This is a genomic window from Nitrosospira multiformis (assembly GCF_900111585.1).
In the GTDB taxonomy this organism is placed as follows: domain Bacteria; phylum Pseudomonadota; class Gammaproteobacteria; order Burkholderiales; family Nitrosomonadaceae; genus Nitrosospira; species Nitrosospira multiformis_B.
On sequence record NZ_FOHI01000013.1, the window covers coordinates 1 to 56577 of the forward strand.

General features: G+C 49.7%; 59 protein-coding genes and 3 tRNA genes (1 of these 62 only partly in view). 41 read left to right on the forward strand and 21 right to left on the reverse strand.

Annotated elements, in window-relative coordinates; all coding sequences use genetic code 11:
* Positions 1 to 878 precede the first annotated feature (878 nt).
* From BMW46_RS15635 to BMW46_RS14095, 4 genes are all read right to left on the reverse strand, one after another.
* Entirely contained in the window at positions 879 to 1691 is an 813-nt protein-coding gene (locus tag BMW46_RS15635) for a PEP-CTERM sorting domain-containing protein (RefSeq protein ID WP_081355831.1), read from the reverse strand.
* 298 nt (positions 1692 to 1989) lie between these two features.
* Positions 1990 to 2190 carry a YbdD/YjiX family protein gene (locus BMW46_RS14085; RefSeq protein ID WP_074709295.1) on the reverse strand — a complete coding sequence of 67 codons (201 nt, stop codon included), beginning with the start codon at positions 2188 to 2190 and terminating at the stop codon, positions 1990 to 1992.
* Between the two features lie 61 nt (positions 2191 to 2251).
* Complete coding sequence (locus tag BMW46_RS14090) at positions 2252 to 4324, reverse strand: carbon starvation CstA family protein (protein ID WP_074709296.1); 2073 nt, start codon at positions 4322 to 4324, stop codon at positions 2252 to 2254.
* Between the two features lie 153 nt (positions 4325 to 4477).
* On the reverse strand, positions 4478 to 5038 hold the full coding sequence (locus BMW46_RS14095) for a DNA-3-methyladenine glycosylase (protein ID WP_256377089.1): 561 nt from the start codon (positions 5036 to 5038) through the stop codon (positions 4478 to 4480).
* A gap of 250 nt (positions 5039 to 5288) precedes the next feature.
* Between BMW46_RS14095 and BMW46_RS14100 the strand changes: the two genes are divergently transcribed.
* A complete protein-coding gene (locus tag BMW46_RS14100) occupies positions 5289 to 6164 on the forward strand; it encodes a DMT family transporter (RefSeq protein WP_256377090.1) in 876 nt (291 codons plus the stop codon).
* A 123-nt stretch (positions 6165 to 6287) separates the two neighbouring features.
* Here the strand turns inward: BMW46_RS14100 and BMW46_RS14105 are convergent, their stop codons facing one another.
* Positions 6288 to 6668: a hypothetical protein gene (locus BMW46_RS14105; RefSeq protein WP_074709299.1), complete on the reverse strand. Its 381-nt coding sequence runs from the start codon at positions 6666 to 6668 to the stop codon at positions 6288 to 6290.
* 445 nt (positions 6669 to 7113) lie between these two features.
* On the opposite strand from BMW46_RS14105, the gene BMW46_RS14110 reads away from it, so the two are divergent.
* Entirely contained in the window at positions 7114 to 8358 is a 1245-nt protein-coding gene (locus BMW46_RS14110; protein WP_074709300.1) for an OprO/OprP family phosphate-selective porin, read from the forward strand.
* 157 nt (positions 8359 to 8515) lie between these two features.
* Here BMW46_RS14110 and efp read toward each other — a convergent pair whose 3' ends face one another.
* Positions 8516 to 9082: an elongation factor P gene (gene efp, locus BMW46_RS14115; RefSeq protein ID WP_074709301.1), complete on the reverse strand. Its 567-nt coding sequence runs from the start codon at positions 9080 to 9082 to the stop codon at positions 8516 to 8518.
* A gap of 18 nt (positions 9083 to 9100) precedes the next feature.
* Here efp and BMW46_RS14120 point away from each other — a divergent pair, with 18 nt between their 5' ends.
* The 7 genes from BMW46_RS14120 (at position 9101) to BMW46_RS14150 (ending at position 13437) form a co-directional block, all read left to right on the forward strand.
* Positions 9101 to 9820: a uracil-DNA glycosylase gene (locus tag BMW46_RS14120; RefSeq protein WP_081355832.1), complete on the forward strand. Its 720-nt coding sequence runs from the start codon at positions 9101 to 9103 to the stop codon at positions 9818 to 9820.
* Positions 9821 to 9852: 32 nt separating this feature from the next.
* Positions 9853 to 10041: a tautomerase family protein gene (locus BMW46_RS14125; RefSeq protein WP_074709302.1), complete on the forward strand. Its 189-nt coding sequence runs from the start codon at positions 9853 to 9855 to the stop codon at positions 10039 to 10041.
* Positions 10042 to 10046: 5 nt separating this feature from the next.
* Positions 10047 to 11867, forward strand: coding sequence for an excinuclease ABC subunit UvrC (uvrC, locus tag BMW46_RS14130; RefSeq protein WP_074709303.1), 1821 nt, complete (start codon positions 10047 to 10049; stop codon positions 11865 to 11867).
* Between the two features lie 81 nt (positions 11868 to 11948).
* The gene (pgsA, locus tag BMW46_RS14135; RefSeq protein WP_074709304.1) at positions 11949 to 12521 is read left to right on the forward strand and encodes a CDP-diacylglycerol--glycerol-3-phosphate 3-phosphatidyltransferase; all 573 of its coding nucleotides are present in this window, start codon (positions 11949 to 11951) and stop codon (positions 12519 to 12521) included.
* Between the two features lie 28 nt (positions 12522 to 12549).
* Complete coding sequence (locus BMW46_RS14140; RefSeq protein ID WP_074709305.1) at positions 12550 to 12825, forward strand: hypothetical protein; 276 nt, start codon at positions 12550 to 12552, stop codon at positions 12823 to 12825.
* 316 nt (positions 12826 to 13141) lie between these two features.
* Positions 13142 to 13216 (forward strand) — tRNA-Gly (locus tag BMW46_RS14145).
* Positions 13217 to 13363: 147 nt separating this feature from the next.
* A tRNA-Cys gene (locus tag BMW46_RS14150) sits at positions 13364 to 13437 on the forward strand.
* Between the two features lie 504 nt (positions 13438 to 13941).
* Here BMW46_RS14150 and BMW46_RS14160 read toward each other — a convergent pair.
* Positions 13942 to 14214, reverse strand: a complete 273-nt coding sequence (locus BMW46_RS14160; protein WP_074709307.1) for a hypothetical protein — start codon at positions 14212 to 14214, stop codon at positions 13942 to 13944.
* A 55-nt stretch (positions 14215 to 14269) separates the two neighbouring features.
* On the opposite strand from BMW46_RS14160, the gene BMW46_RS14165 reads away from it, so the two are divergent.
* Positions 14270 to 14548 (forward strand): hypothetical protein, encoded by a 279-nt coding sequence (locus tag BMW46_RS14165; protein ID WP_074709308.1) that lies wholly within the window; start codon positions 14270 to 14272, stop codon positions 14546 to 14548.
* A gap of 940 nt (positions 14549 to 15488) precedes the next feature.
* Here the strand turns inward: BMW46_RS14165 and BMW46_RS14175 are convergent.
* Both BMW46_RS14175 and BMW46_RS14180 read right to left on the reverse strand, forming a co-directional pair.
* Positions 15489 to 15968, reverse strand: a complete 480-nt coding sequence (locus BMW46_RS14175; protein WP_218141811.1) for a hypothetical protein — start codon at positions 15966 to 15968, stop codon at positions 15489 to 15491.
* Positions 15969 to 16199: 231 nt separating this feature from the next.
* Positions 16200 to 16475: a SinR family protein gene (locus BMW46_RS14180; protein WP_074709311.1), complete on the reverse strand. Its 276-nt coding sequence runs from the start codon at positions 16473 to 16475 to the stop codon at positions 16200 to 16202.
* A gap of 854 nt (positions 16476 to 17329) precedes the next feature.
* On the opposite strand from BMW46_RS14180, the gene BMW46_RS14190 reads away from it, so the two are divergent.
* From BMW46_RS14190 to BMW46_RS14205, 4 genes are all read left to right on the forward strand, one after another.
* Entirely contained in the window at positions 17330 to 17929 is a 600-nt protein-coding gene (locus BMW46_RS14190; RefSeq protein ID WP_074709313.1) for a hypothetical protein, read from the forward strand.
* Between the two features lie 506 nt (positions 17930 to 18435).
* Positions 18436 to 18954 carry a hypothetical protein gene (locus BMW46_RS14195; RefSeq protein ID WP_074709314.1) on the forward strand — a complete coding sequence of 173 codons (519 nt, stop codon included), beginning with the start codon at positions 18436 to 18438 and terminating at the stop codon, positions 18952 to 18954.
* A gap of 244 nt (positions 18955 to 19198) precedes the next feature.
* A complete protein-coding gene (locus BMW46_RS14200; protein ID WP_143121485.1) occupies positions 19199 to 20173 on the forward strand; it encodes a hypothetical protein in 975 nt (324 codons plus the stop codon).
* A 1705-nt stretch (positions 20174 to 21878) separates the two neighbouring features.
* Positions 21879 to 22271 (forward strand): hypothetical protein, encoded by a 393-nt coding sequence (locus BMW46_RS14205; RefSeq protein ID WP_074709316.1) that lies wholly within the window; start codon positions 21879 to 21881, stop codon positions 22269 to 22271.
* 659 nt (positions 22272 to 22930) lie between these two features.
* On the opposite strand, the gene BMW46_RS14215 is transcribed toward BMW46_RS14205, so the two are convergent.
* Entirely contained in the window at positions 22931 to 23275 is a 345-nt protein-coding gene (locus BMW46_RS14215) for a DUF2591 domain-containing protein (RefSeq protein WP_074709318.1), read from the reverse strand.
* A 762-nt stretch (positions 23276 to 24037) separates the two neighbouring features.
* On the opposite strand from BMW46_RS14215, the gene BMW46_RS14220 reads away from it, so the two are divergent.
* Positions 24038 to 24478 carry a KGG domain-containing protein gene (locus BMW46_RS14220; RefSeq protein WP_074709319.1) on the forward strand — a complete coding sequence of 147 codons (441 nt, stop codon included), beginning with the start codon at positions 24038 to 24040 and terminating at the stop codon, positions 24476 to 24478.
* 149 nt (positions 24479 to 24627) lie between these two features.
* Here BMW46_RS14220 and BMW46_RS14225 read toward each other — a convergent pair whose 3' ends face one another.
* From BMW46_RS14225 to BMW46_RS14250, 6 genes are all read right to left on the reverse strand, one after another.
* Positions 24628 to 25488 carry a DUF72 domain-containing protein gene (locus tag BMW46_RS14225; RefSeq protein ID WP_074709320.1) on the reverse strand — a complete coding sequence of 287 codons (861 nt, stop codon included), beginning with the start codon at positions 25486 to 25488 and terminating at the stop codon, positions 24628 to 24630.
* Between the two features lie 5 nt (positions 25489 to 25493).
* Entirely contained in the window at positions 25494 to 25835 is a 342-nt protein-coding gene (locus BMW46_RS14230) for a cupin domain-containing protein (RefSeq protein WP_074709321.1), read from the reverse strand.
* Between the two features lie 145 nt (positions 25836 to 25980).
* Positions 25981 to 26610 carry a UdgX family uracil-DNA binding protein gene (locus BMW46_RS14235; RefSeq protein ID WP_074709322.1) on the reverse strand — a complete coding sequence of 210 codons (630 nt, stop codon included), beginning with the start codon at positions 26608 to 26610 and terminating at the stop codon, positions 25981 to 25983.
* A gap of 50 nt (positions 26611 to 26660) precedes the next feature.
* Positions 26661 to 28373: a hybrid sensor histidine kinase/response regulator gene (locus BMW46_RS14240; RefSeq protein WP_074709323.1), complete on the reverse strand. Its 1713-nt coding sequence runs from the start codon at positions 28371 to 28373 to the stop codon at positions 26661 to 26663.
* 45 nt (positions 28374 to 28418) lie between these two features.
* Positions 28419 to 28832, reverse strand: coding sequence for a response regulator (locus BMW46_RS14245; RefSeq protein WP_011380632.1), 414 nt, complete (start codon positions 28830 to 28832; stop codon positions 28419 to 28421).
* On the reverse strand, positions 28829 to 30757 hold the full coding sequence (locus BMW46_RS14250; RefSeq protein WP_074709324.1) for a Tar ligand binding domain-containing protein: 1929 nt from the start codon (positions 30755 to 30757) through the stop codon (positions 28829 to 28831). The genes BMW46_RS14245 and BMW46_RS14250 overlap by 4 nt, the downstream gene beginning before the upstream one ends.
* Before the next feature lie 402 nt (positions 30758 to 31159).
* Here BMW46_RS14250 and BMW46_RS14260 point away from each other — a divergent pair, with 402 nt between their 5' ends.
* Entirely contained in the window at positions 31160 to 31780 is a 621-nt protein-coding gene (locus BMW46_RS14260) for a CHRD domain-containing protein (protein ID WP_074709326.1), read from the forward strand.
* 455 nt (positions 31781 to 32235) lie between these two features.
* Here BMW46_RS14260 and BMW46_RS14265 read toward each other — a convergent pair whose 3' ends face one another.
* Positions 32236 to 32439, reverse strand: a complete 204-nt coding sequence (locus tag BMW46_RS14265; protein ID WP_074709327.1) for a cold-shock protein — start codon at positions 32437 to 32439, stop codon at positions 32236 to 32238.
* Positions 32440 to 33000: 561 nt separating this feature from the next.
* On the opposite strand from BMW46_RS14265, the gene BMW46_RS14270 reads away from it, so the two are divergent.
* The gene (locus BMW46_RS14270) at positions 33001 to 34020 is read left to right on the forward strand and encodes an SDR family oxidoreductase (RefSeq protein ID WP_074709328.1); all 1020 of its coding nucleotides are present in this window, start codon (positions 33001 to 33003) and stop codon (positions 34018 to 34020) included.
* 254 nt (positions 34021 to 34274) lie between these two features.
* Here BMW46_RS14270 and BMW46_RS14275 read toward each other — a convergent pair whose 3' ends face one another.
* Positions 34275 to 34574 carry a hypothetical protein gene (locus tag BMW46_RS14275; RefSeq protein ID WP_074709329.1) on the reverse strand — a complete coding sequence of 100 codons (300 nt, stop codon included), beginning with the start codon at positions 34572 to 34574 and terminating at the stop codon, positions 34275 to 34277.
* A gap of 261 nt (positions 34575 to 34835) precedes the next feature.
* The gene (locus BMW46_RS14280) at positions 34836 to 36554 is read right to left on the reverse strand and encodes a di-heme-cytochrome C peroxidase (RefSeq protein ID WP_074709330.1); all 1719 of its coding nucleotides are present in this window, start codon (positions 36552 to 36554) and stop codon (positions 34836 to 34838) included.
* Between the two features lie 1303 nt (positions 36555 to 37857).
* Between BMW46_RS14280 and BMW46_RS14290 the strand changes: the two genes are divergently transcribed.
* From BMW46_RS14290 to BMW46_RS15495, 21 genes are all read left to right on the forward strand, one after another.
* On the forward strand, positions 37858 to 38187 hold the full coding sequence (locus BMW46_RS14290) for an LPD38 domain-containing protein (RefSeq protein WP_074709332.1): 330 nt from the start codon (positions 37858 to 37860) through the stop codon (positions 38185 to 38187).
* A gap of 169 nt (positions 38188 to 38356) precedes the next feature.
* Positions 38357 to 38445: transfer RNA gene (locus BMW46_RS14295), tRNA-Leu, on the forward strand.
* A 162-nt stretch (positions 38446 to 38607) separates the two neighbouring features.
* A complete protein-coding gene (locus tag BMW46_RS14300; protein ID WP_074709333.1) occupies positions 38608 to 39807 on the forward strand; it encodes a tyrosine-type recombinase/integrase in 1200 nt (399 codons plus the stop codon).
* An 89-nt stretch (positions 39808 to 39896) separates the two neighbouring features.
* Positions 39897 to 40613, forward strand: coding sequence for a hypothetical protein (locus BMW46_RS14305; RefSeq protein WP_074709334.1), 717 nt, complete (start codon positions 39897 to 39899; stop codon positions 40611 to 40613).
* A 63-nt stretch (positions 40614 to 40676) separates the two neighbouring features.
* Positions 40677 to 41099 carry a hypothetical protein gene (locus tag BMW46_RS14310; protein WP_074709335.1) on the forward strand — a complete coding sequence of 141 codons (423 nt, stop codon included), beginning with the start codon at positions 40677 to 40679 and terminating at the stop codon, positions 41097 to 41099.
* 161 nt (positions 41100 to 41260) lie between these two features.
* Positions 41261 to 41470: a hypothetical protein gene (locus tag BMW46_RS15210; RefSeq protein WP_143121486.1), complete on the forward strand. Its 210-nt coding sequence runs from the start codon at positions 41261 to 41263 to the stop codon at positions 41468 to 41470.
* Positions 41463 to 41678, forward strand: a complete 216-nt coding sequence (locus BMW46_RS14315; RefSeq protein WP_081355833.1) for a helix-turn-helix transcriptional regulator — start codon at positions 41463 to 41465, stop codon at positions 41676 to 41678. The genes BMW46_RS15210 and BMW46_RS14315 overlap by 8 nt, the downstream gene beginning before the upstream one ends.
* Complete coding sequence (locus BMW46_RS14320; protein WP_218141814.1) at positions 41668 to 41967, forward strand: helix-turn-helix domain-containing protein; 300 nt, start codon at positions 41668 to 41670, stop codon at positions 41965 to 41967. The genes BMW46_RS14315 and BMW46_RS14320 overlap by 11 nt, the downstream gene beginning before the upstream one ends.
* Positions 41954 to 42436: a hypothetical protein gene (locus BMW46_RS14325; RefSeq protein WP_143121487.1), complete on the forward strand. Its 483-nt coding sequence runs from the start codon at positions 41954 to 41956 to the stop codon at positions 42434 to 42436. Before BMW46_RS14320 ends, BMW46_RS14325 begins: the two co-directional genes overlap by 14 nt.
* Before the next feature lie 398 nt (positions 42437 to 42834).
* Entirely contained in the window at positions 42835 to 44064 is a 1230-nt protein-coding gene (locus tag BMW46_RS14330) for a phage major capsid protein (RefSeq protein ID WP_074709337.1), read from the forward strand.
* Positions 44065 to 44077: 13 nt separating this feature from the next.
* The gene (locus BMW46_RS14335) at positions 44078 to 44674 is read left to right on the forward strand and encodes an HK97 family phage prohead protease (protein ID WP_081355834.1); all 597 of its coding nucleotides are present in this window, start codon (positions 44078 to 44080) and stop codon (positions 44672 to 44674) included.
* Complete coding sequence (locus BMW46_RS14340; RefSeq protein WP_074709338.1) at positions 44656 to 45849, forward strand: phage portal protein; 1194 nt, start codon at positions 44656 to 44658, stop codon at positions 45847 to 45849. Before BMW46_RS14335 ends, BMW46_RS14340 begins: the two co-directional genes overlap by 19 nt.
* A gap of 134 nt (positions 45850 to 45983) precedes the next feature.
* A complete protein-coding gene (locus tag BMW46_RS15215) occupies positions 45984 to 46391 on the forward strand; it encodes a hypothetical protein (protein WP_143121488.1) in 408 nt (135 codons plus the stop codon).
* Positions 46392 to 46486: 95 nt separating this feature from the next.
* Positions 46487 to 46861, forward strand: a complete 375-nt coding sequence (locus tag BMW46_RS15220) for a DUF6950 family protein (RefSeq protein WP_143121489.1) — start codon at positions 46487 to 46489, stop codon at positions 46859 to 46861.
* Positions 46843 to 47895, forward strand: coding sequence for a hypothetical protein (locus BMW46_RS14360; RefSeq protein WP_074709342.1), 1053 nt, complete (start codon positions 46843 to 46845; stop codon positions 47893 to 47895). Before BMW46_RS15220 ends, BMW46_RS14360 begins: the two co-directional genes overlap by 19 nt.
* Before the next feature lie 138 nt (positions 47896 to 48033).
* On the forward strand, positions 48034 to 48528 hold the full coding sequence (locus BMW46_RS14365; RefSeq protein ID WP_177171108.1) for a retropepsin-like aspartic protease: 495 nt from the start codon (positions 48034 to 48036) through the stop codon (positions 48526 to 48528).
* 687 nt (positions 48529 to 49215) lie between these two features.
* Complete coding sequence (locus BMW46_RS14370) at positions 49216 to 49530, forward strand: DUF3467 domain-containing protein (protein WP_074709344.1); 315 nt, start codon at positions 49216 to 49218, stop codon at positions 49528 to 49530.
* A gap of 5 nt (positions 49531 to 49535) precedes the next feature.
* Positions 49536 to 50126: a hypothetical protein gene (locus BMW46_RS14375; RefSeq protein ID WP_074709345.1), complete on the forward strand. Its 591-nt coding sequence runs from the start codon at positions 49536 to 49538 to the stop codon at positions 50124 to 50126.
* A gap of 244 nt (positions 50127 to 50370) precedes the next feature.
* Positions 50371 to 51681, forward strand: coding sequence for a phage integrase (locus BMW46_RS14380; RefSeq protein ID WP_074709346.1), 1311 nt, complete (start codon positions 50371 to 50373; stop codon positions 51679 to 51681).
* Positions 51678 to 52082 carry a hypothetical protein gene (locus BMW46_RS14385; protein ID WP_074709347.1) on the forward strand — a complete coding sequence of 135 codons (405 nt, stop codon included), beginning with the start codon at positions 51678 to 51680 and terminating at the stop codon, positions 52080 to 52082. Before BMW46_RS14380 ends, BMW46_RS14385 begins: the two co-directional genes overlap by 4 nt.
* A gap of 135 nt (positions 52083 to 52217) precedes the next feature.
* Positions 52218 to 52379 (forward strand): hypothetical protein, encoded by a 162-nt coding sequence (locus tag BMW46_RS15495; protein ID WP_177171109.1) that lies wholly within the window; start codon positions 52218 to 52220, stop codon positions 52377 to 52379.
* A 105-nt stretch (positions 52380 to 52484) separates the two neighbouring features.
* Here BMW46_RS15495 and BMW46_RS14390 read toward each other — a convergent pair whose 3' ends face one another.
* Entirely contained in the window at positions 52485 to 52688 is a 204-nt protein-coding gene (locus BMW46_RS14390) for a cold-shock protein (RefSeq protein ID WP_074709348.1), read from the reverse strand.
* Between the two features lie 684 nt (positions 52689 to 53372).
* Here BMW46_RS14390 and BMW46_RS14395 point away from each other — a divergent pair.
* The gene (locus tag BMW46_RS14395) at positions 53373 to 53633 is read left to right on the forward strand and encodes a hypothetical protein (RefSeq protein WP_074709349.1); all 261 of its coding nucleotides are present in this window, start codon (positions 53373 to 53375) and stop codon (positions 53631 to 53633) included.
* 692 nt (positions 53634 to 54325) lie between these two features.
* Here BMW46_RS14395 and BMW46_RS14400 read toward each other — a convergent pair.
* Positions 54326 to 54787: a hypothetical protein gene (locus tag BMW46_RS14400; protein WP_074709350.1), complete on the reverse strand. Its 462-nt coding sequence runs from the start codon at positions 54785 to 54787 to the stop codon at positions 54326 to 54328.
* An 848-nt stretch (positions 54788 to 55635) separates the two neighbouring features.
* On the opposite strand from BMW46_RS14400, the gene flhD reads away from it, so the two are divergent.
* Together flhD and flhC are read left to right on the forward strand one after the other, a co-directional pair.
* Positions 55636 to 55953, forward strand: coding sequence for a flagellar transcriptional regulator FlhD (gene flhD / locus BMW46_RS14405; protein WP_074709356.1), 318 nt, complete (start codon positions 55636 to 55638; stop codon positions 55951 to 55953).
* A gap of 82 nt (positions 55954 to 56035) precedes the next feature.
* Positions 56036 to 56577 carry the 5' portion of a flagellar transcriptional regulator FlhC gene (gene flhC / locus BMW46_RS14410; RefSeq protein ID WP_074709357.1) on the forward strand. 4 nt of this gene lie beyond the right edge of the window, so the window shows 542 of its 546 coding nt (coding positions 1–542); the start codon lies at positions 56036 to 56038; its stop codon lies off the right edge, out of view.

Below are 56577 nucleotides of genomic sequence, written 5' to 3' on the forward strand. Positions count from 1 at the left end.
AACGCTAAAGCAGCTATCACTACCTTGGAAAGATTATTCATTGTTGTATCTCCTTATTATAATCACTGCGTTTTATTAGAAGTTGTTACGTTCGAGCCGCTATAGGCCTTGCCCGTTTTCCATGTCTTTCAAGTCTGAAAAAGCACACTATAGCTTTATATTCTAAGCAAAATATGTGCCAATTATTGTTTTCTCGCCAAAACACTAGCTTATGTGGCTAACCCTGTTTTCCAGGGGCGCGAGTGTAATAAATTTCGACAAATAGTGGGTATATCTGGTCATGCCGTGACCAAAGCAGAAAGAACAAACTGCGGGCTTCCTTCAAAATCTCATATTTATCGTGCCATAAAACCGATGCGGAGATAGACGGCAAGCAGGAGATGTAGCCAGCCCCCCACAGTTTCGCAAGATGGCTCCATTTAGTGACTGTTGCCAGGTTTACCGCCTGGATGGGGCGATGTTCGTGCGGCTCAACAAGGTCATCCGTGTTCAGCAAATATCGAAAACTTGGCCAATATCGACTATATCGGGTCCGCGAATAACAATAGCAACATCCTGCCCGGCGCGCCGCGTATTTATCGCTTGACGGTGGTTGCCAATTTTTAGACTAATAAGCTCGACCAAATATTCCTCTCCCCAACCCCTCTCCCACAGGTGGGAGAGGGAGCGGGAAGAGAGGGAGTGGCAACCTGAATGGTGAGGATAGGATGAAGGCGTCCAGATTCAGGACGCAGCTCCATCCGGGTTACCAGCATGAAACTGTTTGACTGCATCCTATTTCTTCCTCTCCCATGTTTCCTCTCCGGAGCAGGAGGGGGATAAAGCAAAAAGATCAGAAGGGAAGAGAGATCAAAAAGTAGATTTAGGCCGATAAGAATTTAAGCTACGCTGCCAGCACTTCGGCGGCGCACGATCATACCTATCAGTCCCAACCCCGCGAGCAGCATGGCGTAGGACTCTGGCTCCGGTATTATGCTCGGGCTTCCGAGGGATGCGGTAGTATTGAAGCTGAGCGATCCGCTGCCGGGACCAGCGGCAAAGATGCCGAGAACCAGAGTTCCTGATTGCGAATCAGGAGAATTTTCGTAGTACGAACTCAGGGAAAACGACGCGTTGGAATTAGAATTAAAATTTCCGTTTTCGTTAGAGCCACTAAAATATGCGGAAGCATAGACCGAGGCTGAAGTGGAATTCCAATAATCGAACGTTTCTCCCCCCATTATATTTAGGGTATAGGGTATCGTTACAGTAAGCACCCCGGGACCATCGAAAGAAAAATTTTCACTTCGACTTCCAGAGGATGAAGCGCTTGGATTGTCCCAGTATGGATATCCGTTATCGCCTCCCATGGATTGTGCATTTGCCGAAAAATTTAGCGGCGAAGCTGATGCATTGGCAAATGTGGTCGCTGTTGCCTGCGCATTTGCGGCTAAAGTAGATGTCCAGTCGTAGATCGACCTTGTATTGTATTCACTTCCCTCACCCGGAACGTACGCGGATGAGCTTAAGCTGGTGTATTCGTCGGAAAACGTTACAGTAGGCACGTTGCCATCTACGCCTGTGACCGAAACCTGGAGTTGACTCCAGTCGAGTGAGGCAGCAGCTGTTCCATCTGCAGCGTACGCAGACTGAGCAAGTGCGAAACCGGTTGAGCAACTTATTAATATAAGACCGCATCTAATCGAGTTCATGATAACCCCCTTGAATATGAAGAGACAGATGCGTCTGCATCTGCTTCAGCCGGATAGCTGAAGCAAAACTATAAGGGGCAGGTTCCCGATTTTTCCGTACAGTTGTGAACTGACAAGAAGGCTAAATAGGCGTACGCTGATAGCCGCGTCTTTTGGGCTTTTAACCACCCTTTATTGCAAAAGACGAAGCGCCTGTTCACAGTGTACTTATTCCTGAGCTTGAGCAAAGGCTCAGACGGCCGAGATAGTCAAGACAGGTGGATGGATTGTCGCAGGCACTTGTCTTATGGGAAACGCACTAACAGCATCGCGTCACTTTGCCATTGCCACCATACCTTGCTTCCTGGCGCTCACGGAAGAATTCCTCGTATGACATGACGGGCCGGTCGGGATGCGCATGGTGCATGTGTGCGACGTAAGTGCTGTATTCGGGCATGCCTACCATCAGCCGCATGCCCTTCCCGAGATAACGCAATCCACTCACAATTCTGGTTAACATCGTTTGCCCCTCCTGGATAATTTTTCCGAAATTTTCCCGAAATCACCTTCACGTTCTATCATTACGTCCTCGATACGACTTCAACCGGCAATAACTCGAATGGCGCTTCCCTGGCGGTAGGAGTGCCGAGCGCGCGAGCGCGCAAGGCCGTGCGGATGCCGAATGCCAGCATGCTGATGAGCACCAGCATGAACAATGCCGCCAACGACGCGTTGATGTAATCGTTGAAAATCACTTGCTGCATCTGCCCGATGGATTTGGCTGGCGCAAGCACCGTGCCTTCCGTGACGGCTTCCTTGTATTTGTTTGCATGCGCCAGAAAACCGATGCGTGGATTGGCATCGAATATCTTCTGCCAGGCGGCGGTTAGGGTGCAGACAAAAACCCAGATGGCAGGAAGAATTGTCACCCACGCGAAACGATCCTGCTTCATCTTGAACAGGACACAACTGCACAATACCAAGGCAATGCCTGCCAGCATCTGGTTGGAGATGCCAAATAGCGGCCACAGGGTATTGATGCCACCCAGAGGATCAACCACTCCTTGATAGAGAAAGTAACCCCAACCCGCAACACAGACAGAAGTGGCAATCAGATTGGCGGTTATGGAATCGGTGCGCTTCATGAAAGGAATGAATGAGCCCAGCAGATCCTGCAGCATGAAGCGTCCGGCGCGGGTACCCGCATCGACCGCGGTGAGGATGAAAAGCGCCTCGAACAGAATGGCGAAGTGGTACCAGAAGGCCATCATCGTCTGCCCGCCCAGCACATCGGAGAGAATTTGCGCCATACCCACCGCCAGGGTGGGCGCGCCGCCAGTGCGGGAAATGACGGTATGCTCCCCCACATCCCGTGCCGTTTGCGTGATCATCTCGGGCGTGACATGGAAACCCCATTGAGATATGGTTTGGGCTGCCGATTCCGCTGTGGTTCCGATGATTGCTGACGGGCTGTTCATGGCGAAGTAAACCCCAGGCTCGATGGTGGAGGCGGCGACCAGCGCCATGATGGCGACAAACGATTCCATCAGCATGGCGCCATACCCAATGAAGCGGGCATCGCGCTCATTGCGGATCATCTTGGGCGTGGTCCCGGAGGATATGAGGGAATGAAAGCCGGATATTGCTCCGCACGCTACCGTAATGAACAGGAAGGGAAACAGACTGCCTGACCAGACCGGCCCGGAGCCGTCCACGAACTGTGTCAATGCCGGCATCTTCAGCTCTGGTGAGATGATGAGGACGCCGATTGCCAAACTGACTACGGTACCAATTTTGAGGAATGTCGAGAGATAATCACGCGGCGCCAGCAACAGCCATACCGGCATCACGGAGGCAATGAATCCGTAGCCGATCAGAAGCCATGTGAGCTGCTCCCCTGTCAGCGTGAACAGCGCGGCGAGCGAGGGAATCTCCTGCACATACTGGCCGCCGACAATCGAGAGTATCAACAGCACAAAGCCGATCAGTGACACTTCGACAATGGAACCGGGGCGTATGTAGCGTGCATAAACTCCCATGAAGAGCGCAATGGGAATGGTGGCGGCGACGGTAAAGGTTCCCCAGGGCGATTCCGCCAGCGCCTTGACCACGATCAGGGCGAGCACCGCAAGGAGAACCAGCATGATAAAGAATGTGCCGAAGAGAGCGATCATGCCCGGCAACTGCCCCATCTCGGACTTGATGAGATCGCCGAGCGAGCGACCATCGCGCCGGGTGGAAATGAACAGCACGATGAAGTCCTGCACTGCGCCGGCGAGCACCACGCCTGCGAGGAGCCAGAGCATGCTGGGCAGATAGCCCATCTGCGCAGCCAATATCGGTCCGACCAGAGGGCCAGCACCGGCAATGGCGGCGAAATGATGGCCGAACAGCACGTATTTGTTGGTTGGCACATAATCCAGCCCGTCGTTGTGCTTATAAGCCGGTGTCATGCGAGTGGGGTCGAGCCCGAGCACTTTACTGGCGATGAACCGGCTGTAGAAGCGGTAGCCGATAGTGAAGACACAGACTGTCGCGACGACGATCCAGAGGGCGCCGACCGGTTCGCCACGATTCAGGGCGACGACTGCCAACGCGAACGCACCAGTGGCGGCAAATGCAAACCAGCCGAATTTGCGGATAAAAGTATTCATTTTTTTCCCGATTTCCGAATCCTGAGTGAAGAAATTGAAGCTGATACCGCGCTATGCATTTCCCGAGATCGCGATCTGCTCGAAGAATGGGGGTTTACGCGCAGGTTGGAACCCTATCCTGGAATGTCCATAGGAAACTAAAACAATATCGGGCTAGCGGAATGGACGACTCAGAAAAGGGGAACCGGCAAGTCCGAAGCGCCAGGGGACATCCTTTGCTTTGGAAATCCCTATACGAGGGCCTGTTACAACTGGAACAGGATCAAGGGGAGGGGTAAGCTGAAACGGAGGAGTATCGATGGGCATTCCGCTATGCTCGTGTGTGATGCCCAGCGCCTGGCATACCCGGCCGGGGCCGGAACACAGAAGTCTCTCATCGCTCAGCCCTCGCCGCTTACGCATGATATCCAGGCCGGCAAGCGGTTCGAGCGCGCGAATCAATACGCCAGCTCCATGTCCTGCGGGACGGCAGACAAAATTCAGACACCAGTGAATGCCATACGAGCGATAGATGTAGGCATGGCAGGGAGGACCGAACATCACCTGGTTACGCCTGGTAGGACCCGAAAAGCTGTGCGAGGCGGGATCATCGTGATCATACGCTTCTGTCTCTACGATCCGTCCGCCAACTCCGTTTATAAGCAAGGTGGCGCCTATGAGGGAGCGCGCAACGTCAACGGAAGAGGTTGAAAAATCGATAGATGGCTGAATCATGCTCATGGCACAGATTTTATACAGAGCGCCTCAAAAAACCAACTGCCTGCGCCTTGCAGTGACTTGCTATGCCGGGCCTTACCCTATATGGCTGTTTGCTGCTTTATTCTGCTGCTTCATTCAATAAGCAGATAGGATATTTATCCTGCCAGGTTTTCGGTAGACCTTTTGAAGATTAAACTTAAACTGAATGTTGATTGACGAAACTTCAAGAAAGAAAAGGGAGGGGGAAATACCCGCGTCCGTGCTCATGATTGCCGCAACCTTGCTTTTTGCCACCATGAGCATGTGTGTCAAACTTGCTTCGGCAGAATATGGTACGGGTGAAATGGTGTTTTATCGAGGCCTCATTGGAGCAATGATCGTGTCTATGCTAGCGCGAAGGCGTGGCATCACGCTTCGCACCTCCGTTCCGGCGTTGCATTTGTGGCGAAGTCTGACGGGTGTGTGCGCACTGGGGCTCTGGTTTTACGCCATAGAAGCGTTGCCACTTTCTACCGCCGTAACACTGAATTATACGGCTCCCATCTGGATGGCTGTCCTGCTCATCGGCGGCTCAGTTTTTCTGAAGCGGGGACGAGCCGATACGCGGCTGATCGGTCCAGTTTTTGCCGGGTTCGCGGGCGCCATCTGTATTCTTCGGCCTGCGATCCAGAATGATCAGACATGGGGGGGAGTCGTAGGCCTGTTCTCCGGCCTGCTCACGGCAATGGCATACCTCCAGGTGGCTGCACTCGGCAGAGCAGGTGAGCCGGATACGCGCGTCGTATTTTTTTTCTCCATTGCCAGCATGGGAGGGGGAGCCCTGGTAACATTCCTTGGGGATGGATGGCATGCTCACACGCTGCATGGCTTGGGGTTGCTGCTGGCCGTGGGCTTGCTTGCGACATTGGCGCAGTTACTGCTTACCCGCGCCTATGCCATCGGAAAACTGCTCGTCAATGGCAGCCTTCAATACCTCGGCATTGCCTGGTCCTACCTGTATGGGGTATTGCTATTCGGCGACCGGATTACCGGCGTGTCACTGCTTGGGATGGGACTGATCGCGCTGGCGGGAATTGCGGCCACAGCATTACGTGAACCCCTTGCTTCTCCTGGCGAAATGGAAACGCCAGAAAGACTTTGAAACGGATATTGAAAGGGATTCTGAATGGGCAGGCAGACTCATGGACGGGGGCACTGCCAAGGATGGGGCTGAAAGAAGGAGTTGCCGCGGTAAACGTTCAATAACCGCGGCAACATTCCTCGATCAGTTCGGTCCGATCGGTCCACCTTGTTCATACTTCGGATCCTTCAGAGGTCTTCCCTCTTTGTCCACGGGGAAGTTCGGGACATGGCCTTCCGGACTGGGTGAGCGTGGATCCTTGGCGCGATCCACTCTTTTCTCCTGGTCTACATAACCTGAATCCATCGGTTCTTCAAGGGTGTCGTATGGAGCCGGCCCTCCGGTAGGTCCTTTTTGCGAACCTTGTCCGGTGTAACCGCTTTGACCACCAGAACTTCCTTGGCCAGAACTCGCCCCGGTACCTTGTTGAGCATACGCCACACCTGCAATGCTGAAAACCACTGCGCCCGTCAGCGCCAATATCGACGCCAGTCCTCGGTTAATTGATGTCGAAGATGATTTCATAGTTATTCCTTCTTGTCGATCCAGCGATATTGCTGTGTCTGAAAGATTACGTAGCACGCACTCGCAGGTCAGTGCGGTAACACACGAAGCTGCCCTTTGGGGTGCAATCCGGTTTCGGATCCATCCCTGGAGGGAGATATATTACCTCGCTATTATTAAAAGCCCTGCGCAAATACTGCAATACTGCATCAGCTTCGAAAAAGACGAGCGCGGTGGCCAGTCCCGGTGATTTTGTTAATAATGTCGAATTTCTCATGGTCATCCTCTTGTTAAAGTAGCAAAATTGCGGTAATTCAGATAAGGTCTTCTTCGTAATTGTTCAGTACGTTCTCACGCGCATACTGATGGGTGCGGCTGGGTCGGCTCCAGGCTTATCCATGCCATTACAGTTTTCAGCCCATTGACAGCAAATACCATTCCTCAATATTGCCTCCTGATTGTCCTGATGAGCGCCCCCGCTGCCTGGGCGCAGGCGCTTATTCTCGATACAACGGATAGTCCCAAAATCAAAAGCCAGGATGGCAATTTTGAAATGGTTTTCGGCGCACGGGCTCATCTCGATGTACATGCCTTCGATAACGATAAAGCCCATTCCTCCTATCCACCGTTCGGGAGCCAGATACCCGGCAGCTTTCCCGATAGCGGCTTTAACTTCCGGCGGGGGTATACGGACGTAACAGGTAAGATCTATGATCTGGGTTTCAAATTCCAGAACGACTTTGCCGCCGGCACTTTTCCCGGCAGTCTGCGGGAGGCCTGGGTTTCGGCAAAGCTTGGCCCGGGTTTGTTGACGGTCGGACAGTTCAAGGCTTATCGTGGCATGGAGGAATTGACAAGTTCAAATGAAGTTACCATGATGGAGCGTCCTTCGACTTCATCCACGGGCATTTACAGCGGACGGCAATGGCTGATGGGGGTGGGTTACAAGGGAATCTTCCGCGAGCAGATCGGTTACGCTGCGGATATCATGAGTTTGACGCATACCGGTATGCCCATTTCAGGCTCGAGCTATGGAGGGCGCTTGTTCTGGGTACCATTTGCGAACGAAGGTAACATTCTTCACTTCGGATTCTCCTATAGTTTGGATACCTCCAGTAGCGAGTCCCTTGCAGCAAAGTTTGTGGATATTTACGGCGGCCGTCGCGGAATTACTAAATCTCTCGGGGTTGCTGGCAAAAGTTCGGGTTTATCCGGCCATAGCAGCCAATCGACCTTTGGCCTGGAGGCCGCGTATGCGCTCGGGCCGGTGACCTTGCAGGGGGAGTACGTGAATTCGACGCTCGACGATACGCATCTTGTATCAGGCAAGCAAAAAGATTCGACGATACAATCCTATTACGTGCAGGGGAGCTGGTTTGTGACCGGCGAGAAAACCGTTTACCGGAAAGAGCGCGGGGCTTTGGGCAAACCAAAGCCCAAAGGAAAATGGGGCGCTCTCGAACTTGCCATACGCTACGATTTCGCTGAAAACCTGGCTCAGAGCCTGATCGCTGACCCCTGTGGCACCGGAACTTCGAAATGCCAGGTAGAGGTCATTACATTGGGCGCCAACTGGTATGTTCGCCAGGGTTTGCGCTTCATGCTCAATTATTATCTGACGGAAGCCTCAATCGGGAACAGCGGTCCGGGCACACCCAACCGGAAGGACAGTCCGTCCGTAATTTCATTTCGTACGCAGTTGAGTTTTTGACCAGCAGAAGTTTTGAGTCGGGGCTCGCGGCTTCGAACGAGCATACTGCCGGAGCCCTGTAAATCTTCACGAGGCTTGTCCGGGGGATGAACCCTCTACATTCCTTGCCAGCCTCGCTGGAGCGCGATGGAGCGCCTAAGGGGCCTACATGGGGGGTCTACATGCGCTCGATATATTCACCGCTATCGGTATTGACCTTGATTCTTTCCCCCTGCAGGACGAATGGCGGGACCATGACTACCAGTCCCGTTTCCGTCGTGGCCGGTTTGTAGGAACTGGTGGCGGTGGCGCCTTTCAGGTTGGGTTCGGTGTCGGTGATGGTGAGCACCACGCTGGCAGGAAGTTGCACGCCGATCGCCCGATCGTTGTGGAAGTTGACTTGGATATCCGTATTCGGCAGCAGATACTCGTACTGGCCTTCGAGGAAATCACGCGACAAGCTCAACTGCTCATAGTTTTCCTTATCCATGAAGATATAATTGTCGCCTTCCTGGTAGAGAAAGGTCATTTCCCGCGGCTCGACGAAAGCACGCTCCACCTTGTCCTCGGTTCGGATACGCTGGTTGGTCTTTGTACCTGCTTCGATATCTTTCATTTCCACCTGCATGAAAGCCCCGCCGCGGCCGCCAACATGGACGTGGTAACATTTCAGTACGCGCCAGATTCGCTTGTCCCATTCAATCAGATTACCGACGCGAATTTCGGTAGCAAGAACTTTAGCCATATTTTTTGGTGATTTCCTTTGAATCAAGAAGCGCGCATCTTACTACAAAAAACCCCCGATAATTCTCCCCCGGTTGAGTTTTCAGCAGGCTGCCGCCGCTGCCCCCGGTTGGCCGGATTTCTGGATGAGGTAAAAGCGCGCCACCCCGATTATTATGCCCGGCCAGTGCCTGCTTTTGGCGATCCCAAGCCCAGGCTTCTGATCATCGGCCTAGCGCCGGGAATGCACGGCGCGAACCGAACAGGAAGGCCTTTTACAGGCGATTTTGCCGGTGTTCTCCTGTATGGAACGCTCTTCAAGTTCGATTTTGCCAACCATGCAGGCTCTGCTTCCATCAATGACAATTTGGAATTGATGCAATGCCGCATCACCAATGCGGTCAAATGTCTTCCGCCGGAGAACAAGCCGGAGGCAAGCGAGATCAGGCAGTGCAATAGCTATCTCGCACATGAGATTTCGGCCTTTGCTGAAGGAGGCGGTAGCGCGCTGCTGGCTCTTGGCGCCGTTGCTCATCAGGCTGTGCTGATGGCATTGGGGCTCAAGCCGAAGGCCCATGCCTTCCGTCATGGCGCCGTTCATGCGCTTGCCGGAAACTTCGGGTCTGATGACTTGAAACGCACCGGGTTGACTCTATATGACAGCTATCATTGCAGTCGTTACAATACTCAGACCCATCGCCTGACTATAGAAATGTTCGAAGAGGTGTTTGCAAAAATCCGCTCCGACCTGGTTTCATAGCGGACGTCACAGCGGAAAACTGGAGATCAACCATGCCCTATGTCAATATCCGTATTGCCGGCTCGCTCAGTCGCGAGCAGAAGAAACAGATTGCTCAGGAAATAACCGATACACTGGAGCGCATCGCTCATAAGCCCAAGTCCTATACGTATATCGCTTTCGATGAAATGCCTCATGAAAGCTGGGCCATTGCAGGCACCCTGTTGGGTGAGGAGGACTGATCGCCTTGCAGGCAGAACCGGCTTTCGATGCCAAGGCGTTTTGTGCTGGCCTTCCATCCCAGCCTGGAGTCTATCGCATGATGAACTCAGCTGGGCAGGTAATTTATGTCGGCAAGGCGATTGATCTCAAGAAGCGTGTTTCTTCCTATTTTCAGAAGAATGGCCTGGCTCCCCGCACGCAACTCATGGTCTCCCAGATCGCGGGAATCGAGACCACTGTTACGCGATCTGAAGCAGAGGCCCTGTTACTCGAAAACAATTTAATAAAGAGCCTAAATCCTCGCTATAACATCCTGTTCAGGGATGATAAATCATATCCCTATGTAATCTTGAGCGGGCACAGGTTTCCCCGACTTGGATTTCATCGCGGTCCGCTCGACAAGAAACACCATTATTTTGGTCCCTTCCCGAATGCGGGAATGGTACGAGAGAGCATCCAGTTGCTGCAAAAGGTATTCCGGATTCGCACTTGCGAAGACAGTGTTTTCAGTAATCGTACACGCCCCTGCCTGCTCTACCAGATCAAACGCTGTAGCGGACCCTGCGTCGATCTGGTCAGCGAAGAAGCCTACGCGGAAGACGCAAGGGATGCGGAGCTTTTTCTCCAGGGCAAGCAAACGGAGGTTTTGAAAAGCATTACGGGAAAAATGCACGACGCTGCCGATGCACAGGAATACGAGCAAGCAGCGCTGTTTCGCGACCAGATTCAGTCTCTGCGAAAGATTTGCGAAAAGCAATTCGTGGATAGCGGGCGAGCGCTGGACGCCGATATCGTGGCCTGCGTGGCAGAGAACAACGGCGGTGGCCGGGTGTGCGTCAACCTTGCCATGGTCAGGGGAGGACGCCATCTCGGGGACAAGAGTTTTTTTCCGCAAAACGCGGAAGGATATGATCTCGCCGCGGTGGTGGAAGCATTCCTGGCCCAGCACTACCTCAATCGCAGCGTTCCGGACCTGATCATCGTGGGAGAGAGAGTTCCGCGGGAATCTCTCCAGGCTCTGCTCACGCAGCAGGCTGACCATAAAGTGATCATCAATGTGAATCCGATAGGCAGCAGGCGCGTGTGGCTGGATATGGCGACAGAAAACGCCACCCTTGCGCTGGAACAAATGCTGAGCCGCCAGGCGAGCCAGGAGGAGCGGCTGCAAGCCTTGCAGCAGGCTCTGGATATGACCGGGTTGAGCCGGATTGAATGTTTCGATATCAGTCATACAATGGGTGAAGCGACCATCGCTTCCTGCGTGGTTTATGACAACTTCGCCATGCGTAATAGCGAGTACCGCCGCTACAATATTACTGATATCACACCGGGAGATGATTATGCCGCTATGCGCGATGTTCTCTCACGGCGCTACCATAAAATTGCGGAAGGTGAGGGCAATCTACCCGACCTGATCCTGATCGACGGGGGAAGAGGGCAGATTAACGCTGCTCACGAGGTCATGGTAGAGCTGGGGTTGAACGATGCCAACCTGGTAGGCGTGGCAAAAGGCGAGGAGCGCAAGCCGGGACTGGAGCAATTGGTTTTCCCAGGGGTGAAAAAACCACTACAATTATCAAAGGATCATTCCGGATTGCATCTCATCCAGCAGATTCGGGATGAAGCGCATCGCTTTGCAATTTACGGCCATCGCGCAAAACTTGGCAAGGCCCGCGTCAGTTCAAGTCTGGAGCAGATCGCCGGTATCGGCGCCAAGCGCCGGCAAAGTCTGCTGGCAAGGTTTGGCGGCCTGAAAGGGGTGCGCACTGCGAGCATCGAAGAATTGCAGCAAGCTGACGGCATCAGCCGCGCGCTGGCAGAGAAAATTTACAGGGAACTGCATTGAATCTTATCCAGCCTGCAGGCTCAGTGGCCTACAGCGGGACGCTTTCCAGATTCGTTTTTTAATGGCATATTCCCGACCCTTATGCCTTTTAATCTGCCCAACGTACTTACTTGGCTGCGCATCGTGGCGATTCCGCTGTTCGTGGGTATATTCTATTTTCCCTCGACCTGGTTATCGCACGCCGACCAGAACCTGATCGCAACCATTATCTTTACTGGCGCCGCCATTACCGATTGGCTGGACGGTTATCTTGCGCGCGTGCTGCGGCAGACCTCGGCCTTCGGTGCGTTCCTCGACCCCGTTGCTGACAAGCTCATGGTCGCTGCCGCGCTCATCGTGTTGGTTTACCTGAGCAGGCTGGATGCGCTGATCGCTTTCATCATCATAGGGCGGGAAATCACTATTTCGGCCTTGCGCGAATGGATGGCCCAGATCGGCAAAGGCAAGAGCGTGGCTGTTTCCTTTCTGGGAAAATTGAAAACCGTATCGCAAATGGCGGCCATTCCGCTGCTGCTATATGACGAAAAAATAGATGAAAGCTTCGATCCACATGAGATAGGCACCTGGCTGATCTATCTTGCGGCAATACTGACGTTGTGGTCGATGGCCTATTATCTCAAGATCGCGATTCCGCAGGTGGTAAAGCACGGCTGAGCAAGCCGGGGCAAAGGAAGGAGAAAAAATGCAATCACTGTACAATCCGGACATCTACCCCGATGAGATTCGGGAAATGATATGCGAGTCGGGAGAAACGGGAATCGGGATTGCCAACCGGTGGATGACAGGATGGCCGAAGAGAGTGGTGAAACTGCTGGTCGAGGATATGTACGAGGGCGCGTTTCAGTATCAGCTCTTGCAGGAACAGGATGTGATGGCAAGAGCATCAAACCTGAGTCATCTCGCGCCGATGGAAATCATCGTGATGTCGGGCCTGAATCCGGAGCCACCAGAGGTGTAGACACTCCGAAGGTGCAGATAGATGGGGGGAGGAATTGTGCATGATGTTTGTTCCACAGGTGCAGGAAGTTTGACTGGCAAAAATAAGAGCTGACCCGGCGATAGGAGTATTTGTTTCTCCATCTATCCGGCGTTGAATCCAGATTACCTTCTCAAAGCCGTCATTTCCCTACGCAACACTTTCCACATGCAATATTCGCTCAAGTCTTTTTCCACATGCAATATTCGCTCAAGTCTTTTTACCTTTAGGTAGATACCTTTGAGGGTTACTTTCTTGACAAAGATAGCGCCGCCCTTATAATGGCAGGCTGTTTTTCGCGGGAATAGCTCAGTGGTAGAGCACAACCTTGCCAAGGTTGGGGTCGCGAGTTCGAGCCTCGTTTCCCGCTCCAGTTACTGGGAAAATGGATCATTGCCGTGGTCTCTATCGGATTTGACTTGAGGGACTCAGGCTAAAAATATCCGTTTTCCCTTTTTGCTTTTTGTTCTCGCACCCCAATGGTGCCAAAGTAGCAATACAGTCGCCGTAGGTCTAGTAAGGCGGGGTGGCAGAGTGGTTATGCAGCGGCCTGCAAAGCCGTGGACGCCGGTTCGATTCCGACCCCCGCCTCCAGCATTCATGCGGTTCTTGATTGGTTCCGCGGTTATTTTTGCTATAGCGTATAGTAAATATATAGCAATCAGCCAAACGCCTTCTTCACCGCATCCTGTTTCAGCTGATCCGCGAAATGTGCATATCTCTTCGTGGACGCCAAAGATTTGTGCCGCAGTAGCTTCCCGGTAAGATATAAATCCACCCCATTCTGACCAACCATGATCCATAAGCATGTCTCAGATCATGGAACCTCAAATCATCCCTGCCTATCTCAGCAAGCGCTCTCCTGAAGTAACGCGAGATCATTCTGTGGCTGATCGCTATGGGTAGCATATTCGGTTTAAGAGCAAAGTTCTGAGGGATCGGCACAATCTCGATGCTGACTCCAGCCTTTTGTTCGAAAGCAAGCCACAGCCCATTTTTTATAGCATAGGTTTGCTATAAGCTTGAGCATCGAGAGTCTGCGATTGATTGTGCCTGGGGATAGTAACTTGCGGTGCTTCTTAGCGTACTCTTCGGCTACTAGATGAATCTCTGAAATGGCTCGTCAGCCAGCGCAAATGCTGATGACATATCCTCCGCTTCCGGTGCAACTACCGTAACAGGCTCGGTCTCTGTTGCAAATGGTAACGATACTTCAGCAGCGTCAGGTACCACCACCATTGTCGGATCATCGGCTACCACAAATGCAGATGATGTCTGCTCGGCAACTGGAACCGTAGAAGAGCCGGAGGTAATCGGCACGGTAGCGGTAACGAATGCTGACGATACATCTGCGGCAAGCGGCACAACCACTATCGTCGGTTCCGTTGCTTACCTGAATCGCAATGATGCTTCCAGCGCAGAAGGATTGGTCAATAACGGCACGCTTGTGGAATCCGCTCTCACAACCGGCACTGTTCAAGCCATTCGCATCAAGAAGCCTGGAATTCCGGTTAATACACCGGAGTGGCTTAGAAACATGATCGAGATACTGGTTGGCCGACGCAATAACAAGATCGAAATCCCAAAGCATGAAACGCTCACGTTTTCCTCCACCCCGACTCAGGCGGAATGCGAGGCGCTGTATGAGTACACCAACCGCGTCCGGTCGGCGTTGGATTCTTTAATCACGAGGTTCGACAGTTGAAAGAACAGCTTATCGCGATACTGCGAAGCAACATGGGTATGCCGCTTAATCCAGAATTGGCCGCGGATATTCTCCTTGCCGCAGATCAAATCCCCACTCTTGTTTCCTTCGATGTGCTGGACCGGATCAAGCCGGAACAGCACGGGGAGTTTACTTTTGCTCATGAGAAGCTTGAGGACATCCTCGAGGAGATGAGGCCACTTCACGAAATGCATTGGGCAGAGACTGGGAAACATAGGCATGGCATCGCATCGCATTCAATCCTGATTACGAAACCTTTTTTAGGTATGAGCGGGCCGGCCGTGCCTTGGTATTCACGCTGCGGAAGGATGGGCAGTTGCTCGGGAATTTCTCAGTATATGTGCATAACTCAATGCACAGTCAAACCTTGCTTTGTCGAGAGGATACCCTTTTCCTTTGTCCCGAGGCGCGCAAGGGACGGACAGCCGCAAGATTCATATCATATGCAGAAAACGCATTACGAGAAATTGGGGTTCGGGAAATTTCGGTATCAGTAAAAACAGTAAATAAAGCCGGGAGATTTTTCAGGATGATCGGCTATCGCCATGTAGAGGATGGGTTAACCAAATTATTGGGAGATAAATGATTGTTAATACACGGCAGGCTACGCCACACTCTGCCGTGATGAGATTAGAAAATATTTAAGATCATTTTCCAGATCCAGATTCTTTTGGAGGACCCTTTGGTTCGTGATCTTTTACCTGACGTACAGGTGGGGGCGGTGGAGGTGAGGGTGGCGACAGTTTATCTTTATTTGTCATCTTTCTTATTCCAAGGTTTTATCGTTTTAGGGTTAACAACTTCAACACCTTCGCGAATCTGTCGCGGAGGTGGAGGCGGGGGAGGTGGTTTGCTCTGAGAAGTTGGTTTTTTTGTTTCATTTGACATAGTCTGTCCTCGCGTTACAAACAATCTGCGTTTAGAGGGCTTCGCCGAGGCTCCCAAAAGAAAATACTAAAAATGTGCCAACAGTGCATATAGCTGTGATGATCAGCATACCATTTGTCTTATGAAGATAAACTGAACGAATATCATTACATACTGTATTTGCTGCGGAACAGCAAATGTAGTGAGTTCTCAGGTAATCGGTAAAGTGCTCTGCCGCTAACTGCTCACCGTTCTCGCATGTCTTATAGAATTCAATAAGAGATTGACGGTAATCTTCATTGACTTGAGCAGAAGGAAGAAATGAATAGGTGTGATTCCACCACGAACGAACGAAGTAGCAAATAGTCACCATTAATAACGCAAATGAAACAACAATCAGTACCCAGAATGAGTACATGAGGCCAGAAAAGGTGTGATATTTATAATTTTGTAGTAAAAAAGCCTGCGCTCCACACAATGTGACAATTAATGTCATAGGCATTTGAAGGCGAGCACTAAGTTTTTCACGCATGTCTATTTCGTGAAAGTACAGCCTCTCGTAGAGTTGAAAAAGCTCTTCTTTTGTTTTCATCACTGAAACGACCGTCTTGGCGGTTGGTTTTTGTTACTCTCAGCCCGCTGATTGCGGGCTTTTTTATGGAGAAAAAATGCGTGAAAAAATAGTTTTCTTTGTGGCTCGACTTCTCGGCGTATCAATCAAGCGCAGGGAAAAGCATCATGGATGTAAATGGCCCTCAGACAATCAAAGATTATTCTTGAGCCAATCAGAACATGGTTTATCAAAGCCTATCCAAGCCGCACCCGCACCTACTGGAATCTCTATCACAAGAAGCTCGTCATTAGAGTCGATAAACTGTGCAAGATAATTCACGATATCTATAGCTTTGGAATTGGAATTGACGAGCCAGGTGGAGTCCAAGCAGTGCCACCATACATCAAAGCCTTCAAGCGCCTTTATTAAATCAGTGTAACTTTGTCCTTTTTTATTTAAATCATAGCCAACCATATATGTCGCCATGGTTCCCTCTTGTTTAGGTTTTTTACAATTTTTATCCTTGGATAATTTCCTACGGCGTTCAAAACGAATTCTTTAACTACATAGCGACCTGAAGCATAACTAGTAGTTAAACGTCTCCCCTTATGAGTCTGATACAATTTGTCAGGCTCATCTGTGGGGGATTTTTATGCGCCGCCTATTTATTTGCACAATTATCGCCAATTGATCTGGTCCGCAAGACGCTTTGCGTCTGCCAGTCCTGAGAAGTCGCAGATTTAGACTATATTTGAGGAATGGCACCATAAGAGGCGGCTGCTATAGGGTGGAAAAAGTGAGGGTTTCCAAGCAGTCAAAATGCTAGGATTTTTAACACGAAGCGGGGGGCAATCATGGAATATAAATTTGGATCAACCACTTTTTCGCAGCTCATATGGCTAAAATCTGGATCTTTGTTTAAGAATCCGGCGCGGCTAGAGCTAGAAATGACCAATACGGGCTCCCTAGGTGTAGAGGTATGCAGAGAGGACGGCACCGTAGTGGGTAAAGCGCAAGTGACGAATGTGCATGGTTGGCAAACGTTTAATTTCGTATCTGGTGGTATGTTTGGGCCTGGTATTCCTAACGGGGACTATAAGATAAAGCTGACAAACTTGTCCGGGGGCAATCGCATACTTCGCTCAGGGACCCTATCGTACGACCAGAGACAATGAGGGATCGCTTTTGTTCTAAGCAAACACGGACAGCTCGACTAGCATCCCCTCTATATATTGCGGATACTCTATATATTGCGGATAAACTGATTCCTTAAACCCTACATGTGTTCACTCCGAAACCCGCTCCGGCGGGTTTTTTTATGCCTAAAAAAGGAGAAGTAAATGTTTGTTAAAAACCGAAATGACAGATGGAATAGATTGAGTGGCGATGTCAGTTTTATCAATCCCAATATCTGCTTCTGCGCACCTGACATACCTGATCCTGACCCGCAAGTGGGTGCCGCCATGAAGGCCAATGCCGACATATCTAAGGAAATGGCCCAGGTTGCACGAGATACGTTGGCTTGGAATAAGGAGCGCGCCGCGAAGCAAGATCCGCTGATCGAGAAGGTGGTGCAGCAGCAGATCGGTTCTGCGGACACGAATGCAGATCGAGCTACAGAACAATGGCAGCACTATCTTGATCTCTTCCAGCCAGTTGAAAAGCGCATGGTCGAGGAGGCAAATAACTTCGATTCCGCGGAACGCAAAGAGAGGATGGCGGCGGAAGCCGCAGCAGATACGACTCGCGCTCACCAAGCAATGCAGGATCAGCAGGCGCGAATGATGGGCAGACTGGGAATCAACCCCAATTCTGGCCGGTTTGCCGCGCTGAATAACGAGATGGGTTTGGCTCAAGCAAAAGATACTGCTGGCACGATAAATAAAGCTCGGCGCGATACTGAGATGCAAGGAATAGCGTTACGAACCGGGGCGGCATAGTTCGGGCGCGACATGCCAAATACAGGAATCGCTGCTGACTCATTGGTGCTAAGCGGGGGCGGCCAAGCGGTGGGTAATATGGGTCGAGGCGTTGATATGAATAATGCTGGCCTGAGTTCAGCCGCGCAGTGGTTTGGTGGCGCGCAGGCAGGAAATAGCTTAGCCATAGCCATCTCTAGTTAAGCGGTTTAAGTTTTCCGCTCGCCACTCTGCGAAAGTGGTGGGCCGATTCGTGCGGGTTCGCAGACCGGAACCAGGACCGGCGAGCCCGAAGGCTCCCCACACGAACCACCCATAGAAGGTGATTGCCATGCTACGGACGTAAAAAACCGCTCAAGATGGCGGTTCATCCGCCTAGTTCTTCGAGCTGCGACACCCGGCCTCTGAATTTGCAGAGGTAAAGGGAGATTAATCTAAAGGGAGGGAAGGGAGGGGAATGTCAAGGGAATAAAATAAGAGATGCTTGACGAGAGCGGTAGTTTTAAACTGATGAGTTCGGAGGTGATATGGAAAATATTAAAAAAAGTACGTTCGAGTTGTGCGTTGAGCTTATTAGGGCTCTTGCGTGGCCCGTTATTGCCGCAGCATTATTAATCTCCTTTTGGCAACCATTAAGAGAAACCGCCAATCTTCTTCCTTCAATCCTTCATCGTTCTGACGCGATCACGATCGCGGGACTTTCCCTGAAAGTAAGTCATGAGTTACGCCACGAAGCTCCTCCAGATGTTCAAGCTAAGCTCAGGAGACTTTCTCCATCTGGAATCGAAGCGTTGTTGAATCATGGGGAAAATACAAAAATGATATATGAAGGCAAATCGGAAGAAAAACGAGCTGAAGAAAGATGGGGTGAACTGGTAGCAAACGAACTAGCTTATAAGGAGTCTTATGATGATGGCGCGCGCTTCTTTGTGGCGTTAACGCCTGTCGGCGTAAAGGCACGCAGTTATCTAGTATCTATAATTTCAGAATTTATAAAGGGCCTTGCAGACGCTAGCGCGCAAGAAGCCGCAGCAAAGGACGAATAGAAAACCTGTCGAAATAAGGTAATGATCGGCCTCTCCGCATACCCCTTAGTCAGGCAATAAAAAACCCGCATGGTTAGCGGGTTCGAAGTTAATAATTCTCAGCTTATCTAAATACTTCTATCAGTGCTTCCGGAAAATGCAAGGAAAGTTTCCGCTAATTCACCAGACTGTTAAATGCGTATCGGATACAATTTGCGGATGAGCTAGCCCGAAACAAGCTGTCACAACAAAGACAGAATCTACAGTGACAGCTAACCTCAAAACGTTATGTATCCAAACAATCATGCCGCCACTTTGGTATGGAATCGCTGCACTGTGCATCTCTACCCTTGCGTTATTCATTGCAATCAAGAATTACCGGCGTAAGGCAGGTCTTCTCATTCGCGGTGGCTTTTCGATCGCGTCTGGCATAGATTGCAACGACAAGTACGTCAGTAACGTCCTACTGGAGAACTTAAAAGACCGTCCCGTTACAGTTTTCTCTATCTATCTCCGCATTGGCCATAACTACTATTTGGAAGTGGAGAACTTCGAGGAAACTCCACTCCTACTTAGGGCGTATGAGACGTATCAGAAGGAATACGGGCCGATTCAATTCTATGGCATCAATTTTAACCGGATGAACCTAAGCAGTCTGCTCGATGATGACAGCGTAAAGAAGCGGCTCGTGCTTTCCACGTCCGACGGTAAATACATAATTCCATCCGGCATCCCTAGGTGGAACCCTATATCTGATTTTTTTCGTAACCACATGACTGCCGTTGTTCGACCTGTCCATATTACTTATAACGGTAAGTACGTGGGGGAGAATATCAAATATGTTATTGAGATTTGCGGTGAAAATGAGGAAACAGAAGTTTTGCTCATCCACCCCAATGACTTTAACATCAAAAAATTCCGCAATTTTTCTCTTACTCGTGAGTCACTTGAAAGCGTCGCTTTGCTAAATGATCACCTAGAAGAACAAATAAGGAATGGCAGACTCATTTGCAAGAGTTTCAAAGTTCACGATGTAAATGAATGGCGGCAAAGAGTAACTGAGTTCTACACTGCCCAAACAATTGATGCGCGGTATTACGGACTCTTAAGGTACCATATCGTTGGACGATTATTAACCCTATACTCAGACCGAAAACTAAAGGCAGAGAATGCAAAACGACGCTTCCGTATACGGCCAGTAGCTAGCACTGCACTCACACCTAATGATACCGATGAATAATTCATATCATCTCCTACCACACTCGATCACCCCAACTTCTAAATCGAGCAACGTGCAAAGCAGACCAGCAGCTTTCAGCTAGGCTTCCAACATAGCCACTGTTCGCTCATGCATATGTCCAACGCATCATAAACTTTCCACCTGATCTCAATTACCACCGCATCCCTGCACTTCAAATAAAGCTGGGAATACAGCTGCGGCGAGTGTGATGGTTATTAAATGACAATGAAGTATAGTAAATATATAGCAATCAGGTAGCAAAATGGCCGTTTTAGTCGATCTTGGTCATTCGTAAGTTATTGAATATATGGATATTAAACAACCCTGCCACGCACTGCAAAGCCGTGGACGCCGGTTCGATTCCGACCCCCGCCTCCATTAAAATCAATAAGTTATAAAAATTCTGGATATAGGAATGGCGAAACGTTTCGCCAAGTTATTACTTCTGCGCCTTTGAGTATCCAGAATTAAGGATCGGGGAAACCTTTTCACCCACTCTTGACCGCACGTATTTTGCGGTCATTGACTCTGTAGTGTGTCCAAGCAGCTTCTTGGCATTTGCCATACTTTCCATATCGGAAGCGCTCTTTGCTCGCAAGTCGCGAAACTGGAACTGTTCATGTTTAATTCCAAGTTTCTCGGCTCTCTTCTCTGCTTTGTCCCTTGCGATCTTGAATTGACTGCGGAAATAGCCGAAGTGTTGACAGATAGGTTTGATATTGTACTAACGTACACCAGAGTATCAGTATGGGTATTCCGGCAGACATAAAAAGGCCCGGCGAAGGCCGGGCCAGGAGTGAGTTTGCCACAATCGCTTTCCTGTTTTGGGAGGGAGAAGCGAGTGAGTAGATTAACAATATGAGGAGAGTTTTACCGTTAAATACTTAACGTATGGAAATAAAAAGCTCTCCGAAGAGAGTAATTCATTAGAGGGCAGAGGAAACATCAGTCGCCGTCATCCGAATTACAGCGATTTAAACTGCTGCTTCCCCGCAATATTAAGATGGTAAAGGGAAGGCAATAGTTCAAGGCCGGGGAGACTCAATAAAAAAGCTCGGCGGTGAGTCGGGCTAAAAAGGAAGGAGTGCCTCTCATCAGAAGACCCAAGCCCAGAAGAGGGGAGGGCTTGGGGTGGTTCCGGATAATGCATCACATTATCCTGTTCCACGTGACAATAATAACATCTTTCCATTAAGGGCAATAGTAAATAAGAATCGTTTACATTTTTCTTCAGAACTAACCAATCCTTTCAGAGAGAGAAGCGCAATAAAAAAGGGCAGGCGATGCAGGAGTGGAAAATGAAAACCCAGGCCCCCATAAACATAAACGGGGAGTGAACTTCGGGGCCTGGGCGGTAGATTGGAGGTAACAGCATGATTATCTTATGCTCCGGTTTCTCCTCTCCTTCCATGACTCTTCCTTTTTAGTATTCTTGTCCTCAAATTTAAGACGAAGTAATACTATTGTTTTCCAGCGCCCGCCCTTGATGAGGAATGTTGGCGATGGCTATCCAAGAAGAGCAAGTGATGCACAGGTAACAAAAAGCCCGCCGGAGCGGGTTTTAAAGTGAGCAATTCTCAGTCTATAGAATACTCCTGTCAGCGCTTTCTGGAAAAAAACAGGTTTTCCCTTTCTACTCTTTATTTGGAACCAGCAAACCTAGCAGAAAATTTAAGGTTTCTAAGTAATAGCTGGAGCATGTTATATGAAATCCTTGAAGATTCATTTAGACCGCGATAGCTTTCGGCCATTTCTGATACTGCTCGACAAACATCGCCTTCCCTACATTGTGATTGATCATCGGCCAGATGCGCTTATATCTTCTCTGTTCCTAGACATTCCAAAGTCAGCGGAGATACTCGACCATCTTTCACGGCTGATAACAGAGTTTATATCTCGAAAAAATAAAAAAACTGTTATTGTCATGAATGACAGACGAAGAATTGGTGCTTCGGGTCTGTCAGAACAAGAAATAGCTCTCCTTCTCACGCATGCCGAGCGGATTAAGATAACGGGGCCAGAGATAGTGAAGCGCTTTATTACCGCTTCGGAAGATGCTACCTTAAAGCGACGAAAGCAACGTTTCTATAGTGGGTAGGGGCAGATCTGCATCAAACCCAACTCCTCCAACTCCCGTATCCGCTTCCTTAAGGGTGTCTCCATCGGAGATACCAACGACAGTGGCGAAAAAAGTAGGAGGAGCATTCAGCGGATATGTGTAGACGTCTGCACTCAAGCGCGAATCAACTCCGCCTATACATTTGAAAGCCTAGCAGTCCAATGCAAGAGGCGATAAAGACCGCCCCACCTCGCAGATGCTCTTACTTCCGCATATCATAAATCTCGTCCCCCACAACCATCTTAACATCGTAAAATGATTTCCCTTTAGAAGTGATTTTCCTGGTAAGAATTATGGCTGTCGGTCTAGAGACATATTGATACCCATATTCCGCACAAGTAAGGGATGTATTGTCGTCAAACACGATCACGCGACCGTGGTCACACCCTTCGAACGTGTCATTACCTTTTTCGTCGTCATACCACCGGTTTATAGTTTTGCTTGCAGTAATTGTATAACCGACCAAATCATTAAGATCATCCGCAAGTTTGGCGTATGTCGGTAGTACTGCAAGGGAAAATATGAGGATAAATACAAGCGAGAATATTTTCATGTACGATTCTTTCTCCTGCAGTGATTTCTACTACGCGCTACCTCTTCGATGAGTGGGTTGGTAGGGTATCTGGCCAGCGGATTGCTCACTCCTCAACCTCTTCCCCGAACTTGTCAGCAACGAAGTAGCGCATGGCGGCGACTAGGGGAGTTTCACCTACCGCGAATAGGCCATCCTGCTTTAGTTCCTTCGGTATTTCTGCGTACCACGAACCATCAATTCTGGGCAAAATGCCTATCTTCTCCCTCTTAATAATCGGCCCACCTTGTGACCAGTCAGTGGAGGGGGAATATTCTTCCCATGCGGTGAGGCTGATCTCTTGGCACTTGGTCATCACGGGCACATATCGTCTTGCTGACACAATCTTGCCTTCAGCCTTCGCCACAAAGAAATCCAGTTCTGAACCTGTAAGATCAGAAACTTTTTTCATAATGAAGTCCCTCTGTTAGCGTCCTTTCAACACTCTATCCCACCTGCATTCTCATCCATAGCGTTCGATCCGGAATCTTCATCTCGTGCTCACTTAACTATCAATAATCCAAGATTCAACAGAGAAAAAACCACGTAACCCGATTCTGCACATACGTATTAATGTGCCGATCTGCCACTGATCGTTCGGTGTAGGACAAGTTGATCGATTGGTTGCGCATATTTTTGCGTCGGCCCTTGAGCACGACCATGATCCCGACGCGCTAAGCAATTCATCAGATTATGCAATCGCACTGCCATATTCAGTAGATGTAGTGGTTGACGTGCAGGAGCAGCCGTGCCAATTCCAGTGCCATGCCGTCCTCTATCGAGGCTTCATTGCACGGGTAACTGATTCTGCAGGAAGAGTTCACGCTCTGTGGAATGCACTTGCTTTATCAACTTCCTCTGGATCGTAACCTCCCATCAGCTTGCATTCAACCGAGTCCATGTCAGATCCGAGCTTCTTTTTGCCCGTGTCGTTAACAACCTTCTGCCAATTGCTCGTGCGAAGAAACAGGAATCATTGCAACAACTTGACTAACCTAAACTATGTATGCTTCCGAACAGAGCCAATGTGTTTTCCAAGCTAGGATAAATCATTCTCTGCTTTTAACTTTAACAAATTGAGATAAGAAACCCTCATTTTCATGACGCGGGGGAGTTTCCCGGTGGCTTGTCAGAGGGAAGTTCTAAAAAGTATTTGATAATTTGGAGGCATGGCATGGTTGCAGATAAAGAGCGAGGAAAAAGCGGTGACAGGCGCGGTTTTGCTTCAATGGATGCAAACAAGCAGCGTGAAATCGCCAGTAAAGGCGGTAAGGCGGCCCATTTGAAAGGTACTGCCCATGAGTTCGATTCCGAGGAAGCGCGCGAGGCAGGCCGGAAAGGGGGCAGGGCGGCTCATTTGAAGGGCACGGCGCACGAGTTTGATTCGAAAGAGGCGCGCGAGGCAGGCAGGAAGGGTGGCAAGGCCGCACACGAGAAGGGTACAGCGCATGAGTTTGATTCCCAGGAGGCGCGCGAAGCAGGACGCAAAGGCGGGGAATCACGTGGAAAAGGTGGTTCACAGGCTGAGCCCGAGAAGGAGGCCCCATACTCGTTGCGGAGTGGAAAATCCGGGCAGCACGACAAGGGTGACAGCTCAAATCACACTGGCCGGTAGAATCTTCTACACCGTTGCTTGAGTGGGACGGTGGTTTCCGTACCTGCCTTCAGCGGGCTACCCTTCGGCGGGCTGTTATCCTTTCATTATTATTTCAATTCGCGCCCTCTCCCCGCGGGGAGGGGTTGCTCGTGAGACTCATTTCGTGGCTAAAGCTTGGAGATCAACGATTGCGCGTCGAAAGGCGCTCTTACTTTGATATCGTTATCGAAGTAACAGTAGATATCGCGAGGTATACGCGGCGGCTGATGCAGTGAGATGAGATGCGCGTCGTCGGGTTGTAAACCCATTCGCCAGAGGCGAATTCGTTGCGCCCAACGTACCAATGCCTCATCGGTATATCCGCTCGCATAAATTTCCTGATCACCATGCAGGCGGAGATAGAGGAAATCTGCCGTTACATCTTCACGGTAGGGCCATTTTCTTGCAGTATCTGCGATGACCAGGGCGATATTGTGTGTGCGCAGGAGCTCTACGAAGGTTTTATCGAGGAAGCTGTCGTGCCGTATTTCAACGGCATACCTTAAAGGGCGTTTTGCGTCGATTGCCAGGCGTGCGCGCCCTGTCATGCGTTTGTCCCGGCGACGGGCCAGCTGCAGAGCCTGCTCGGTGTCTCGCGGCAGGAGGTCGAAAAACCCGCTCATTCTGTCCTGATCATAGCGAAAATTGGGTGGAAATTGCCACAAGATGGGACCGAGTTTTTCCCGGAGATTGAATATTCCCGAAGCGAAGAAATTGGCGAGTGGAAGGTCGATGTCTCTCAGGCGCCGGATATGCGTGATGTAGCGCGATCCTTTAACGCTGAAAATAAACCCGGGAGGCGTATCGTCGTACCAGTGCTGAAAGCTGTTCGGTGTCTGCAGAGAGTAGAAAGTTCCGTTTATCTCGATGGTCGGCAATATCCTGGCAGCATATTCAAGCTCGCTGTGCTGGGGAAGCCCGGGGGGATAGAATACGCCGCGCCAGGGCGGATAACGCCAGCCGGAAATGCCGATACGCGTCTCGCTCACCCGCTCTAACTCCGTCCACGCGACAGTTCTTCCCCTTCAGCCGTATATGCAGGGGGAACATAAAAGTTGAGTGTTTGGAGCAGATCTTCTCCTGTATTGCGGATTTCATGCTCGTCGCCACGCTCGATAAGCAAAAGGGAACCTTCACCCAGGCGATAGCGCTTATCGTTTATGGTTGCAATACCCATTCCCGAAACGACATACAGCCACTGGTCAGCACCGCGATGACGATTATGCGGGCCTCCTTCTGCCTGCCCTGGAAGTAAAACCATTTCCGCCGCCTGCGAACTCGGATTACCGAGAACGAGGCGAAAACCGATTTCGAACTGCAGGTTTTTCCGTTTCATCCATTTCTCCTATCTCATCCGTTATAGAAATTTGACAGCAGAAAAACAACGCCGTTTCGCGAGAAGGGGCACTAGGGAAGATAAAGAGAGACAGGGAAGGATTAAGCAGAATGGCCAACCGAACAGGGCCATTGCCTAGTGTAATTCAACCAAGAAAGGGCTTTGCCAGATTGAGATCGTTCACGAAGTGCTCGTACTCTTCGTCCTTGTTTTCCTCAGGCACACGCAGCAGGAACGAGGGGTGGACCGTAATCAGCAGTGATACCCCCGTTGCGTATTCGAGCAATTTTCCCCGGTTGACTTTGATCGGAGTGGCGCGGCCCAGCAATGAGCGGGCCGCTGTAGCGCCCAAGGCAATGATCAGACGGGGCGCTATCAGTTCAATTTCCCGCTGCAGCCAGGCGTGGCACGCTACAATTTCCGCATCTATCGGTTTCTTGTGCATGCGTCGCTTGCCACGCAGTTCGAATTTGAAGTGCTTGACCGCATTGGTAACATAGACTTCTTCTCGCGATATACCGACTGCTGTCAGCGCGTGCGATAGAATCGATCCAGCCGGTCCGACGAATGGATGGCCTGTAGTATCTTCACGGTCTCCAGGCTGCTCACCGACGAGCATGATCGATGCGTGCGAGGGACCTTCTCCGAAGACAGTCTGCGTGGCATGTTCCCAGAGGTGACAGGCGCGGCAGTTCGTGGCTGCTTTACGCAGGGAAGCGATGGTATTTCCAGCGTGTTCAGCAGGATGTGAAGTATCCGGTGGCGGCGTTTTCATCTGCTGAAGAATGGACGGGAGATGGGGAGTCGGAAGTCGGGGATGTTACCTTAACCTTCAGTACTGAACTCTTCGTTTTTATCTACATCGGGAGCGGCCTTGGAAGCTTCATCGGCAATGAGTTCAAACCAGAACACACTGCCGACATCGACAGTGCTTTCCACACCGATTGATCCGCCCATGAGTTCAACTAGTTGTTTCGTCACTACCAGGCCAATGCCTGTACCTTCCACAGACCCCGCTTCCTGTCCGAGCCGGTTGAATTGCTGAAAAAGCTGTGTCAGTTTTTCCGGCGGCAATCCCGTCCCCGTATCGCGCACACTTACCCGCAGACGCCCGGGTTTTATCATGGAGCAACTCACTTCGACCATGCCACCCTCGCGGTTGTATTTGATTGCGTTGGAAAGAAGATTGATCAGAACCTGCTTCACCCGCGTTCGGTCTGCCCGAACGAAGAAGCCCATGTCCGATGATGGCGGAAAGATCAGTTGTATGTTTTGCTCCTGGGCCTGCGGTTCGACCATGGTCCGGGACTCAACCATTACCTCTCCGATGCACATCGGTTCCTGCGCAACAACCAGTTTGCCGGATTCGATTGCGGCGAGATCAAGGATTTTGTTTATCAGTTCAAGCAGATACCATCCTGCAGAATTGATCTCCTTGAGCATGGTCATTTGCGTGAATGTCGGCGGCGGAGAACTCGATTCCATCAATTGGGCAAAACCAAGCATGACATTCAGTGGTGAGCGTAATTCGTGGCTCATGCTGGAAAGAAAATCTGATTTGGCCAGATTGGCTTTTTCCGCCTCTGTCTTGGCTTTGATCAGTTCTTCTTCGATCAGCTTGCGGTGGTTGATATCGCACCGCAACTCTTCGTTCACCCGCGCCAGTTCATCGGTGCGCTTGGCCACGAGCTCTTCGAGACGAAAACGATGCTGCTTCAACTCCTCTTCTGCCTGTTTGCTTTCAGTGATATCAACCAGGATACCCTGCAGAAACAGCGAGCGTCCCGATTCATCCCGCACGACATTCGCCTCGTCGCGGAACCACAAGACCCTTTCATCCTGCGTGAGCAAACGGTACTCACAGCGTAGAGGCGCACCCGTTGCGCGGCTTTTTGCCCGTTCCTCGAGTGCGTGCGACCGGTCGTCCGGATGAATCTGTGCAAGCAGGATAGTCGGATCGTTCAACCACTGTTCTGCTGAAAAACCAAGCATATTGATACGCGAGCTGACGTAGAGGAAACGGTTGCTCCCATCCAGTGCAGCAATATAAACGATTGCCGGAATGGTTTCGACCAGGGAGCGATATTTGGCCTCCGCCTGAGCGAGTTTCTCTTCCGCCTGCTTTTTTTCCAGCCGTATCCGCCGGTCGCTCAGTACGCGCTGGATAACGGCAGGCAATAATTCAAGGTATTGGTGCTCCAGGTCCTTGATCAGGTAATCCTTCGCCCCGCGCTTCATTGCTTCTACCGCAATGGCGGCATTGTCCGTACCTGTCAGCATCATGACCGGAATGAAAACATCGCCACTCTCGTCGGTCAGCGCTGCCAGAAACTCAAGACCATTCACATCCGGCAAGTGGTAATCAAGCAGGACGCAGTCCGGCTTTTGCTCATGGGCAAGTTGCAATCCCTCCCGGCCTGATTCGGCTTCGGAAAGCACGAATTCGTAGTCCGGGTCCCGGGCAAGAGCACGTCGACACGCCATACGATCCACGGCATCGTCTTCGACGAGTAGAACGCGAATCAGGGGTTTGGTCATAAGTGGATGAGCTTTCGTAAAATCAGGGAGTTGATTGAACCTTTATCATGGCATCTCGCTGATGGTCCAGTAAGCATCGATGGAACGCATGACTTCGACGAATTGACGATAATCCACGGGCTTGGCCATATACCCCGCCACGCCCAAGTCGAAGCTGTTTATCTTATCCTGCTGTTCCTCTGACGTAGTCAGAACTACTATGGGAATACGCTTCAGCTTGTCATCATTTTTGACCGCTTTCAGGAATTCGGTACCGTTCATAATGGGCATGTTCAAGTCTAGCAAAATGATGCAGGGTTTTTCGCTTGCCGGATCCTGGAGATAATGAACAGCCTCCTCACCATTTTCCCGGTGGACGAGCGGGTTCGTTACGTGAATCTCTTTTAGAGCACGAACGACCGTCATTTTATCTACTTGATCATCTTCTACCAGGAGAATGGGTCTATTAGTTATTTTCACGCTGCTGTTCCTTTGGTTGAATTTGCGACTGCTACTGTTTTAGGGAGAGTAAAGAAAAAAGTTGTACCCTCACCGGGGGTGGATTCCACCCAGATACTGCCACCATACATTTCCACGATCTTTTTTACCAGAGTGAGTCCAACACCGGTGCTTTCTACCCGGTCTCTTGGTGCAAGCGTCTGGAAAAGCTGAAAGATCTTTTCAAAATGGCGTGATTCGATACCAGGGCCATTGTCACTGACGCTGAACCTCCAATGTTCACCCTCCGCAATGCAGCCAATACGGATTCTGCATTGAGGCTTATCCATGTATTTGATGGCATTCGAAAGCAGATTCTGAAATATCTGTTGGATGCGCGTTGGCTCTATCACTATGCTTGGTAATGCATTTTCGACGGTAATGGTAACATTTGGCGAAGGGGCAATGAAATCTATTACATCGCGCAGGACTTCATCGATCTTTACCTCCACAGGGGCTTCTCTGACCCGCCCCACACGTGAATATTGCAGGATACCGTCGATCAGGTTTCCCATACGATGGACTCTGCTGACAAGGAGGCGCATATGCTCCCTGCCTTCATCATCGAACTTATCGAGGTAGTCAGTAGAGAGCCAGTCTGCAAGTGCGCCGATCGCGCGCAACGGTGCCTTCAAATCGTGCGATACCACGTATGCGAAACTTTTCAGCTCTTCATTGGCACTTTCCAGGTCGGCCATCAGTATCGCTTTCTGTTCCTCTGCGTGTTTACGTTCACTGATGTCACGCAGAATGACGACGAACATTCGATGCTCCTGGCCATGCATCTCAGTCACAGAAATATCTAGGGGAAACGTTGCGCAATTTTTGCGCAACCCGATAACTTCATTCGTTTTTCCGGGGACCTGCAGTTTCGTGTTTTCCTGGTAATTTTTAAAATAATCTGTCAGTTGACCGTGTTCAGGCCGGGGGAACAGGAATCCGATATTTTGTCCGATCAACTCACTTTCCGAATAACCGAAGATCCGTTCCATTGCCGGGTTCCCGGTTTTGATCACGCCCTCTTCGTTAATGGAGACCACACCCACAATCAGGTTATTTATCAAGGCGCGTGTATTGGCTTCGCTGGCGCGAACCTGGCCAATCGTCTCTACCAGGCTGTCGCGCATTTCCCGCACCGCCCCCATCAGTTGGCCGATTTCGTCATTCGATGGAGGAACCTCGATTTCCTGCCTCAGGTTTCCTGCCGCCACATCGCGGGAGATTCGTACCACATTCTCAAGAGGCTGAAAAATCGCGCGGATGAACATCAGGCTGAACACCACTGCCAGCACCAGGGCGACGACTATCGAAGCGATGAGAATGGCACGGATTGTCTCGTACCGCCTTTGTTCGTCATCATATTCTCTTTTCGCTTCATTGATCTGGAGCAAAACAAGGGCATCTATGCTTTCGCCTACAGGCAAATACATTGGCCGGATTTTTTCCACAAGTATCCTGTTTGCTTCACCAATCTTATTGGCTCGCAAGGCCGCTGTTGCCGGCAACAGCCCCTCGGTCACATATTTCCGGTGGTCGGCAGCAAATTGGGCCGCAAGCTTTTTTTCCACCGGGGTCAAGCGAGTGACAATATACTCTTCCCAGGTTCTGCTGATTTCCGCAATATTCTTCTCAACCATTGCGGTCTTGTTCCTGATGATCTCGGGCGTCGGCATTACCAGAGCAGATGTAATGGCAAGCCGGGTTTGCAGCAAAAGTGACTCAATATATCCAACCTGACTCAGTGGGATGGCCCTGTCATGGTAGACGGTCCTCAGGCCGTCTATCGCATGGCTCATACCGAACAAACCAATCATTCCCATTCCCAGCAAAAAGGCGATCAGATAGGACAGGGTAAAGATCAGGCGGGATTTGATCGTCAGGTTTTTAAATGTCAGCTTTTTGAACATATGACCTGCAAGGATTCGAAAAGGGGATACCCGAAGCTTTCTATTGCACAGGGAGTTACAAATATACCCCTATGAACCTCAAGTGAAAAATATCTTTTAATCCGACAAACCCTGTTCACGACTCATCCAGGAAAAGAAGACAATGTTGGTTGAACTCACCGGTCGGGAGCAGAAAATTTATGATCCAAATATGTGGATCAGCAGATGTTATGAGCGTCCTGCAGGCGTTCATCGGGTACTCGCACAACCAACCGGCCTATTCCTATTGAGAGACTCTCCTTGATATGTACTATATTTAGATAGCGTTCCCGGATTGCTAATCCGGCCCGCTGATTCTCGTTTTTCCGGCTAATCTGCCCGGGTTGCAATACCTGGAATTCCATAATAAGGAGGATAAATATCATGAAACCGAGCGCCTTAATCGCAGGATGTCTGCTTGCCGCAATTGTGTCGGGGCCAGCAGTCGCGCAGCAGGCAATTTTTACCGCCGAGCTCCTCGGATCGAACGAACGGCCGGATCCCAATAATTCTACCGGGACAGGTATGGCGACCGTTACGATTGATCCGGCTCAGGGAACGATGCATGTTCACGAGACTTTCAGTGGTCTTTCGGCAAATACGACAATTTCCCACATCCATTGCTGTGCTGGTCCAGATGGCACCGCCGCCCCCGCCACCACCGTACCCTCTTTCCCAGGGTTTCCAGTTGGGGTGACTGCCGGCACTTATGATCAAACCTTCAATATGCTGGAAGCCTCAAGCTATAACCCGGCATTCATTTCGGCTAATGGTGGGACGGCCGCAAGTGCATTTGACGCGTTCGTAGCCGGATTGAATAACGGAACCGCCTACGCCAACATCCATTCAGAGATGTTCCCAGCGGGGGAGATCCGTGGCACGCTAGTGCCAGTGCCCGAACCGGAAACCTACGCAATGCTGCTGGCCGGTTTAGCGATGGTGAGCATGATGTCGCGGCGGCGGCGTCTTTTTTCCCGCGAAGATAGCGGTGTCAGGATAAGCTGAACATCTGCTGTCGAGTAATTTCTGCATGGAATGATTTTGACAGCTGGCTGTAAACGGACTTTCTTTGTTTCCAAGGGAAGGGAACCTGCTGATCCTCAAGGATTGCTTGGATAGCGCTCGGAGCCGGAATCGAAGGGCACAGCTGCCGTTTTTTCTCGTTTATTAAATTCGCCGGTTGGGGATTGTGCGTAACCCCTAACTCATTCGGCTGCTCTTCGAGCAAAGAGTCAAGAGAACAGGATTTTTCTACTCACTGTTCAAAAGCAATTGCACAAAAACAATCAGTTTTCGTTCTCTTTTACCTATTGCGACAATCTGCTCCGAGCCTTGAGTTATTTCATGCGCTCTCGCTGATCTGGCTGACCGCCAATCAGTCAAATAGAAATAGCATATGGAGCGGGTAACTCTATAATAGGGCTGCACGCTGGTACGAATATTTCGCCCAGCGTGCAATCTTACGCCGCTTGAATGTTTGATGCTTGCTTGCCCTTTGGGCCTTGCGTAACCTCAAACGTTACTTTTTGTCCCTCTTGGAGCGTTTTGAAGCCGGACATGTTGATTGCGGAGAAGTGGGCAAATAAATCTTCACTGCCGTCAACAGGGGTAATAAAACCAAATCCTTTTGCCTCATTGAACCATTTTACTGTGCCAGTTGCCATTTTTACTTCCTATATATCAGTTAAAAAGAGACCTCATCTTCAGGTCTGACCGCATTTTGACAATCCCTGAATGAGAAATATGTTCGCTACCGTACCGAAAAATCCATGCGCTCCGTTAGATCGTACATTTTTTGGATCATTAGCGAGAGAGCAAATCTTTCTCGATGCCATAATTTTGATCAGTGCAGGAAACCTAAGCTGGGACTCAAGCTCCAGCAGTTATCAACAGACCTATCCACGCCAATTAGGGAAAACTTCCATTAGCGGTATTCGCCGAAGCTCGGCCAAGTGCTCATCAGGGCTTGAGCGAGACTGTAGTGCATCGAGTATCAGATATCCTGCACGGCAAATCATCATGAAGGGAATCAAATACCTGAATGTACCTAATGCACGATGGAATATATGAAAAGAGAAATCCCATTTATCCGCATCGGATGAATTATTGCTTGTTTTCGTGGTTTTGTTCGATATCGGTTCGCAACGAAACTGTTTCCGGGTTGCTCCCGGAACTGGCGAAAACTGATCGGAAACTGTCCCAGCAATTTTCTCAGGAGAACAGATATGAAACCAGAAGACAACGCCAGCGCCACACGGCGCCAGTTTGTGGGCGGCATGACAACCGGCCTTGCCGCAGCATTTGTCTACCCGGCCTTCGCACAGCAAGGGCAGCAAGCAAGCCCTCCGGGCTCCCTACAAGGGCCCAGCCAATCCCGTAAACAGGATCCGAGAACGCAATATCCTATTCCCCCTTTCCCTCCGCAAAAACAGGAGCCTCCCGGCCTTGTAAGCAAGATGATACCGCGGCCCGATCACGGCGAAACAACCTACAAGGGTTCGGGTCGGCTAGGGGGTAGAAAGGCGCTTGTGACCGGTGGAGATTCGGGCATTGGGCGCGCCGCCGCCATCGCGTTTGCGCGTGAGGGGGCCGATGTCGCGATCAATTATCTCCCTGTTGAGGAGTCCGACGCTCGTGAGGTCGTGGAAATCATCCGGGCGGAAGGGCGGAAGGCGGTCGCGATTCCTGGCGATATCAGGGACGAGAATTTTTGCTCCAGGCTTGTCGCCAACGCCGTCCGGGAGCTGGACGGACTGGATATCCTTGTCAACAATGCGGCCATGGCTGTCGCCCAGCCCTCTATCGTTGATCTTACGACGGAACAGTTCGATTCGACCTTCAAATGCAACGTCTATGCCATGTTCTGGATTACCCGGGCCGCCCTGCCGCATCTTGAGCCCGGAGCGGCGATCATCAACACAAGTTCTGTTGAGGCTTACACTCCATCCGATGCGTTTCTCGACTACGCGCAGACAAAGGCATGCAATATTGCTTTCACGAAATCGCTGGCGAAGCAGGTCGCCAACAAGGGTATCCGGGTGAATGCGGTGGCGCCGGGACCGTTCTGGACGCCGTTGCAGACGGCTGGATGGGCGGATCTCAGCAGGTTGGGCAAGGAGACTCCGCTTGGGCGTCCCGGCCAACCGGTGGAACTCGCTCCCCTTTATGTCTTTCTCGCGTCGCAGGAATCAAGCTACGCAACCGGACAGGTGTACGGTGCTTCGGGCGGGGAAGGGCAGCCCTAATGATGTCTAAAACCTCAAGGTTTCTTATGTCGACACCAGGTGATGATGGGCTGTAAATTTTCAGGTGTAGAACTCTCCCCACTACCCGACCCCATATCCCAGATATCTGTTGCCCTTTTAATGGTTTTGCTTACACTTGCCTCATTATTGCGCGCCGAGCCTTTATCGGAAAATAAAAGAGAGTTACAGGTAGATACCTGTAACTCCTCAATCTGGTGGTGTTTATGATGGAATTGAACCGATGATCAGGGAGATTATGAGTCCTTGGCAAGGGTGGCAGCTGTCCATGCCCGGAGTCGGAACTTATGCCCTCCCCAAGAGTTGCCCGCTCGTAACCGCTGCGAACGAAGGTAATCTCTTCGCCAGTGCGCGTTCTGCTCCTGCAGCGCTCGCAATTGCTGTTGTTCCAGCAGCATCTGTTCGTACCTTGCATGTCCGGCGCGCTGCAAATCCTGAAAACCGTTGTACTTATGTTCGATGCCAGAATGCTGTGCTTGAACTCCTGATGAGAGTGCGAAAAAGCCTCCTGTCAGGAGCGCCATCGCAAGTTTCATTTTTTCCTCCAAGGATGTGAACGCGAGATAATTTACGATTGCATGATTGCATTCTAGGCCTTGGTCAGGTGGAAATAAATTGTACTTAAGTACATGTTCTCTGAATAAAAACACTATCACTTTCGCTTGGGGGATTTAGGGATTCGAGGAATTGATTGCTGCCAGAAGAGAAGGGTTCATCACACGGTGAGGGAAGTGCGATGAACCCCGGAATATAAGAGAAGAAGATGATATGGGTTTGGAAATGAACGATATGATGGGCTAAAGTGTTTTGAGATATTCCAGCAGCGCTTTTTTCTCTTCAGCCGAAAGCTTTGTCCCAAATTCGTGACCGCAACGACTGTTTCCGGAATTTCGATCACTGCAATCCGTAGTTTCCAACGTGTAGTCGAATTTATTCTGCTCGGCGGCCAGTCCTATATTGACGATATCGTAAGCCGGGCCAATCTTGAACGAGCTGATTCTTTCAGCTGCGGGCTTCAGCAACTCTGCCAATGTCGGAACCGATCCGTTATGAAGATAGGGAGCAGCAGCCCAGATACCCTCGAGGACGCGTGATTCATATGGATAGGATGGCTTGGCCTCGACCGGGCGCGCAATGAAAGCCTCTCGAAGAGATTCTGTCTCTGGCGGGAAGGGAGGTTGGGCGCTCTTCGCTCCAACTTCCTCTTCAGTTTTCATGAGCACGGGAACATAGTGCTGGAGGATAGAGCCGAGAACAGATGTTCCCAGGACATTGAAGGCCGTATCCACGGGTTTGAGCGGGCTGGCGAGAAATGGAATCTTCGCACCTTCAAGTACACCTGTCTTAACAGTCCGTGCAAGTATTTCATATTCTTTGGAATCCGTACCGACATCCATGAGGGGCGTAGCCCAGGTTTTGCGATCCTGAAACCGTGTTTGCCCTGGTTTAATGCCATGGCAATCCGCGCAACCACCTTGCTCAGTCTTGCGGGCGAAGATTTCCTTGCCTTTATCAGCCAATGCCTGATCTATCTTCCATGGCCATTTGGGAGGGCTGATTTTTTTTACCAGATCTTCCAATGCCTCCAGACCCTGAAATTCAGCCGAATTGTTGGCCAGGTAATCAACCCCCAGTAGACGCCATTTATCCTTTTTAGGGTGGAAAACTCCAAATACGCCGTAAACTTCACCGAGATTTCGGGAGAGGGCGAGAATATCATTGCCATTGCTGGCGAAACCGGGCCATTGTGTCTTATCCTGGATCGAGGCATTCCAGAGGAATGGGTAGCGTACCGGTGCGACGGCTGGTTGGATGTTTTCGGGAATCATATACGTCGGTGGAGAACCGATATCGAGGCCGGCCAGTCGGTTGAAGATCATCGATACCGCATCAAGCCGCGCCGGGCCCCAAGGTTTTGCCGGAAGTGCGCGCTCGATTAACGTATGGTAGGGTAAATACCACGCTTTCACCGCTTTCTGCAGCTTTTCCTTGTCCTTCGAGGTTGCTGACGGGCCAAGGACGGCGCGGGCAAAATCCGTGAACGCTTGCTTGTCCGTCAAAACGGCTTTCACCGCGGCATCGAGATCAGCCAGAAAACTCTGGAAATCGACGATTCCAGGGCCGCCGTCAATCAAGTATGCGGTACCGTTGACCTCAATTTGACGCGTATGACAAGCGGAGCAGTTCATGCCAATTTCCTGTCCTTCGCTTCCACTTGCAACGGTGAATCCCACGGGTAATCCGGCGGGTTTGCTGGCCTTATTGGGGAGATAGCCATACCGGCTCAGGCTTTCCGCCATGAACGGCTGGCCGTCTGGTTGCTTCAAGGCGGATATCCAGCGCAGCGGCATGATACGAGACCCCTGATCGCGACTATAGAAATCCTTTCGGGCTGAAGCTGTCCACTCTGCCCCCTGATCAATAATTACTTGTTCGGCTGCCGAAGAAATCGAGGGCACGAGCAAGGCTAGTGTGGACAGGAGGCTTCCAATCCAGGATAGGAACTTGATTTTCAATTTTTATCTCCCTTTAGATTAATGAACGATATGTTTTGAGGCTGTCGTACCCTTGCTACCCGTATTGCATAATGGTCTTGCTGGTTGAGCGATAAAATGTGCCGAAACGGCCGTTACTGGATCAACGGCCATCAATCCTTCGCAACACGAACCTGGGTAAAATTGACGAACATTAGAAACATCCTGGCTGCTTGAACTGACTGATGTCAGATATCAAATCAGCTGGCGTTTGGTGGTACGTTGCGTTGCACTTTTTAATTGCTGATTTCGACTCGCCCTTCGCCACGAAGGTACGCGACCTTGTTACCACCTCCTTGCGGAAAGGGAGTGGAAGAACTCATCGCTGATGGCTGGCAATACAGCTGCAGCTCTCGGCCTGCTGATCCGAATCAGTGCTGGGGAAGGGTGATAGGAAGTATGGTTGCGTGAAACGGGAGGTGATAAACGAAAAAGAAGAGTTTTATCCTCGCTATTCAAGCTTTGAGAGGAAGCTTTATTGGTTTATTCCTATTTTCACGAATAGCACAGGAATATAATCGATTGTAGGGCTTCTTGACGTATTTATAACCTACCTGATTGTGCATTTCTCGGTTGTAACGCCTATTGAAGCAAAGGTGGAGCAACAAAAAAGCCCGGCTTATGCCGGGCTAGGGAGAGCGCTTCAAATTCGTTTCCCTGAATGGAGGGAGGGGGAAACGAATAAAAAGTGTAACCGTGTGAATAAAACATTACCGTTAAATAACTAACGTAACCCGAAATAACTTAGTTAGGCAATTTGGGGCGATAATCTTGATGCGGCTTCGCTCTTCCTACTGAGCTCTCAAGAACTTGGAGGACTTCTTGTCGAGTAGCTTGGTCTAGGCTTCCTATCAAATCAATCAAAGCCCGTTGCGATTCTTCTAGCTCGTCATTCCATAACTTCAAGACGTCATTAATCAGTTGATTATTTTCCACTGGCATTCGCACTTCATTTCAGGATTGGGAAGTAAAAACCCCAGGCTCCATAAACGGTGAAAACGGGGTGTGACTTCGAGGCCTGGGACGCTAGATTGGGGGTAACTATGCATGGCTATCTTAGCTCTGTGACAGAGCATCAATCAGTTAATAAAAGTAGATTTAATATTGCTTATTGATTAAATGGAAGAGAAGCAACAAAAAGGCCCGACGAACGTCGGGCCGGGAGGAGTTTACTGCCATCGCTTCCCTGTTTTGGGAGGGAGAAGCGAGTGGATAGCTTAACAATACAACGAAAGCTCTACCGTTAAATACTTAACATATGGAGAGAGAAGGTTCGTTTCCTGCAATGTGGATAGCTGAAGCGATCAATATCATCACGAGCGGAAACAAATACGTGCCTGGAATCTTGAATCCCACTGCTGATCAGATTGATTATCTCTGGGGTCAGGCGACAGGTGGAGTAGGGCGCGAGGCAAGCAAGCTGAATCAGACGAGCAGATCTACCGATCGATGGATTCAAGGCCGAGAACCCGGAGTATCGGCTGATTACGGCTGCGAAAGCGAGGAAAGCGACAAAAAGAACAACTGTGAAGAGTTCGAGCAAGGCAGTTATCTGCCTGCCAATAGTGCGCTTGCGATTCGTGTTGAATCGAAGGAGAGGTCAGCTGTGAGATGATGATGCGGCTGCGGTGAATGGATGCAACTATAAGCAAATCAATAAGCGAGACGGTATGTTAAAATGCTTTTCGCATTGATTTTGCTGTACCGCCTTTTGTACCGTCCATGTAGTAAAAAATTAGTACAACGTGGCATAGACTGACGCACTTTATTCAATAAAATCAATTGCCCGGATGGTGAAATTGGTAGACACAAGGGACTTAAAATCCCTCGGGCTTAACCGCCCGTGCCGGTTCGATTCCGGCTCCGGGCACCAATTCAGTATTTCAGACGGTATCAGTTGATACTAAAAGATAAATAAAAACTGATACTTGTAGAAATATTAGTGTCTTGACGTATCAAAGTATCGCTTGACATACCGTCAATCTTAGCGGTATCTTTGTCGGTATATTAAATACCGTCAGTTTTAGATACCGTCATGCCCCTTACCGATGTGGCTGTGCGCAATGCCAAGCCTACTGACAAACCATACAAGTTAACGGATGGTGAGGGGCTCTACATGCTGGTCAATAGCGCGGGTAAGTACTGGCGCTTTGACTACCGCTATCTTGGAAAGCGCAAGACGCTGGCGCTAGGTGTTTATCCTGATGTTTCTCTGGCTGATGCAAGGAATCGACGCAGTAATGCTCGCAAGCTTATTGCGAACGGTGATGATCCGGGCGCAATAAAGCAAGCGGAGAAGCAACGAGCCAAGCAGCTTTCGCTTAATACGTTTGAGGCTGTGGCGCGGGAGTGGCACGAAAAGCAATCGGTTAAGTGGTCGCCGAAGAATTCAGCCAGAATTTTGAGCTTGCTTGTGCGCGATATTTTCCCATCAATCGGCAAGACTCCAATAGCTGAGGTAACCGCAGGAAGCCTTCTTGCTACCGTTCAGAAGATCGAGAAGCGGGGCAATATCGAAACAGCACATCGAGCAATGCAAACCTGCGGCCAAATATTCCGGTATGCAATAGCCACTGGCCGAGCACAGGCAGACCTAAGCCTGGTTCTGAAAGGCGCTTTAATCCCCGTAAAAGAAAAGCATCATCCAAGCATTACCGACCCGAAGAAGATAAAACACCTTTTGCTAGCCCTGGATGGGTATAGCGGATCCTTCATTACGCAGCAGGCCCTAAAGCTTGCTCCGTTGCTTTTTGTGCGCCCTGGGGAGCTTCGTCATGCTGAATGGTCAGAGATTAATTTCGATACGGCTGAGTGGCGTATAGCGGCGGGCAAAATGAAAATGAAGGCAGTACATCTTGTGCCTTTGCCCAGACAGGCTCTATCCATACTGGAGGAGCTGCGTCCGCTTACAGGACAGGGCAGGTATGTTTTCCCGGGCGTCAGAAGCTGGTCCAGGCCGATGAGCGAAAACACCGTGAACGCCGCTCTGCGGCGCTTGGGATACGAGAAAGACGAAATGACTGGGCATGGGTTCAGGAGCATGGCTTCAACGATTTTGCACGAGCAGGGATGGCCGCATGAGGCAATCGAGAGACAGCTCGCCCACGCCGAACGAAACAAAGTAAGCGCAGCATACAACTACGCAGAGCACTTACCGAAACGAAGGGAGATGATGCAAGCCTGGGCTGATTATTTGGACAGGCTTAAAACTGAAGGAATTAACACCGTGACCTGACGGACTTCAGGCAATAAAGCGGGATGTAAAGTGTTGCGAGCACTATTACATCCCTAACCACAACGCAACCTGAAAAGGAGGTACGCATCATGGCTAACGCCAATTCTACACTATCCAGTGACGCTGCAATCCGCTTGCTGACTTACGCTGGGTGCCGCTGCAATTACTATCGAGGTACTGAAACCGATCTAGTTGAGGCGGGGATTGTAAAGTCAGAATGGCTGCCCGGGCTACACGGCAACACAAAAACATGTACACGCATCGGATTGGTTGAAGGCGAAATGAAGCTTTTACCTTGTGGGGTGCTAGCAACAAGATTCCAGAAGAATAACGGAATCATTCACATATTCAAGGCGAGCAAAAGCACATTCCGGGTTGAGGTAAGGAAACCGCAAGAAGAAATAGACCGGGAAGAAGCGCGGGAAATCGAAGAGCGGAAGCGGCAGAATTTGAGGGACAAAGTAGAAAGGATGCACGCCGAGAAGAAGCGGGCATTAGAAAAGGCTCCGAAAAACCCTGGCGATTTTCTAAAGGACAGGTCCTGGAAAGTTAAGGACTTCTCGGAAATCGTTCACAACCTGTTCAGAAGGGCTGAAAACGGTTTCCATTACGCTCCTGAGGTTGTTGAAGAGGCGCAAGATTTGATAGCAGACCTTGTTTCCCTTGCTGCAAATGGAAGGGTTTGCTTCGATCCGATAAGGCAAAAATATTTCCTTGATGACATCGAGGAAAAAGCTGAGAAAGCACACCCTGAATTCTCAGCATTCATGAAGGCAACTCTTGCTGTAGGAAAAGCTGCCTTATAGCAAGTTAACCCACCCCTAGCCCGGCGGGTATCTGCTCGTCGGGCAATTTTTAAAGGAAAGAAAATGAGCAATGAAACCGAATCAAATGAAAGCTTTTTCGCTCGCTATCGAGCAAACAACACTGCTAACGAAAAAGAGTGGGAGGAATTCAACATGCGGCTGATGGAGCAGTTCTGCGCAGATTTCTGGAAGGCCGGAAATCCTGCTGATGTTCCTGATTGGATCATGAATGAGATTGCAACGGCGTTTATTGGAAGCCTGATTGAAAAAACATCATTGAATAACTCATTCCCTTTGCCGTGGAGTCCTGCCGACCGCGTGTTTACGAAAGCCGAAGAGCGAAGGATGAATATCTATCAGGAAATAACCAGGGAGTTGATACGCAATGGGGGGAAGGTCGAGGGTGTGATAAGAGAGGTCGCTGAGAAGCACGGCGTTTCCTACGAGACGGCACGGCTTGCTTATTACAAATACAAGCCCAAGTAACCTTTTCTAAATTTTCTTTCAAAATTTAGAAAGAATTCTTGTTTATCAGCAACTTATATTATGAAATCATATCGCTGTGTATCGCACAGGCTTAAACAATACAGCGAGGTCACATAGGCAAATTTTCGAACAATGCTTTTTATATAGAAGGAGAAAAGAAGGTGGAAGCAAGCTACACAATCCCGCAATTCTGCGATGCCTATCACTTTAGCCGTGTTCACTACTACACCCTTAAACAACAGGGATTGACTCCCAGGGAATTACGTTTAGGGCGGCGAGTAGTTATAACACGACGTGCGGCTGAGGAGTGGGAAGATCGGATGAGCTCAATTCAACAACAAAACAAAAAGGAAAATGCAACCAATGAATAACAATCTGCCGATCGGCGGTTATATCCGTGAATCTGACTTAATCCCTGCCATTGTGCCTTTTTCTCATGCGACTCTTTGGCGTAAGGTCAAATCGGGCGAATTCCCTCGGCCGGTGAAGTTGTCGGCGCGAATTACGGCATGGGAAGTTAAGGCCGTGCGCGCTTGGCTTGATTCAAAAACTCAAGAAGGAAATAAAAATGACCAATGACAACAAAATAAAAGGCGCTGCCCCCGACCAAGAGAACGCGCCTTCCAAATGCTTCAAGCAAGAGAATACCAAGGAATCGCGCATTTTGAAAGAGCTAAGCTCCGGGCGTACTTTAAACAGGTTTGAAGCTGAGCGTCTTGGAGATCATTGCTTACACTCGACCATCGCAACCCTTCGGCGCAAAGGATATTCGTTTTACGACCAATGGGAGCATGTGCCAACCCGCTTTAAAAAAGAAACGCGGGTAAAACGGTACTCCTACGTCGGGATGAGGCGTGAGCAAGTCTAAGAGGCTCGCACTCAAGGATGCGCAGCAAAAAAGAGGATCCGGTCCGTTCATTCCCCTGACCTTTGATGTGCTGCGTAGCGCTGAGTTTGCATCCTTGAGCTCTTACGCGACAAAATTACTATTTGACCTACTCCAGCAGTACAACTTAAGAAACAATGGCGATCTAGGGATGAGTTTTGAGCACGTCATGAAGCCTAGGGGCTGGAGGAGCAAAGAAACGTTCAACAATGCGCGTAGAGAACTTCTTGAGAAGGGCTTTATTATCATCACCAGACAAGGCGGCCTGCGAGAGTGTTCGTTATATGCCGTCACGTTCTTCGCAATAGATGAATGCGACGGCAAGTTAGATGTGTCGGCGACGCGCTCCCCGCTTAATCTGTGGCGGAAACATTCTCCTTTAAAAATTAAGTCGTCCAGTACGCCTGCCGTACCATATACCCCCTCTGTAAGTACGCCTGCCGTACAATAGGAATAGCAAATTAGCCCGTTTAGGTACGCCTACCGTACTTAAATGGGCCTTTTTATGCCATTTATTTGTACGCCTACCGTACACCTTCTAAGAGTTGCCATCTGTATAGAAAAAAATGAGGCGGTTAGGCTTTTACCTGGTTCATAAAATTATGAACAGTCACGGTGACGTCACGCGTTACGTAACGTTACTGAAACGTTACGTCCCTTGCAAATTCTGCCAACGGCAAATATTGCCGGAGGTTCCTCCCAGTTGTTGCCTCCCAATTTGCTAGTAAATACTCGTTCGGATTTTCATTTGTAAGTCCATGTAAATAGAAGTTTTATCTTTAGCGGGTTATATCAGTAGCATAGTCCTTGTGGTATAAATACTTCTAGGTCAATTACTTAGGAGCATTTATGATCCACCACATCAAGGAGCAACGTGCCCTGGCTGTCGCAGAAATGCGCGGCATGGTCGAAAAAGTGCAAGCCGAAAAACGGAATCTTTCTGCTGATGAAGCAAAGATATTCGACAGCCTGAAAGCAAAGATTACCTCTTTAGAGGAAGAAGAAACCCGCGCAACCTTCCTGGCAGAAGCTGAGCGGCGCATGAGCGGCACCCCGGTTGATAAGGGCCTGGCCAATCTGGAATCGAACGTTTCAATCGTAGAGGTTCTGCGCGCACAAATGGAAGGCCGTGCATTAAGCGGCGCTGCCGCCGAATATTCTGCTGAGTGTGAACGGCGCAACGGTCGCAAGGCATCGGGCGTCTATGTGCCGCTTTCAGCCCTGGAGTCACGCGCTGCCAACACGACTACCACCGCAGGGCAAATCGTTCCTACCGAGCACCGGCCAGATTTGTATATCGAACCTTTCCGCAATTCACTTCTGGCGCGCAAGATGGGCGCACGCTTGCTGCCCGGGCTGGTTGGCAACGTCAGTATGCCGAAATATAAAACCGGAATGACAAGCGGCTGGGTCGCAGAGGATTCGGCGCTGACTACCAGCGGCATGACGTTTGAAAGCGTTACCCTGACACCGAAACACTGCGGCGGGATTGGCGAAATCTCAAGGCAATTATTGCAACAGAGTTCGCCTGCCGTGGAAGAATTGATCCGGAACGATCTGTCGTATCTGTTGGCGCAGGCGATCGATACCGCCCTGATAAAAGGCGGTGGCACCAATGAACCGAAAGGCGTGCTCGCCACCACCGGAACCCAAACGGGCAATCTGGCGACAATGACATGGGCCAATGTCCTTGCGATGCTGGAAAAGCTGGAAATCTCCAACGCTACCGCAGTTAACTGGCTGACCTCGCCGAAGGTAAAGACCAAGTTTTCCAAGACGCTAAAGGAGACCGGACTGCCTGGCTATCTTCTGGAAGGCGGCAGTGTGGCAGGCTTGCCTCTGTTTTCCACTAATCAGGCACCGGAAAAAACCGGCACCCCGAACACCGGGATAGCGATCCTGGGCGATTGGTCACAAGTGATGCTGGGGGTCTGGTCAGAGATCGACCTACTCTTGAATCCATTTGCCGAGACTCCTTACTCGAAAGGCAATGTGCTCTTGAGAGCAATGTGTTCCGTAGATATTGCAATTCGGCACCCCGAGGCGTTTGTAATAGCGCAAGACATTTCGCTGGCTTAAACGGAGGCGCGCAGTGACTACCCAAGCCTTCGAAATACGTTCGGGAGGGGAACTACGCGCAGTCTCTCCCGGCAAGCTTGCGGGCTACGCGGCAGTATTCAATTCTCAAAGCCAGGACCTGGGAGGCTTTGTCGAGCGCATCCTGCCTGGCGCCTTCAAACGCTCACTGACGAAACCCGACAACATTAGAGCCCTTCTGGAACACGATCCGCAGCGTCTGTTAGGACGAGTGGGAGCGCGCACCCTTACCCTTCAGGAAGACAAGAAAGGCCTGTACTTCGAGCTATCCCTGCCGGATACCAGCTATGCCCGTGATCTTGGCGTGTTGGTTGATCGCGGGGATATATCGGGTTGCTCCTTCGGTTTCCATGTACCGGATGGAGGCGCTAATTGGGATATGAGATCAGGCCAGTTAACGCGGGACCTGATTGCCATTGATTTGCACGAAATAACCATCACCGCGAATCCTGCTTATCTCGATACCACTGTTGCCAAGCGCAGCATGGAAGAGTGGAGAGACAGCCAGTTAAAGGGAAACATCCGCTGGCTGGAAACGGTGGACGATGATGACGATGATTGGATGGGAAGGCGATGCATCCGACTCTACTAGACCGTGCCCTCAATTTCATTGGCCTGGAGCGGCGCGCGTATAACGCACAGGATCCATCCTGGAGCCATCCCTTGCTGCAAGGCGGGAGTGTAACAACAGCACGGGCTGAAAGCCTATCAGCGGCATACGCCTGTGTTGCTGCCATCAGTGAAACAATAGCATCCCTGCCACTGATCCTTTACCGGCGCACTGACGATGACGGCAGGGAGCGAGCGTCGAATCATCCTTTATACCGCGTATTGCACGATCAAGCGAACGAGTTCCAGACAGCCCTGGAGTTCCGCGAAATGATGCAAGCCATGACGCTGCTACGAGGCAATGCTCACGCTGAAATCATCCGCGACAATGGGGGACAGGTTATCGCGTTGGTTCCACTCCTTCCCGGCACGGTAACTACCCTGCAGCTTGATAATGGTCGTATTGCCTACGATGTGACAGACACAAAGGGGCGAGTGCGGCGCCTGCTTAGGCATGAGGTATTACACCTTAAGCACCGCTCCAATAATGGTCTGGTGGGGGTATCGCCTATAACCGCAAGCCGTGAGACGTTCGAACTTGCGCTATCTGAACGCGAGCACGGCAATTCAACCTATGAGAACGGCACAAAGCTATCGGGAATACTCAATTTTAAAAACAGTGTGGGTCCTCAAAAGCTCGAAGAGATTCGAGAAGCCTGGCACAAGAAGTACGCGGGGGGAGGTAACACTGGCAGGGTTGCGGTGCTCCAGGGCGACGCGGATTACAAACCTCTCTCCATGAGCATGGAAGATGCGCAGTGGATCGAAGCACGTCAATTCTCTGTTGAAGAGATAGCCCGCCTGTTCCGCGTCCCACCTACCATCATAGGAGACCTCAGACACGGCAACTATTCGAACAGTGTCGAGATGAACCGGGTATTCGTAGTCCACACCCTGCGCAGGCACATGACCATGTGGGAGCAGGCTATCAGCTCATCATTGCTCACACCGGCTGGCAGGAGGCTCTACTTTGCTGAGCACAGCGTGGAGGGATTGTTGCGCGGGGATAGCTCCAACAGAGCGGACTTCTACAGCAAGGGAATAACAGATGGATGGCTCACGGTCGATGAGGTCCGGAAGTTTGAAAACCTTCCCAAGTTAAGCGATGAGGATGTGAGACGGATCAATGACAGAAATCACCAGCAGCAACAACTCTAGAGCGGTGCGTCCCCTCCGCGTGCATACCCGCGAAATTGAAGGGGGTGGGTGTCACGCAGAAAAATCACCAGAACGTACAGGCCTAGAGCGCGCCGTCCCCCTTCCTTTCATAACTGTAATCAATTTTTCTAAAAATGGCCGGCAGAAAATCCTCAGCTAACCTTTCTATTGTCCCACCTTCAACCGGCAAAGATTCCCGGCTCTCCGCTCCCCGATTTCTCACTACTCGCCAGGCGCAGCTCTGGAGAGAGATCACGAATTCCAAGCCTGCGAACTGGTTCACAAGAGACATGCAATCTTTGCTTGTTGGATACGTGAAAGCCATTGCTTCTCACGAAGCGCTCTCCAAGCGTGTTGAGTCCGGAGAGCTTCAGCTGGAGCTAAAAGACGAAAACCGGCTGTACGCAATGCAAGAGCGCCAAGCCCGGTTAATGCAGTCATTCGCAACCAAACTTCGCCTGACGCAGCAATCACGCTGGCAACCAAAAACAGCCTGGGATAAAGGCAGCAAGCCAGACGGGGCAAGACCATGGGACCACTGACAAAATCACGGCAACCTTTTGCTCTAGAGCGCGCAGGTAGTCAAATTTTTACGCAGCCAGTTCATAAAAACCGTTTTTTTGACGAGGTTGCATAAATGACAGCACTTCACGAATATATCTCTCATCACGTAAACAAGCCCTTTGAATGGGGTAAAAACGATTGTTGTACGTTTGCTATTAGCTGGCTTGGGCTGTGTACCAGCCGGGATTACCTGACGGAGCACCGGCCCTGGAGATCGGCTAGAGAAGGGATGCGAAAACTAAAAGACCTGGGCGGTCTTTCGGCTTTATTCCAAAAACACTTGAAGCAGATTAACCCAAATATGGCGCAAGACGGCGACCTGACAATCTACCAGGGCGCAGCGCATCTATTTAGTGGCCGCCACATTGTTTCTGTTGGCGAAGAAGGACTGGTTTTTACAGACCGATCCGTTGTTAAGGAGGCTTGGAAATGCCCCCAGCGTTTATAGCTGCAATTCCAGGAATCATTGCTGGCGCCACTTTGGCGGAAATAGTCACAGTGGCCTCCATTGCCCTTACCGTCGGCACCACGGTATTCGGCGCGGTTCAACAGAAAGCGGCAGCAAAGAAAGCAAAGCGCCGGGCGGCACAGGCGAGGGAAGATTTTCTTAATTCGCTCCAAGAGCGCACGATAACCCGCATTGCTACAGATGCTCCGCACCGGTACGTTTACGGCCGCGCAATGGTTGGGGCGGATATTGTGGCAATTCTGTCCAGCGGTCCAAATGAGGAATTCAAGCACTTGGTCTGCGTTCATGCCGCACATGAGAGCGATGGGATCGAGAAAATTTATATCAATGGTAAGGAACTGGGCCCGCTCGATGCCGACGGCTTTGTTACCAGTGGGGAATATTACTCAACCAAGACCGAGAGCGTAACAGAGACATTCAGTGCGGCTCCGTTCACGCTCGCGCACATGCCGAGCAGCGCGGTCCGGGTGGTAGCGTATGGTACATGGATTTCCGGCGCATTCCGGTTTCCCTCGTCCGGAGAGGTTCCTTATACCGTATCAGGCAAAACGATTACGGTAACAGCCGCGCCGACCTCGCCATTCCCCTTTGGCGGGACGATGCAGATCACGCATTACAGTGTGAGCTATCAGTACCAGACAAATACTTCGCAGGTGCGCGTTCAAAAACACCTGGGAGCCCCCGGGGATCCTGCTGATGCTACTTTACTGGCGGAATGTCCGGACAAGTGGAAATCGACAGCAACGCTCACGGGCTTTACCTACACGGTAATCCGTCTGGATTTGAGGCAACCCGAATTTCAGGGAGGCGTCCCTGATATAAAAGTCCTGATGCGCGGCAAGAAACTGTATGACCCCCGCACGGGTGAGACGAAATGGAGCCAGAATCCAGCGCTTGCCACCTATGACTACCTCACTTCAGAGATGTGTGGCGTTAACCCCGCGGATATTCCGCTATCCAATATCATCACAGCAGCCAATGTCTGTGATGAGCAAGTTCCGGGACTATGTTAATGAATAGAAGCTTTACTGTTAAATGCAAAGACGGTTTACTGACAGCCTTGGCAACCCCATGCCATGTCTCTCAAGCGTTCAATCCAATATCATCACAGCAGCCAATGTCTGTGATGAGCAAGTTCCGGGACTATGTTAATGAATAGAAGCTTTACTGTTAAATGCAAAGACGGTTTACTGACAGCCTTGGCAACCCCATGCCATGTCTCTCAAGCGTTCAATCCAATTAATGGAACTCAGGAATACCCAAGAATTGAGTTTGACGCCCTATGGGATACAGGTTCGACCAAATCAGTAATAACCCAGCGTGTCGTCCAGGCATGCGGGTTAAAACCTATAAGAAAAGGCTTTACACAAGGTGTTAATGGGATAGGAAAGAGTCATGCTTACGTGATAAATCTCTCTCTTCCCGACAAGATTACCTTCTATGAACTGACTGTCGTTTCAACGAACCCAGGCAATGTATGGTGGGACGTGCTGATCGGCATGGACATAATTTCAACCGGCGAGTTATCAATAAAAAATGTTAACTCTAATACTGAATGGTCATTCAGTTATGGGCCTCAACAGAAGGTAGATGCAGCCTCAATGCGTCCAGCTAGGGGAGGGGGAGTGCAAATCTCTATCTCCTGAGGCTCCAGAGCGCGCCGTCCCATTCGCTTTCATAAATCTATACAATTTTTTCTGAAAAATGGCTAAGAGATCAAACCCGGTGGGCCAGCCCTCGGGGTTTCTCTTTACCTGAGGCTCTATAATCGATTTACATATGTTAGGTATTTCATAGTAAACCTTTCCTTATATTGTTAATCTACTCACTCGCTTATCTCTCCCAAAATAGAAAAGCGATTGCAGTACCCCCGCCCGGCTTATGCCGGGCTTTTTCTTTTTTTATTTCTGCTATATTGAAATTGCAGGGCGGCATATCCCTGCTTCTTTACGCTCCCTTTTAAACCCGCTTCTGCGGGTTTTCTTTTTGCAGAGAGGGGAAGGCTCTACCAGAAGCCCTACAATCGATTTAAATTAAGGGGTAGGCTCCCTTACTATTAAAAATTGGATTAAACTCAACCTGAGCCTTGCAGTGAAGCGTAGGGTAGGGCAGAGCTGAATCTCTTCCATTGTTGCAGAAGAAGAGGGTTTAAGGAAAAGGGTTCGGGAGCTGGAGGAGGAGTTGCAGAAGATTGGTGATACCTGATACTGTACTTTGATGCAGTAAGTCTATTAATCTGCCTGTTCAACAATACAAAATTAAAAAACTTAACTAGCTGGGCATGGAATGCTTGTAAGCTTTAAAAATAAAAATATTCCAATAAGAGGGTTAAAATGAATAACGATAGTTCCGATGTTGTATCTCCACCAAACTTCAGTGCCAATAATTTTATTATGGTGACAGGGTCTCGGGAGCTCGGTTTAATCTTGGGCCAGTCACGTCATATTTTTGACAGTAAGACTGGTAATCATGTGGGGCAAATAAAAGATTGGCATGCGAGTTACAGCATAAGCCCGGTCACTGCAAAGCAGTTGTTGAAGGCTTTGGACGATGCTATAAAAAATTATGAAGATAATTTTGGGGCAATCCAAGAGGATAAACTCGAAAGAAAGAAAAGTCAGGAATCTGGCGAAACTGAAGCGGTCTAAAAAGTATGTATGCCTCTTTGGTTTTATCCAACCAGGCTGTAGGGTTTAGTGCTGAGTATGAGTCAACCGAAAAAGATATTTTATTCGTCAGCGGCTCTTCCCAATCAGAAGATAATAAAATTACGGAGAATACTGAGGCCTCAAAAATAATAATAACGCTGGAAATATCAGATTTGGTTATTTCCAGCAAAATCTCATCTGGTCCTATTGAGATATTAAGCAATACTGGAGATATTGGCATGGAAGCCAAGATTGAAAAGATAGAGTCTGATATTTCGAATATTGGAAAAAGATTGGATTCTATTGATGCGAGTGTTAAAAACGTTAACGCAACAGTTGATCCTATGAGAGGAATTAAAGCGCATGTATGGTTCGCCAATGCAATTGCCACGCTAACTTTTGCGGCACTTGGAATTATTGCTAATTTTCTTTGGAATAATATTTCCTCTCTGGATGGGAAGGCTCACGAATTAACGAAGGATGTCTCTGCTATTAAAACTGATATTAATTACATCAAATCGGACATCAAAGAACTAAAAGAGAATACTAACTCGAAGTTGGATAAGCTCTTGGAGAGATCATCCAATAACCAATAATAAGCTTATTCATAATGTCTTATACTTAAAAAAACCCGCTTCGGCGGGTTTTTTTGTGATTGAGGTAGAGATATTGAACGGTATTTTTGACGGTATCCCGTTAATAATCCTTAATTAAAAGTTAAAATAAACAAATACTTAATTATTATATTCGGATGAGGCTCCGGCACCAATTTTAGCTTATTATTCAGCATCTTACCTAAAGCATAGTGTTCTTGTGGTGGTACTTTCATGGTACCATCTAATGAAACTATTGCTTGGTCGCATTCTCTCTTTAGACGTCCGCTACACTTACGCACGGGGTAAGGCATTCTATTACCAGCGCAAAATTCCCAAGGATTTACTTCACCGCTATCCCGGTTCAACTCATATCAAGGTTAATCTAAAGACCAGCGACCCCGCATTAATTACAAAAAGGGTTCGTGACCTCAATAGACAGCACGAGTCAACGTGGGCAGCACTTCGCGGAAACCCTGATCTACAGCCATTCAGTATCCGAGAAGCAGCGGTGAAGTTCCCCGCAGAGTATGGGCTGAAACCTCAGTCAGCAGCCAATGATGAGCATACCTTTGGTCGCCTCATAGATGTCTTTGAAGGGAAACATGAAGCGTATGCCCAGGGTGATGAGGAGTTGTACTGTAGTGCGGAGCCTGAGGAATTCCTGGACCCGGTTGAACTGGAATCACTCCAATTACTGAATGAGGAGCCTAAGTTTCGCCTTAGCGATGCCCTCCAGCTCTACCTTCACGGCCACAAGAATAAAGATAAAAAGAAGTTCCGAGCGGATACAGAGAGAGCATGGGGAAGACTAATAACGCTAATTGGGGATAAGGAACTTGAACAAGTAACCCGAGCAGATGCAAATGAATTTGTCTCCAGGGGAATTGCGGAAGGCGTTAAGACTACAACGATAGAACGACACATAAGTATTCTCAGGGCAATATTCAACGTGGCTATCGTAGAAAGGGAGATAGCTAAAACAAATCCTTTTCTTCGCTTGAGAATCCCAGGTCTAGGGGAGGATTCAAAGACTAGAGAGCCTTTCGATAATGAGCAGTTAGTTACCCTCGTCCAGGAGTGCAAGAAAGAGGATGATGATATTCGTTGGTTGCTAGCCCTACAGATAGACCTAGGATGCCGCATAGCTGAAGCTGCGGGACTGACATTGGAGGACTTACACCTAGATGTTCCCATTCCATACGTCTCCATTCGCCCTCATCCTTGGCGCACCCTTAAGACTAAATCCAGTAAGCGAAATGTACCCCTGGTAGGAGTTTCCCTATGGGCAGCACAGAGAATTATCCAGGCAGCACAGCCGGGGCAAACTCATGCTTTCCCCCGGTACACCGATAAGAACGAATGCAAGGCTACTCACGCTTCCAATACGCTAAATAAGTGGATTGAGTCCCGGTTAGGGGTCAATAAGACAACTCATGAGTTTCGCCACACCATCAGAGACCGCTTGCGTAATGTGGGGGCACCAAAGGATATTCAGGATGCAGTGGGAGGATGGGGTAAGGAAGATATTGGGGACAAGTACGGATTGCGAACATGAAGCTGTCGGACGGGGAGATCATCGAGAACTACCTGCTGCCGGCAAGGCGGTTTGTGGAAGGCACGACAGAAAAACGCAAAGGCCGCGATTGGCTTGAGAACTCAGCCGCGACCAATACGCGGCAGCCTCAAGTCAAGGCGACCAAAGAAAAAAGCTCCGCTCTTGTCGATCGTTCCGGCCTCTACTTGGCCGGTCTGTCGCGAGCGCGAAGCTCTAAGGGAAGAATATACACCGATACTGATCTAGTCAAGTACCGCAAGGAGAACCCATTTAACCTCAATATCCACTTTTCCCGTTCGGCGGCACCCGCTGCTAATGTTGCTAAAGTTGCTAACGACGATCCAACATTAGCAGGATTAGCAACATTAGCATTAGCAACGCCTTCCAGAAGCGGGGGGTGACCCCTTTCCGCGACCGCATGGAGCGCATCGTGGATACCCTCTACAACTTTCAGGGCCGCTTCAAGCCCCTGCACGGCAGGTTGCAGCACTCATGACTGCCTTGAATCTCGACATGGCCGACTGGCGGGAGCAACAATGGAGAATTACCTCTCGCATGTCCCGAAAGACCGGATCCTTGCGATTGTGGCTGAAGCGGTATCGCCCCCACATGCGCAAAGCATGAACGGACTCAAGAAAAGTCGATCTGGCGCGGCAAGCGGAACAGGTTTTATCCGGTTTGCGATGGGTGCCGGATAACTTCAAGGCAGTTAAACCGCAGCAAGAGCAGAAGTCCTGATCATCGCAGACCCCCTTCACAGGGGGGCGACAACCGAAGATTTTTGCGCGTGCAAAAATGAAACCTTACGCAGTTTGAATGTTTGATGCCTGCCTGCCCTTTGGCCCTTGGGTAACCTCAAACGTTACTTTTTGACCTTCTTTCAGCGTTTTGAATCCGGACATTCCGATTGCCGAGAAGTGCGCGAACAAATCCTCGCTGCCGTCATCAGGGGTAATGAAGCCAAAGCCTTTTGAATCGTTGAACCACTTTACTGTGCCAATTGTCATTTTTATTTCCTATACATATCAATCAAAAAAATACCCTTGTTGTCACGGCTGACCACATCTTGTCAATCTGTAAGAGAGGAATATGTTCGCTCCGTACCTAAGAAATCGATGCGTTCAAGATCATCCCTTACTTAAAATCATTTTTGCATATAACTGCCCTCTATCCCTATGCTATGTTTAGCAGATTCTTGGAAAGCTAAAAGAAGCCGTGATACAGGATCACGGAAATACCGAATATGACAGCTGCAGTACCCAATATGACAACTACATTACCAAATATAGCAGCAACAGTAAGGATAATTTTTCGCTTCATTACATTACTTTTCCTGGGAAAGGGGAGCGTGCAGGGAGTCGCGATGCCTTTTAAACAGAAGGCCCTTGGGCTACCCCCATTACAGAATGGTTATTATGGTTGTACTAGGATGATATAGCGCGGAAAAGGCTGAAAACGGACGATAGACGGAATGGCTCGAAATTTCCTTGATCTCTTGCATGGTTTGCGCGATGTATCCTTCGCATTAGGGCGCGCATTATTCCCTAATCCTTGGAATTTGTCGATATAACTTTTACCGGTAAGCCTCAAGCTCCTGAAAAATTAGTTCAGGTTTTGGAAGAAGAACTACCCTTACAAAAGGGAATGGGAAATTTCCCGAAATAACCAACCGCAGTTACAGGAGAACGATAATGAGCAACAACGGTGGACCTGCTTTTCCTGCTGAATGGACTAACACGGGCGACCAGAACAGGACAGCGCCAAATGGCGTTGTCGTCGCCCCCGGCGAAACTGTACAACTACATGGCATGTCGCTCAGGGATTGGTTCGCGGGACAAGCCATGCAAGGGCTGATTGCGGACACGGAGTTTCCCCTTGACCACGATGGGCTGGCAAAAGCGGCATACGACATTGCAGATGCCATGCTCGAAGCAAGGAAGCAGTCCCGTTAAACCTACCTAAGGTATCGCGATCAACGCGAGTTCCTCAACCGCGGCGATCCCTTAGAGCACTGCGGGAAATCCGGCAGCGACGGTAAAATTAATCGAATGATGCATTAGGCGAACCATAGCCAAAACAAACACTCAATAGAGAGTTACAGAGGGATCTCATGTTACAGATGGATCTCCTGTATCAGCAACAGCGACTCGACAACATGCGGCAACAAGGTAATTACAACCATGGAATGCCCCATCCTGGCAGATTCTAGGCCTGCACGGAAGTGAACAGGCGAGCTTTAGAGGCCAGAGGGAGGAGTTCCATATCAAAAAAGCCTGCCAAGACATAGGGTTTTTATCCCCACCAACCCGCTTCGGCGGTTTTTTATTTCCATACGTTAAGTATTTAACGGTAGAGCCTTTCTTATATTGTTAACCTGCTCACTCGTTTTTCTCTTCTCAAAGAGGGAGACGAATGCAGTATCCACGCCCGGCGTTTGCCGGGCTTTTTTGTTGCCGCAATCTGATTCGGTTTTCTTTTTGGATGATGATCTAAACCAAAATACAGGAGGCAGCAAGACTCTATCTGGAGTTGACGTTTGATGCTGTAAAAGAGCTGAGCAAAGTAGCGGTAGCGGCGGTACCAATAGCTAGACGGCTTTAGTAAGGAGAAAGCGATATAGGCGCCCATCCTTTGCTTTTTAAAGTTATTTCCTGGAACGGCTGGTTATGCTTTTGGTGGGAGAGGAGGGTTTAATTTCTTGATTTTCAGCTTTTTTGAGGGTGACTTCTAGAACTCTCTCATCTGGAAGATTTATTCTCATGACGTATGTTGAACCATTCCTGTGCAAGGATTGTTTAACACGCACATAGACGCCATTGAGGTCTTTGGCTAATTGGGACAGTCCAGATTTGAATTTTTCGTAATCGACAATAATTTTGTAAAGACCCGCGAGCGATGCGCCAATAGTAATGGTAGTGATAACGCAACCGAGCTCGTATTCAGTTCGGATAACCCCAACGTCTTCCGCATAGGGGCTCCCTGCGAGGCGTGATAGGAATAGCTCAGAGACTTGAGACGCCACGTATTCCGCTTCCTCAAGGGAAAGAGAGTCGCCTGGGGTGACATTTGTGCAGTAGGTAACAGCCCCAATCTCGTATAGTTCCAAGACTTTTTCCCGCAATCGATTGTAGTTTTAAGAAATGCTTATAAAAGAAAAGTATAGATGTGGGACCAAAATTTGGAGAGAAATCTGTTGAGCATAAATTAAAGCCCCGTCTGTTTTGGAGACTCAGAATCGCCAAATTTGTCGGCACAGGCTTCATCAATCGCTCGTGCAGCAAGATCACTGCCAATACCCTTCATATGCTGAAGAATACAGTCATTATAGTTAGTAGCTTCTGGTACACGATGGTTATTGGATTCCGTCTGGCGATTACAAGAAGCAATTTGAGTAAGTAATAATAAGAGGACTATGGGAGTCAGCGATCTCATTATTTATCCTTGTGTTGCTTCGGTTTTATCGTCTGACGAACAGAGTTTGAATTAAACACTTCTTCATTCAGCCATATTATAGCTATGGATAGGGTTGCAGGTATGATTGTTGAATCAATTTCAAGTGTTTGACATAACTTGGTTCCATAAACAGTAATGGAATTATGGAGTTTCAGCCTGAGAGCGCAGGAGATTGCCAGGCGATCATGATGAAATAGGCGGTCTTTCGATCAGAATTCTTTTGCAGAATTATTAAAAATTTTGTTTTGAGGCTAAAGTTGCACAAAAAGTTGACGTTGATCAACCAAAACCAGCATAACCTGCTATCGGTATCACATCCCCAGCATCGTTTGCGCAGGTTATACACCCCCGCTGGATATCTCCCGAGCTGGTGTATTCTGCTGTAGGAAAATTTCTTACACAGAAATGCTGTCATTTTCTACACCCAAATCGGACAACCTCCGGTTTTTTCTCCCCTTCCAAACCTCCACAATGCAGCCATTCACTGTGATGGAGGTAAAAATGCAAACCAACGAACTGACAGCGGAAATCAAGGACTTTAATCTGACTTATCTCATGCTGGCCCAGCAAATGGTAATCGCCGACAAGGATATGGCGATTTTCAGGCTGGGGATAAGCAAGGACATCGCCGATATCCTGGAAGTGCTGACTCCAGGGCAGATACTCAAGCTGGCAAACTCCAACATGATGCTGTGCCGGATACGTTTCGACGACAATTTGGTCTTCGGCATGCTTGCCAATTACACCAAAGACAAATTGATGGCGCAATCCCATACGGCAATCCTGCTTGCAGGACAGCCGGTTGAAGAAATTTCATAAGTATTTCCTGAAATATTTGCCGAGAATTTCCTGGGGAAGCGAGCTTCTCGGGTTTGAGGACAAGGAGAAGGGGGAATCAGTTATGCGCAAGAAAAGCATTGTGTCGGAAGCCAACGAAATAAAGACAGCGATCGAGTTGATTCGCCTGGGTGCGCGTCTTCAGTTACTGGAGTCTGAAACCACCCTGAGCCGCGAGCGGCTGATCAAACTTTATAAGGAACTGAAAGGCGTTTCCCCCCCCAAGGGAATGCTGCCGTTTTCCACCGATTGGTTTCTTACGTGGCAGCCCAATATACATTCCTCCGTATTCGCTGACATTTACCGCTATCTGATTGCTCATGGCGACTGCCGGGGAATCAGCGCAATCATCAAGAGCTATAAGCTTTATCTGGAGCACTGCAAGGTCTGCGAGATGGAGCCGATACTCAGCCTGACGCGGGCATGGACGCTGGTGCGCTTCTTTGAAAGCAAATTGATGCAGACCACTGCATGCAATCAATGCGGGGGGCATTTCGTGGTGCACGCGAACGATCTCCATCACCGCTACGTTTGCGGGCTGTGCCATATGCCTTCCCGAGCCGGCAAAACCAACAAGGCGCGGACAGCGATGGTGGCAGAAGCAGC

Excerpts from the sequence above, each read along its gene's own strand:
- BMW46_RS15635 (WP_081355831.1), bottom strand. The coding sequence starts at position 1,691 with ATGAACTCGATTAGATGCGGTCTTATATTAATAAGTTGCTCAACCGGT.
- BMW46_RS14085 (WP_074709295.1), bottom strand. The coding sequence starts at position 2,190 with ATGTTAACCAGAATTGTGAGTGGATTGCGTTATCTCGGGAAGGGCATG.
- BMW46_RS14090 (WP_074709296.1), bottom strand. The coding sequence starts at position 4,324 with ATGAATACTTTTATCCGCAAATTCGGCTGGTTTGCATTTGCCGCCACT.
- BMW46_RS14095 (WP_256377089.1), bottom strand. The coding sequence starts at position 5,038 with ATGATTCAGCCATCTATCGATTTTTCAACCTCTTCCGTTGACGTTGCG.
- BMW46_RS14100 (WP_256377090.1), top strand. The coding sequence starts at position 5,289 with ATGATTGCCGCAACCTTGCTTTTTGCCACCATGAGCATGTGTGTCAAA.
- BMW46_RS14105 (WP_074709299.1), bottom strand. The coding sequence starts at position 6,668 with ATGAAATCATCTTCGACATCAATTAACCGAGGACTGGCGTCGATATTG.
- BMW46_RS14110 (WP_074709300.1), top strand. The coding sequence starts at position 7,114 with ATGAGCGCCCCCGCTGCCTGGGCGCAGGCGCTTATTCTCGATACAACG.
- efp (WP_074709301.1), bottom strand. The coding sequence starts at position 9,082 with ATGGCTAAAGTTCTTGCTACCGAAATTCGCGTCGGTAATCTGATTGAA.
- BMW46_RS14125 (WP_074709302.1), top strand. The coding sequence starts at position 9,853 with ATGCCCTATGTCAATATCCGTATTGCCGGCTCGCTCAGTCGCGAGCAG.
- pgsA (WP_074709304.1), top strand. The coding sequence starts at position 11,949 with ATGCCTTTTAATCTGCCCAACGTACTTACTTGGCTGCGCATCGTGGCG.
- BMW46_RS14140 (WP_074709305.1), top strand. The coding sequence starts at position 12,550 with ATGCAATCACTGTACAATCCGGACATCTACCCCGATGAGATTCGGGAA.
- BMW46_RS14175 (WP_218141811.1), bottom strand. The coding sequence starts at position 15,968 with ATGCGTGAAAAACTTAGTGCTCGCCTTCAAATGCCTATGACATTAATT.
- BMW46_RS14180 (WP_074709311.1), bottom strand. The coding sequence starts at position 16,475 with ATGGCGACATATATGGTTGGCTATGATTTAAATAAAAAAGGACAAAGT.
- BMW46_RS14190 (WP_074709313.1), top strand. The coding sequence starts at position 17,330 with ATGTTTGTTAAAAACCGAAATGACAGATGGAATAGATTGAGTGGCGAT.
- BMW46_RS14195 (WP_074709314.1), top strand. The coding sequence starts at position 18,436 with ATGGAAAATATTAAAAAAAGTACGTTCGAGTTGTGCGTTGAGCTTATT.
- BMW46_RS14205 (WP_074709316.1), top strand. The coding sequence starts at position 21,879 with ATGAAATCCTTGAAGATTCATTTAGACCGCGATAGCTTTCGGCCATTT.
- BMW46_RS14215 (WP_074709318.1), bottom strand. The coding sequence starts at position 23,275 with ATGAAAAAAGTTTCTGATCTTACAGGTTCAGAACTGGATTTCTTTGTG.
- BMW46_RS14220 (WP_074709319.1), top strand. The coding sequence starts at position 24,038 with ATGGTTGCAGATAAAGAGCGAGGAAAAAGCGGTGACAGGCGCGGTTTT.
- BMW46_RS14230 (WP_074709321.1), bottom strand. The coding sequence starts at position 25,835 with ATGAAACGGAAAAACCTGCAGTTCGAAATCGGTTTTCGCCTCGTTCTC.
- BMW46_RS14235 (WP_074709322.1), bottom strand. The coding sequence starts at position 26,610 with ATGAAAACGCCGCCACCGGATACTTCACATCCTGCTGAACACGCTGGA.
- BMW46_RS14240 (WP_074709323.1), bottom strand. The coding sequence starts at position 28,373 with ATGACCAAACCCCTGATTCGCGTTCTACTCGTCGAAGACGATGCCGTG.
- BMW46_RS14250 (WP_074709324.1), bottom strand. The coding sequence starts at position 30,757 with ATGTTCAAAAAGCTGACATTTAAAAACCTGACGATCAAATCCCGCCTG.
- BMW46_RS14260 (WP_074709326.1), top strand. The coding sequence starts at position 31,160 with ATGAAACCGAGCGCCTTAATCGCAGGATGTCTGCTTGCCGCAATTGTG.
- BMW46_RS14265 (WP_074709327.1), bottom strand. The coding sequence starts at position 32,439 with ATGGCAACTGGCACAGTAAAATGGTTCAATGAGGCAAAAGGATTTGGT.
- BMW46_RS14270 (WP_074709328.1), top strand. The coding sequence starts at position 33,001 with ATGAAACCAGAAGACAACGCCAGCGCCACACGGCGCCAGTTTGTGGGC.
- BMW46_RS14275 (WP_074709329.1), bottom strand. The coding sequence starts at position 34,574 with ATGAAACTTGCGATGGCGCTCCTGACAGGAGGCTTTTTCGCACTCTCA.
- BMW46_RS14290 (WP_074709332.1), top strand. The coding sequence starts at position 37,858 with ATGTGGATAGCTGAAGCGATCAATATCATCACGAGCGGAAACAAATAC.
- BMW46_RS14300 (WP_074709333.1), top strand. The coding sequence starts at position 38,608 with ATGCCCCTTACCGATGTGGCTGTGCGCAATGCCAAGCCTACTGACAAA.
- BMW46_RS14305 (WP_074709334.1), top strand. The coding sequence starts at position 39,897 with ATGGCTAACGCCAATTCTACACTATCCAGTGACGCTGCAATCCGCTTG.
- BMW46_RS14310 (WP_074709335.1), top strand. The coding sequence starts at position 40,677 with ATGAGCAATGAAACCGAATCAAATGAAAGCTTTTTCGCTCGCTATCGA.
- BMW46_RS14315 (WP_081355833.1), top strand. The coding sequence starts at position 41,463 with ATGAATAACAATCTGCCGATCGGCGGTTATATCCGTGAATCTGACTTA.
- BMW46_RS14320 (WP_218141814.1), top strand. The coding sequence starts at position 41,668 with ATGACCAATGACAACAAAATAAAAGGCGCTGCCCCCGACCAAGAGAAC.
- BMW46_RS14330 (WP_074709337.1), top strand. The coding sequence starts at position 42,835 with ATGATCCACCACATCAAGGAGCAACGTGCCCTGGCTGTCGCAGAAATG.
- BMW46_RS14340 (WP_074709338.1), top strand. The coding sequence starts at position 44,656 with ATGCATCCGACTCTACTAGACCGTGCCCTCAATTTCATTGGCCTGGAG.
- BMW46_RS15215 (WP_143121488.1), top strand. The coding sequence starts at position 45,984 with ATGGCCGGCAGAAAATCCTCAGCTAACCTTTCTATTGTCCCACCTTCA.
- BMW46_RS15220 (WP_143121489.1), top strand. The coding sequence starts at position 46,487 with ATGACAGCACTTCACGAATATATCTCTCATCACGTAAACAAGCCCTTT.
- BMW46_RS14360 (WP_074709342.1), top strand. The coding sequence starts at position 46,843 with ATGCCCCCAGCGTTTATAGCTGCAATTCCAGGAATCATTGCTGGCGCC.
- BMW46_RS14365 (WP_177171108.1), top strand. The coding sequence starts at position 48,034 with ATGAATAGAAGCTTTACTGTTAAATGCAAAGACGGTTTACTGACAGCC.
- BMW46_RS14370 (WP_074709344.1), top strand. The coding sequence starts at position 49,216 with ATGAATAACGATAGTTCCGATGTTGTATCTCCACCAAACTTCAGTGCC.
- BMW46_RS14375 (WP_074709345.1), top strand. The coding sequence starts at position 49,536 with ATGTATGCCTCTTTGGTTTTATCCAACCAGGCTGTAGGGTTTAGTGCT.
- BMW46_RS14380 (WP_074709346.1), top strand. The coding sequence starts at position 50,371 with ATGAAACTATTGCTTGGTCGCATTCTCTCTTTAGACGTCCGCTACACT.
- BMW46_RS14385 (WP_074709347.1), top strand. The coding sequence starts at position 51,678 with ATGAAGCTGTCGGACGGGGAGATCATCGAGAACTACCTGCTGCCGGCA.
- BMW46_RS15495 (WP_177171109.1), top strand. The coding sequence starts at position 52,218 with ATGGAGAATTACCTCTCGCATGTCCCGAAAGACCGGATCCTTGCGATT.
- BMW46_RS14390 (WP_074709348.1), bottom strand. The coding sequence starts at position 52,688 with ATGACAATTGGCACAGTAAAGTGGTTCAACGATTCAAAAGGCTTTGGC.
- BMW46_RS14395 (WP_074709349.1), top strand. The coding sequence starts at position 53,373 with ATGAGCAACAACGGTGGACCTGCTTTTCCTGCTGAATGGACTAACACG.
- flhD (WP_074709356.1), top strand. The coding sequence starts at position 55,636 with ATGCAAACCAACGAACTGACAGCGGAAATCAAGGACTTTAATCTGACT.